The 56,294-nt window shown below is 70.7% G+C and carries 53 protein-coding genes, 2 tRNA genes and 3 pseudogenes (1 of these 58 running past the window's edge); 27 read left to right on the forward strand and 31 right to left on the reverse strand.

Annotated elements, in window-relative coordinates; genetic code table 11:
- The 3 genes from AB0H75_RS45275 to AB0H75_RS45285 form a co-directional block, all read right to left on the reverse strand.
- The coding region (locus AB0H75_RS45275) for a heavy metal translocating P-type ATPase (protein WP_367807308.1) at positions 1-1,216 on the reverse strand (1,216 nt) is incomplete at its 3' end.
- Between the two features lie 29 nt (positions 1,217-1,245).
- Positions 1,246-2,220, reverse strand: a complete 975-nt coding sequence (locus AB0H75_RS45280; RefSeq protein WP_367807310.1) for a hypothetical protein — start codon at positions 2,218-2,220, stop codon at positions 1,246-1,248.
- Positions 2,217-2,432, reverse strand: coding sequence for a heavy-metal-associated domain-containing protein (locus AB0H75_RS45285; protein WP_367807446.1), 216 nt, complete (start codon positions 2,430-2,432; stop codon positions 2,217-2,219). Before AB0H75_RS45285 ends, AB0H75_RS45280 begins: the two co-directional genes overlap by 4 nt.
- Positions 2,433-2,855: 423 nt before the next feature.
- Here AB0H75_RS45285 and AB0H75_RS45290 point away from each other — a divergent pair, with 423 nt between their 5' ends.
- The 3 genes from AB0H75_RS45290 (at position 2,856) to AB0H75_RS45300 (ending at position 3,807) form a co-directional block, all read left to right on the forward strand.
- Positions 2,856-2,975 carry a DLW-39 family protein gene (locus AB0H75_RS45290; RefSeq protein ID WP_020542320.1) on the forward strand — a complete coding sequence of 40 codons (120 nt, stop codon included), beginning with the start codon at positions 2,856-2,858 and terminating at the stop codon, positions 2,973-2,975.
- Positions 2,976-2,990: 15 nt separating this feature from the next.
- Positions 2,991-3,719, forward strand: a complete 729-nt coding sequence (locus AB0H75_RS45295; protein ID WP_367807313.1) for an HAD-IA family hydrolase — start codon at positions 2,991-2,993, stop codon at positions 3,717-3,719.
- A gap of 15 nt (positions 3,720-3,734) precedes the next feature.
- Positions 3,735-3,807, forward strand: a tRNA-Ala gene (locus tag AB0H75_RS45300).
- Positions 3,808-3,891: 84 nt separating this feature from the next.
- Here AB0H75_RS45300 and AB0H75_RS45305 read toward each other — a convergent pair.
- Complete coding sequence (locus AB0H75_RS45305) at positions 3,892-4,302, reverse strand: Imm10 family immunity protein (protein WP_367807315.1); 411 nt, start codon at positions 4,300-4,302, stop codon at positions 3,892-3,894.
- A 260-nt stretch (positions 4,303-4,562) separates the two neighbouring features.
- Between AB0H75_RS45305 and AB0H75_RS45310 the strand changes: the two genes are divergently transcribed.
- The 4 genes from AB0H75_RS45310 to AB0H75_RS45325 all read left to right on the forward strand — a co-directional run bounded on the left by AB0H75_RS45310 (position 4,563) and on the right by AB0H75_RS45325 (position 6,735).
- Positions 4,563-4,853, forward strand: a complete 291-nt coding sequence (locus AB0H75_RS45310; RefSeq protein ID WP_367807317.1) for a hypothetical protein — start codon at positions 4,563-4,565, stop codon at positions 4,851-4,853.
- Positions 4,854-5,054: 201 nt separating this feature from the next.
- Positions 5,055-5,897 carry a hypothetical protein gene (locus AB0H75_RS45315; protein ID WP_367807319.1) on the forward strand — a complete coding sequence of 281 codons (843 nt, stop codon included), beginning with the start codon at positions 5,055-5,057 and terminating at the stop codon, positions 5,895-5,897.
- Between the two features lie 8 nt (positions 5,898-5,905).
- On the forward strand, positions 5,906-6,235 hold the full coding sequence (locus AB0H75_RS45320; protein ID WP_367807321.1) for a hypothetical protein: 330 nt from the start codon (positions 5,906-5,908) through the stop codon (positions 6,233-6,235).
- A 5-nt stretch (positions 6,236-6,240) separates the two neighbouring features.
- The gene (locus tag AB0H75_RS45325) at positions 6,241-6,735 is read left to right on the forward strand and encodes a hypothetical protein (protein WP_367807323.1); all 495 of its coding nucleotides are present in this window, start codon (positions 6,241-6,243) and stop codon (positions 6,733-6,735) included.
- Positions 6,736-6,770: 35 nt separating this feature from the next.
- On the opposite strand, the gene AB0H75_RS45330 is transcribed toward AB0H75_RS45325, so the two are convergent.
- The gene (locus AB0H75_RS45330; RefSeq protein ID WP_367807325.1) at positions 6,771-7,073 is read right to left on the reverse strand and encodes a YrhB domain-containing protein; all 303 of its coding nucleotides are present in this window, start codon (positions 7,071-7,073) and stop codon (positions 6,771-6,773) included.
- Positions 7,074-7,085: 12 nt separating this feature from the next.
- The gene (locus AB0H75_RS45335) at positions 7,086-7,793 is read right to left on the reverse strand and encodes a toxin glutamine deamidase domain-containing protein (protein ID WP_367807327.1); all 708 of its coding nucleotides are present in this window, start codon (positions 7,791-7,793) and stop codon (positions 7,086-7,088) included.
- Between the two features lie 377 nt (positions 7,794-8,170).
- On the opposite strand from AB0H75_RS45335, the gene AB0H75_RS45340 reads away from it, so the two are divergent.
- Positions 8,171-8,845, forward strand: coding sequence for a hypothetical protein (locus AB0H75_RS45340; protein ID WP_367807329.1), 675 nt, complete (start codon positions 8,171-8,173; stop codon positions 8,843-8,845).
- Positions 8,846-9,115: 270 nt separating this feature from the next.
- Positions 9,116-10,432 (forward strand): annotated as a pseudogene (locus AB0H75_RS45345) (BTAD domain-containing putative transcriptional regulator); the annotation flags it as partial.
- A gap of 1,731 nt (positions 10,433-12,163) precedes the next feature.
- Here the strand turns inward: AB0H75_RS45345 and AB0H75_RS45350 are convergent.
- From AB0H75_RS45350 to AB0H75_RS45360, 3 genes are all read right to left on the reverse strand, one after another.
- Positions 12,164-13,003 (reverse strand): ABC transporter permease, encoded by an 840-nt coding sequence (locus AB0H75_RS45350; RefSeq protein WP_367807331.1) that lies wholly within the window; start codon positions 13,001-13,003, stop codon positions 12,164-12,166.
- Positions 13,000-14,049: an ATP-binding cassette domain-containing protein gene (locus AB0H75_RS45355; RefSeq protein ID WP_367807333.1), complete on the reverse strand. Its 1,050-nt coding sequence runs from the start codon at positions 14,047-14,049 to the stop codon at positions 13,000-13,002. The genes AB0H75_RS45350 and AB0H75_RS45355 overlap by 4 nt, the downstream gene beginning before the upstream one ends.
- Before the next feature lie 75 nt (positions 14,050-14,124).
- On the reverse strand, positions 14,125-14,571 hold the full coding sequence (locus tag AB0H75_RS45360; RefSeq protein WP_367807335.1) for a hypothetical protein: 447 nt from the start codon (positions 14,569-14,571) through the stop codon (positions 14,125-14,127).
- 83 nt (positions 14,572-14,654) lie between these two features.
- On the opposite strand from AB0H75_RS45360, the gene AB0H75_RS45365 reads away from it, so the two are divergent.
- From AB0H75_RS45365 to AB0H75_RS45390, 6 genes are all read left to right on the forward strand, one after another.
- Positions 14,655-15,113, forward strand: coding sequence for a pyridoxamine 5'-phosphate oxidase family protein (locus AB0H75_RS45365; RefSeq protein ID WP_367807337.1), 459 nt, complete (start codon positions 14,655-14,657; stop codon positions 15,111-15,113).
- Positions 15,114-15,293: 180 nt separating this feature from the next.
- The gene (locus AB0H75_RS45370) at positions 15,294-17,777 is read left to right on the forward strand and encodes a nitrate- and nitrite sensing domain-containing protein (RefSeq protein WP_367807339.1); all 2,484 of its coding nucleotides are present in this window, start codon (positions 15,294-15,296) and stop codon (positions 17,775-17,777) included.
- Positions 17,777-18,208 (forward strand): roadblock/LC7 domain-containing protein, encoded by a 432-nt coding sequence (locus AB0H75_RS45375; RefSeq protein ID WP_367807448.1) that lies wholly within the window; start codon positions 17,777-17,779, stop codon positions 18,206-18,208. Before AB0H75_RS45370 ends, AB0H75_RS45375 begins: the two co-directional genes overlap by 1 nt.
- On the forward strand, positions 18,205-18,603 hold the full coding sequence (locus AB0H75_RS45380; protein ID WP_367807341.1) for a DUF742 domain-containing protein: 399 nt from the start codon (positions 18,205-18,207) through the stop codon (positions 18,601-18,603). Before AB0H75_RS45375 ends, AB0H75_RS45380 begins: the two co-directional genes overlap by 4 nt.
- Positions 18,584-19,174: an ATP/GTP-binding protein gene (locus AB0H75_RS45385; protein WP_367807343.1), complete on the forward strand. Its 591-nt coding sequence runs from the start codon at positions 18,584-18,586 to the stop codon at positions 19,172-19,174. Before AB0H75_RS45380 ends, AB0H75_RS45385 begins: the two co-directional genes overlap by 20 nt.
- Before the next feature lie 160 nt (positions 19,175-19,334).
- Positions 19,335-20,780, forward strand: coding sequence for an MFS transporter (locus AB0H75_RS45390; protein WP_367807345.1), 1,446 nt, complete (start codon positions 19,335-19,337; stop codon positions 20,778-20,780).
- A 136-nt stretch (positions 20,781-20,916) separates the two neighbouring features.
- Here the strand turns inward: AB0H75_RS45390 and AB0H75_RS45395 are convergent, their stop codons facing one another.
- Positions 20,917-22,248, reverse strand: coding sequence for an aminotransferase class I/II-fold pyridoxal phosphate-dependent enzyme (locus AB0H75_RS45395; RefSeq protein ID WP_367807347.1), 1,332 nt, complete (start codon positions 22,246-22,248; stop codon positions 20,917-20,919).
- Positions 22,249-22,282: 34 nt separating this feature from the next.
- Between AB0H75_RS45395 and AB0H75_RS45400 the strand changes: the two genes are divergently transcribed.
- The 3 genes and pseudogenes from AB0H75_RS45400 to AB0H75_RS45410 form a co-directional block, all read left to right on the forward strand.
- Positions 22,283-22,915, forward strand: a complete 633-nt coding sequence (locus tag AB0H75_RS45400; RefSeq protein ID WP_367807349.1) for an FMN-binding negative transcriptional regulator — start codon at positions 22,283-22,285, stop codon at positions 22,913-22,915.
- Between the two features lie 733 nt (positions 22,916-23,648).
- Entirely contained in the window at positions 23,649-24,089 is a 441-nt protein-coding gene (locus AB0H75_RS45405; RefSeq protein WP_367807351.1) for a nuclear transport factor 2 family protein, read from the forward strand.
- Positions 24,090-24,215: 126 nt separating this feature from the next.
- Positions 24,216-24,353: pseudogene (locus AB0H75_RS45410) on the forward strand (YceI family protein); the annotation flags it as partial.
- 17 nt (positions 24,354-24,370) lie between these two features.
- Here AB0H75_RS45410 and AB0H75_RS45415 read toward each other — a convergent pair.
- From AB0H75_RS45415 to dnaA, 11 genes are all read right to left on the reverse strand, one after another.
- Positions 24,371-25,282 (reverse strand): LysR family transcriptional regulator, encoded by a 912-nt coding sequence (locus AB0H75_RS45415; RefSeq protein WP_367807353.1) that lies wholly within the window; start codon positions 25,280-25,282, stop codon positions 24,371-24,373.
- A gap of 267 nt (positions 25,283-25,549) precedes the next feature.
- Positions 25,550-26,401: a phosphotransferase gene (locus tag AB0H75_RS45420; RefSeq protein WP_367807355.1), complete on the reverse strand. Its 852-nt coding sequence runs from the start codon at positions 26,399-26,401 to the stop codon at positions 25,550-25,552.
- Positions 26,402-26,472: 71 nt separating this feature from the next.
- Positions 26,473-26,546 (reverse strand) — tRNA-Ile (locus AB0H75_RS45425).
- Positions 26,547-26,695: 149 nt separating this feature from the next.
- Positions 26,696-27,403, reverse strand: coding sequence for a DUF3566 domain-containing protein (locus AB0H75_RS45430; protein ID WP_367807357.1), 708 nt, complete (start codon positions 27,401-27,403; stop codon positions 26,696-26,698).
- Positions 27,404-27,406: 3 nt separating this feature from the next.
- On the reverse strand, positions 27,407-29,944 hold the full coding sequence (gene gyrA, locus AB0H75_RS45435) for a DNA gyrase subunit A (RefSeq protein WP_367807359.1): 2,538 nt from the start codon (positions 29,942-29,944) through the stop codon (positions 27,407-27,409).
- A 12-nt stretch (positions 29,945-29,956) separates the two neighbouring features.
- On the reverse strand, positions 29,957-31,900 hold the full coding sequence (gene gyrB, locus AB0H75_RS45440) for a DNA topoisomerase (ATP-hydrolyzing) subunit B (RefSeq protein WP_367807361.1): 1,944 nt from the start codon (positions 31,898-31,900) through the stop codon (positions 29,957-29,959).
- 303 nt (positions 31,901-32,203) lie between these two features.
- Positions 32,204-32,713, reverse strand: coding sequence for a DUF721 domain-containing protein (locus AB0H75_RS45445; protein ID WP_367807363.1), 510 nt, complete (start codon positions 32,711-32,713; stop codon positions 32,204-32,206).
- Positions 32,703-33,947: a DNA replication/repair protein RecF gene (gene recF / locus AB0H75_RS45450; protein WP_367807365.1), complete on the reverse strand. Its 1,245-nt coding sequence runs from the start codon at positions 33,945-33,947 to the stop codon at positions 32,703-32,705. Before recF ends, AB0H75_RS45445 begins: the two co-directional genes overlap by 11 nt.
- A gap of 90 nt (positions 33,948-34,037) precedes the next feature.
- On the reverse strand, positions 34,038-34,982 hold the full coding sequence (gene gnd, locus AB0H75_RS45455) for a phosphogluconate dehydrogenase (NAD(+)-dependent, decarboxylating) (protein ID WP_367807367.1): 945 nt from the start codon (positions 34,980-34,982) through the stop codon (positions 34,038-34,040).
- Positions 34,983-35,031: 49 nt separating this feature from the next.
- On the reverse strand, positions 35,032-36,171 hold the full coding sequence (gene dnaN / locus AB0H75_RS45460; RefSeq protein WP_367807369.1) for a DNA polymerase III subunit beta: 1,140 nt from the start codon (positions 36,169-36,171) through the stop codon (positions 35,032-35,034).
- Positions 36,172-36,705: 534 nt separating this feature from the next.
- On the reverse strand, positions 36,706-38,298 hold the full coding sequence (gene dnaA / locus AB0H75_RS45465) for a chromosomal replication initiator protein DnaA (protein WP_367807371.1): 1,593 nt from the start codon (positions 38,296-38,298) through the stop codon (positions 36,706-36,708).
- Between the two features lie 445 nt (positions 38,299-38,743).
- Between dnaA and rpmH the strand changes: the two genes are divergently transcribed.
- The 8 genes and pseudogenes from rpmH (at position 38,744) to AB0H75_RS45505 (ending at position 44,751) form a co-directional block, all read left to right on the forward strand.
- A complete protein-coding gene (rpmH, locus tag AB0H75_RS45470; RefSeq protein WP_020547366.1) occupies positions 38,744-38,881 on the forward strand; it encodes a 50S ribosomal protein L34 in 138 nt (45 codons plus the stop codon).
- A gap of 86 nt (positions 38,882-38,967) precedes the next feature.
- Positions 38,968-39,375: pseudogene (gene rnpA, locus AB0H75_RS45475) on the forward strand (ribonuclease P protein component).
- Positions 39,369-39,605, forward strand: a complete 237-nt coding sequence (yidD, locus tag AB0H75_RS45480) for a membrane protein insertion efficiency factor YidD (protein WP_367807374.1) — start codon at positions 39,369-39,371, stop codon at positions 39,603-39,605. Before rnpA ends, yidD begins: the two are co-directional and overlap by 7 nt.
- A 4-nt stretch (positions 39,606-39,609) precedes the next feature.
- Positions 39,610-40,533 carry a membrane protein insertase YidC gene (gene yidC / locus AB0H75_RS45485; RefSeq protein WP_367807376.1) on the forward strand — a complete coding sequence of 308 codons (924 nt, stop codon included), beginning with the start codon at positions 39,610-39,612 and terminating at the stop codon, positions 40,531-40,533.
- Between the two features lie 20 nt (positions 40,534-40,553).
- A complete protein-coding gene (locus AB0H75_RS45490; RefSeq protein ID WP_367807378.1) occupies positions 40,554-41,042 on the forward strand; it encodes a protein jag in 489 nt (162 codons plus the stop codon).
- Between the two features lie 297 nt (positions 41,043-41,339).
- Positions 41,340-42,011 carry a 16S rRNA (guanine(527)-N(7))-methyltransferase RsmG gene (rsmG, locus tag AB0H75_RS45495; RefSeq protein WP_367807380.1) on the forward strand — a complete coding sequence of 224 codons (672 nt, stop codon included), beginning with the start codon at positions 41,340-41,342 and terminating at the stop codon, positions 42,009-42,011.
- A 136-nt stretch (positions 42,012-42,147) separates the two neighbouring features.
- Positions 42,148-43,083 (forward strand): ParA family protein, encoded by a 936-nt coding sequence (locus AB0H75_RS45500; protein ID WP_367807382.1) that lies wholly within the window; start codon positions 42,148-42,150, stop codon positions 43,081-43,083.
- A 684-nt stretch (positions 43,084-43,767) separates the two neighbouring features.
- Complete coding sequence (locus AB0H75_RS45505) at positions 43,768-44,751, forward strand: ParB/RepB/Spo0J family partition protein (RefSeq protein WP_367807384.1); 984 nt, start codon at positions 43,768-43,770, stop codon at positions 44,749-44,751.
- Positions 44,752-44,835: 84 nt separating this feature from the next.
- Here AB0H75_RS45505 and AB0H75_RS45510 read toward each other — a convergent pair whose 3' ends face one another.
- The 3 genes from AB0H75_RS45510 to AB0H75_RS45520 all read right to left on the reverse strand — a co-directional run bounded on the left by AB0H75_RS45510 (position 44,836) and on the right by AB0H75_RS45520 (position 48,615).
- The gene (locus tag AB0H75_RS45510) at positions 44,836-45,891 is read right to left on the reverse strand and encodes a low specificity L-threonine aldolase (RefSeq protein WP_367807386.1); all 1,056 of its coding nucleotides are present in this window, start codon (positions 45,889-45,891) and stop codon (positions 44,836-44,838) included.
- A gap of 365 nt (positions 45,892-46,256) precedes the next feature.
- Positions 46,257-47,213 carry a D-alanine--D-alanine ligase gene (locus AB0H75_RS45515; RefSeq protein WP_367807388.1) on the reverse strand — a complete coding sequence of 319 codons (957 nt, stop codon included), beginning with the start codon at positions 47,211-47,213 and terminating at the stop codon, positions 46,257-46,259.
- A gap of 169 nt (positions 47,214-47,382) precedes the next feature.
- Positions 47,383-48,615, reverse strand: coding sequence for a PLP-dependent aminotransferase family protein (locus AB0H75_RS45520; RefSeq protein ID WP_367807450.1), 1,233 nt, complete (start codon positions 48,613-48,615; stop codon positions 47,383-47,385).
- 271 nt (positions 48,616-48,886) lie between these two features.
- Between AB0H75_RS45520 and AB0H75_RS45525 the strand changes: the two genes are divergently transcribed.
- Positions 48,887-49,504 (forward strand): GNAT family N-acetyltransferase, encoded by a 618-nt coding sequence (locus AB0H75_RS45525; protein ID WP_367807390.1) that lies wholly within the window; start codon positions 48,887-48,889, stop codon positions 49,502-49,504.
- A gap of 112 nt (positions 49,505-49,616) precedes the next feature.
- Here the strand turns inward: AB0H75_RS45525 and trxA are convergent, their stop codons facing one another.
- The 7 genes from trxA to AB0H75_RS45560 form a co-directional block, all read right to left on the reverse strand.
- Complete coding sequence (trxA, locus tag AB0H75_RS45530) at positions 49,617-49,931, reverse strand: thioredoxin (protein ID WP_367807392.1); 315 nt, start codon at positions 49,929-49,931, stop codon at positions 49,617-49,619.
- Between the two features lie 10 nt (positions 49,932-49,941).
- Positions 49,942-50,874: a thioredoxin-disulfide reductase gene (gene trxB / locus AB0H75_RS45535; RefSeq protein ID WP_367807394.1), complete on the reverse strand. Its 933-nt coding sequence runs from the start codon at positions 50,872-50,874 to the stop codon at positions 49,942-49,944.
- Positions 50,875-51,088: 214 nt separating this feature from the next.
- On the reverse strand, positions 51,089-52,030 hold the full coding sequence (locus AB0H75_RS45540) for an anti-sigma factor (RefSeq protein WP_367807396.1): 942 nt from the start codon (positions 52,028-52,030) through the stop codon (positions 51,089-51,091).
- Positions 52,020-52,655, reverse strand: coding sequence for an RNA polymerase sigma factor SigM (gene sigM / locus AB0H75_RS45545; protein WP_367807398.1), 636 nt, complete (start codon positions 52,653-52,655; stop codon positions 52,020-52,022). Before sigM ends, AB0H75_RS45540 begins: the two co-directional genes overlap by 11 nt.
- Positions 52,656-52,670: 15 nt before the next feature.
- Entirely contained in the window at positions 52,671-54,191 is a 1,521-nt protein-coding gene (locus tag AB0H75_RS45550; protein WP_367807400.1) for a protein kinase family protein, read from the reverse strand.
- A gap of 143 nt (positions 54,192-54,334) precedes the next feature.
- On the reverse strand, positions 54,335-55,942 hold the full coding sequence (gene murJ / locus AB0H75_RS45555) for a murein biosynthesis integral membrane protein MurJ (RefSeq protein ID WP_367807402.1): 1,608 nt from the start codon (positions 55,940-55,942) through the stop codon (positions 54,335-54,337).
- Positions 55,939-56,294, reverse strand: partial view of a DUF6049 family protein gene (locus tag AB0H75_RS45560; RefSeq protein WP_367807404.1) — the final stretch only. Its footprint extends 1,783 nt past the window's final position; the window shows 356 of its 2,139 coding nt (coding positions 1,784-2,139); the start codon falls outside the window, past its right edge; its stop codon occupies positions 55,939-55,941. Before AB0H75_RS45560 ends, murJ begins: the two co-directional genes overlap by 4 nt.

A 56,294-nucleotide genomic window follows, 5' to 3' on the forward strand; every position in this document is an offset into this window, starting at 1 on the left:
GCGTGGCCAGCCCCAGCGCGCACGGGCAGGCGATGATCAGCACCGCCACCGCGGCCGTGAACGCCGCACCCGCCCCGTTGCCGGTGCCCAGCCAGAAGCCCAGCGTGCCGACGGCCAGCGCGATCACGATCGGCACGAACACGCCCGAGATCCGGTCGGCCAGCCGCTGCACCCGCGCCTTGCCGGTCTGCGCCTCCTCCACCAGCCTGGCCATCTGGGCGAGCCGGGTGTCGGCACCGACCCGGGTGGCCCGCACGATCAGCCGGCCGCCCGCGTTCACGGTCGCGCCGGTGACCGCGTCGCCCGGCCCGACCTCGACCGGCACCGACTCGCCGGTCAGCATCGAGGCGTCCACGGCGGAGGTGCCTTCCTCGACCACGCCGTCGGTGGCGATCTTCTCGCCGGGCCGCACCACGAACCGGTCACCGGCCTTGAGCTGCTCGACCGGGACGCGGCGGCCGTCGGCCAGCTCGACGTCCTTGGCGCCCAGCTCCATCAGCGCCCGCAGCGCCGCCCCCGCCCGCCGCTTGGAACGGGCCTCGAAGTAGCGCCCGGCCAGGATGAACGCCGTCACGCCCGCCGCGGCCTCCAGGTAGATGTTGCCGGAGCCGTCGGTACGCTCGATCACGAACTCGAACGGGTGCGTCATGCCCGGCATCCCCGCCGAGCCGAGGAACAGCGCCCAGAGCGACCAGCCGAGCGCGGCCAGCGTGCCCATCGAGATCAGCGTGTCCATGGTGGCCGCGCCGTGGCGCAGGTTGGCCCAGGCGGCCCTGTGGAACGGCCAGCCCGCGTACACCACGACCGGCGCCGCCAGCGTCAGCGACAACCACTGCCAGTGGGTGAACTGCAGCGGCGGGATCATCGCCATCGCCACCACGGGGACGCTCAGCACCACCGCCGTGACCAGCCGCTGCCGCAGCGGCCGCAGCTCGTCCCGCCCTTCCTGCCCCTCCTGCCCCTGCTCCGGAGAGGTCCGCTCGGCCGGAGGGGCGGGGAGGGCGGCGCTGTAGCCCGCCTTCTCCACCTCGCTGATCAGCTCCTGCGGGTCCAGGTCGCGCGGAAAGGTGACCTTGGCCTTCTCGGTCGCGTAGTTGACCGTCGCCGTCACGCCGTCGAGCTTGTTCAGCTTGCGCTCGATCCGGTTGGCGCAGGACGCGCAGGTCATGCCACCGATCGTGAGTTCGACGGCTTCATCCTCGGTCACGGAGGACATCACCTCTCCTTTCGTCGCGTCCCGGATCGTCAGTGACTGTGGTCGTGGCCGGCCGACGGCACGTGCCCGTCGGCGAGGGTGGCCGGAACGGTGAAGCTCGCCGTCCGCACCTGGTCGTCGTGCTGGAAGTCGAGGAACAACCGGTAGGTGCCGGTGCTCGGCACCTCGGCGTAGAACGTGATCTCCGGCCCGGCCTGCTCGCTCTCCTCGGGGTGCACGTGGAGGTAGGCGAGGTCGCCGGCGCGCAGCGCGACCAGATGGCCGTACGCGCCCAGGTAGGGCTGCAGGTCCGTGACCGGCTCGCCGTTCCTGCTGACCGTGAGCGTGAGCTTGCTCGCCTGGCCCGGCACCAGGTTACCGGCGAGGTTCACCGTGTAGTCGCCGACCGTCGCCGTACGGCTGGCGTGCGGCAGCGGCTCCGGCCGATAGTCGCCCGCGGCCTGCAGGTCGGCGCCGAGCGTCAGCTTCGCGCCGCCCGCGCCGCCCTCCGGGGCGAAGTCGGCGAACGCCCGGTAGGAGCCCGGCTTCGGGAGCGCCAGGCGGACCTTCCAGGTGCCGTCCGCCGCCATCTCGGGGTGGACGTGCTGGAAGCTGGTGAGGTCGCGGGAGACGACGATGAAGTGCATCTTCTTGTCGTGCTCGACCTTGTAGGCGGTGACCGGCCTCAGGTCGGGGCCGGTGATCCGGAAGGTGAGGTCCGCGGGCCGGCCGGCGGCCGGGGTGGTGATCAGGTTGAGGGTGTATCCGTCCTGCGACACCTGGAGCCCCCCGGGGGTATCACCCTTGACCTGCCGCACAGCCTCGTCACCGTGCCCGTCCTCGCCATGCCCGTTCCCGCCGTGCTCGTCCCCGCCGTGCCCCTGGCCCTGCTCCACACTCTTCTTCTGATCCTGCGAGGCGGCGGCGACGTCGTCGGGGGCCGTCACCCGGCCCACGCCCAGGGCGCCGCCGAAGACGACGGCCAGCCCCAGGACGTAGACACCGAGCCTGCCGGCCGTGTTCACGACCGGCCCGCCAGTTCGTACCCGGCCTCCTCGACCGCGGCGGCGATCCTCGCCTCGTCGATCGGCTCGTCACTGCCGACCGTCAGCAGGCCGCTGCCCAGGTCGACCTCGACGGAGGTGACGCCGGCGACCTCGCCGACCTCCTCCTTCACCGAGCTGACGCAGTGGCCGCAGGTCATGCCCTTGACGGTGTAGGTGGCGGTGGTGGTCATCACGATCTCCTCAAATGTGGTCAAGTACGTCCTGAACGAGTCTAACACCCTACCCCCCCAGGGTATTTGTCAGGCCCAGCTCTCCCATGACGTACGCACGAACAGGGTCCGGCGACGCCCCGTTCGCTCAGAGCGTCCGCCTCCAGAAACGTATCATACCCCCCTGGGGTATATCCAGCCTCTCCACCCGGACACGCCCGGGACCCACGGACATGGGGACACGGACACGCCGGAGGGTCGATATGGTGGGCTTGGCAAGAACACCTGACCATCGCTCATCCCCCAATCCACACATCTCATAGCCCAATCCGCACATCTGGTCCGCACGCAACACAAGGACCGCGGCCATCCCTTGCTAGGCTGCATGTCAACCGTTGGGTCTCACCCCGGCAGGTGAGACCGTCGAAGAAGTGGGGTCACACCGTGAAGAAGCTGCTCGTTCTGGCGCTGATCGCCCTCGGGGGGTTGCTGATCTGGCGTAAGGTGCAGGCCGACCGCGCAGAGCTCGATCTCTGGACCGAGGCGACCGGCAGCGAGAACTAACCGACCGGCGAGGCGATGAGTGACATCGTCCCCATCAAGCTGGTGTGCCTGGATCTAGCGGGCACCACGGTCGGTGACATCGCCATGGTCGAACGCGCCTTCGCCGAGGCGATCGCGACCCAGGGCATCGTGCCCGGGACCGGAGCGTACGCACGTGCCATGGTTCACGTGCACCGGTCCCGGGGCTGCCCCAAGATCGACGTCTTCCGCGGCATCTTCCCCGGCAACGAGGCCCAGGCCCAGGCGGCGAACCTGACGTTCGAGCGCTCCTACGAGGGCGCCCTGGAGCGCTCCGGCCTCGAGCCCACGCCCGGCGTCCTGGAGGTCCTCGACAAGCTCCGCGGCACAGGCATCAAGCTCGCCCTGATCACCGGCTTCAGCCGCACCACGCTGAGCCGCGTCCTGAGCGTCCTCGGCTGGCACGACAAGATCGACCTGGCCATCTCCCCCGAGGACGCCGGAGGCCGCGGCCGCCCCTGGCCCGACATGGTCCTGCACGCCGTCCTCCGGCTCGGCGTGGAGGACGTCCGCAACGTGGCGGTGATCGGCGACTCGGAGAGCGACATGCTCTGCGGCCGCCGAGCCGGCGCCTCCGTCGTGGCCGGCCTCATGACCGGCGTCCACAGCCGCGAACGCCTCCTCAAGGGCGGCGCGACCCACATCCTGGACTCGATCACCGACTTCCCGAGCCTGATCCTGAGCGACGACCTGGGTTCGACGCAGGTGGCTTCCTCCGCCCGGTAAGCTATCTTCGTCGAAGGGGCCTTAGCTCAGTTGGCAGAGCGCCTGCTTTGCAAGCAGGAAGTCAGGAGTTCGAATCTCCTAGGCTCCACCGCAGGTGAAAGGCCACTTCCCATGATCGGGAAGCGGCCTTTTCAATCTTGTACAGCTGAAACACAGCTACGGCGGCAACCTTCTACAGCTCCAGAACCCGAGGGTGGGCGTCAGCACGACCATAGGCAAGGATGTGTCGCAGCCCTTGCCGAAGCTGTCCGAGGGCCTGCTCGTCCACATCGAGGACGGCCTCGACCTCGGGCTCGGCCAGACCGAGCGTCTCCAAGGCGTCGACGTCGAAGACGACACGCAGCACGTTGCCCCGCAGAGTGAGTTCTTGGACGGCTCCATAGGCGGTGCCCTGATCGGCGGTAACAACGCAGTAGGTGTCCCAGCCCAGGGCGATGTCCTGATCGTCAGGCTCATAGGTGCAGCACTGGAAGGTGAGCACCATGCCATCACCGGCTTCTGTTTCGCTCACACCGGCGGACATGCATTCATCCTCAGGGTGTTCGTAAGCTCCGGCGACCTGAGCGGTGAACTTGATCGTCATGGCGAGAGGGTAACTGCACGGCAGGGCCGAGCCGGACCGTTGTTGTCCACTATGGCCGTACGAGTCAGACCGATTCAGCCCTTCAGCGGCCCGAGGACCTCAGAAACGCGAAGTCCCGTCCGGCCATGTGAGTCGGACGGGACCAGGTCAACGTGCGTCCAGCCTTCAACCGGCCGCCCCTGGCGACGTACCGGTCGGCGGAGCGCGTCCTGGTGCAGGAAGCAGGAACGCGGACGGGTCCGGCCGGTCACCCGCACCTGGTGGATGCGTACCAGTTGCCGGGCCAGAAGATCGGCGCGCTGCTCGGCTCCGTCCTCGTCCAGTCGCGCGGTGGCGTCGACGGCCTGGAGCGTGGCCGCGGGGATGGCCGTGGCCCCGCAGGCGCCGCATTTCGGCGTCCACCCGCCGCGCAGCCGCTCGGCGGGCTCGATGCGGTCGCCCCGGGCAAACCCTTCTCCACCCACGTACGCGTGGCTTCCCAGCTCGGATCGTCCGTGTCCGCGTTCCCGATCATGCCGGCGGCGTGGCGCCGTACCGGCAAGCCGTGGTGACAGTGGTCATGTGTTCCTGGTGATGGGGACGGCCGGGGCGATGGAGCACGGCACAGGACGATAGGGACATGACGAACAACAGCGGCCAAGGGGCACGCCCGGGCGTGACGGCGGGGGCCCAGAGGTGGTGCCGGCGCGGCGGTCGCTCAGGTGGCGGTTGCGGTAGCCTCGGTCAGGCCGGAGTCAGGGGGTGAGTCACGGATGCCGGAGCCGCTCGACGACGCGGAGCTGGAGCACTACATGCGCGAGACGCTCGCACGCGTGGAATCGTTACGGACAGGGGAAACGCTCCCCGAGGTTGTGCCCGAATCCCCCCGAGCCCATGGCGCGGCCGAGGACGGCCGGGTGCGGGTGATCGTCAGGGCCGGAGCCGTCGAGTCCGTCGTCCTGGAGCCGCGGCTGTTGCGGCTGCCCCCGCAGAAGCTGGCCGAGCTCGTACGGGAAGCCGTCAACGCCGCCATCGACGGGCTTCTCGACGCCTCGACCACCTCCTCGACCCCCACGCCCGACCTGGTGACGCTGGCCAAGGCGCTGCACGAGGCCGGCAACGAGGCCCTGCACAGGATGGACGTCATCGCGCAGTCGATCGCCGAGGCGATGGCCAGGATCCGCGAGCGGACCTCCATCAGCGGCGACCCCTATCCGCGCGGCCTGGAGGACCTCATCGAGATGACGCGCAGCAACCTCGACCGCGCGATGGCCGGGATGGAAGCCACGACCGAGCCGGTGCGGGGTGAAGGCGTGGCCGGGCGGGGGCACGTACGGGTCGTGGTGAGCGACGGCCGGGTGGAGTCGGTGGGGATTCACCCGAAGGCGATGGCCGGGGGCTCGCACGAGCTGGCCGAGCAGTTGCGCGAGGCGATGAACGCCGCCTTCGACGACCTGGCGAGGGCCGGCGCCCGGCAGCACCAGGGCGCGGCCGGCGTGGACCTCGCCGAGGTCGCCCGCCGGGCCCGGGAGACGCAGAGCGCCGGCATCGCGCAGATGCACGCCGCCACGCGGGCGCTGCGCGACATCATGACCAGCATTCAGGAACCGGAGTGAGGTGCTCGGTGACGAACGACGATATCTTGTACCGGCCCGCGCACGCCCGGAAGGCCGCCGAAGGGGTGAGCTCGTCGGCTCAGGAGCTGCAGGAGCGTCTGAGCGCTTTCGAGAAGGAGCTCACCGGGGACGGCGACGCCTTCGGCGCCGACGACCTGGGCACCATCATCGCGACGATCTACGGGGCCATCCATCAGATGGCCTTCGAGTCCTACGGCGACAACACCGGCGAGATGGGGACGTACGCCGGTAATCTGCAGGTGATGAGCGTCAACGAGCAGCGTGCCGAGGACCTGGCCACCGTCGAGGTCAACCGCATTCGCGAGATGCTCGGATAGCGCCCATGGGAATGAAACTGCCCACCGGGCTCGCGAAGTTCATGAACGCGACCGGGCGCCAGTGGCCCATGAGCGACGAGGAGAAGCTTCTCAGGATGGGCCAGGCCTGGCTCGGTCTCAGCGGCGACGTGGGAAGGCTGACGGGCGACGCGGCCACGTTCGCCGCCGGCACCTGGGCGGCTCAGAAGGGCGGCGGGGTCGAGGCCGCCCGGAAGAGCTGGGAAGCCGACGACTCCGCGCACAAGAACCTGCTCGACGGCCTGACGGGCGCGGACATCGTCGGCCTCGGCCTGATGGTGTGCGCCGCGATCGTCCTGGTCCTGAAGGTGAACTTCATCGTCCAGCTCATCCAGCTCGCCGTGCAGCTCTTCGAGGCGATGGCGGCGGCGCCGGCCACGATGGGGGCATCGACGTTGCGGGTTCCCGTTCTCATGGAGATCACCGGCAGGCTTCTCGACCTGTGCATCACCATGGCCATGAACGGCGTCATGGGCGGCTGAGCGCCCGCGCGCGGCCCGGCCCGGCGGGCACGGCCTCAGCCCTGCGCGAGTCCCCGCTCGTACTCCTCCGCCGCCGATTCCTGGGTGTGGTAGGAGGGGAAGTCGATGACCTGCCCGTTCTCCCGCAGGACGAGGAGCGGGCCGGCGCCGGCCACGCCGTCGTCGGGGTCGCGGGTGACGAGGTAGGTGGCGGTGGTGTAGACGAACAACCAGCCGTACGGCCGCTCGATCGTGACCTCGTCGTTGATCGCGAACTCCTCCTGGCCCTCCTCCTCGGGGGCGAACTCCCTGGCGACGTAGTCGCGGGCGATCCGTTCGGCCTCGGCTCTGGTGATCACGACTGTCCTCCGTCACGCCGTCCGGTAGAAATCCCACTGCGGAAACCTGCCGGCGTGCGGGTTGACATCGGCCATCTGCCTGAGCTGCCCGTCCAGGTATGACGTCTTGCCGCCCACGTTCGCGACGTTGAAGACGTGCGCCGTACCTGTGCCGCCGTGCCCAATGATGATGCCACGGGCGCCGGGGTTCTCGGCGATCAGGCGCTCCACGTCGTCCAGGGAGCTCAGCCCCGTCCGTACCTCGGTGGCCTGCTTGCCGAGGGCGCCACGGACGAGGGGGACCGGCACGCCCCTGGGCCTGGCGCCGGCGACCGTGGCACGGCCGGCCAGGATGTCGTCGACCGCCATGGCGATCTCGGAGCAGTTCACCTTGGAACCGGTGGGGTTCACGTGCCGCATGGCGACTCTCGTCTCGTACCGGCTCAAAGGTCTTCCCCCGGCCTCGCGCAGGAGCCGATCGATCTCCCTGTGGGCGTCGCGCATCGCGGCCTGCTGGGCCGCCGTCAGCGGTGAGGTGCCGCCGTCCAGCCTGTGTACGTGCCGGGGGCGCAGCTCGACCAGCGGGATCTTGCCGCGCCTGCTGAGCGCGAAGCGCTCGGCCGCGTCCTCGACTCCGGCCGCCAGCTGGTGGCGCCTGCCCCCGCGCGCCACCGTGCTCCTGAACCAGGGCGCCGCCTTGCGGAAGAGCCCGAGGGCGACCTTCCCCCCCAACTTTGCCATTCGGGATGTATAGCACGCTCGGCGCCAGGGCTCCCGTGGCCCCGCTCGGACCCGAAGGCCGGCGATGGGCCGGTCCGGCCGCTCCTGGACGAGCGCGCAGCTCATCATGGCCGCGCAGGAGGCGCTGATCGGCGAGGGCGTGAGGGTCGCCAGGGAGCGGCCGCGGGGAAGGCCGCGCGCCGCCCTGCCCACCGGCGGTTACGACAGGAGGGGGATCGCCGCCTCCGTCCGGATCTCCGCACGCATGATCTGGGCTTGGACGAGGGAGAGGTCATCGGGTCGCGGGGAAGCCGGTGGGTCCTTCGACGGGACGCGAGCGGCGCAGCGTATCTCGGGCATAAGGGGCGGGTGATGGTGAAGTAGAGCAGAATTGGCGCATGGGAGAGGCTCGGCGGGTTGGGCCGCGGGAGTACCCCGGGGTGGTCGGTGCGCTGGTCGTGGTCCTGGCGGTGCTGCTGCCGGGCGGTCTGGCGTTCAGCGTGTACAGGTACTTCAACCCCCTGGCGGTGGCCGCGCCGGTTCCCGCGGCGGTGGCCCGGTCCGCGGAGCCGCGTCCCGGCGAGAGCGGGAGACGCTCGGGCTCGCCCATCGACGCCGCCGACTACGGCGACTGGAACTTCCGCATGGACGGGGTCACGTTCAAGGCCGAGAAGGCGGGCGGCTGGACGTACGGGTCCTGCGCTCCGGTGGACGGGCGGCCGGGCGTGCTGGCCAAGGGGAGGTGCGAGCGGGCCGTTCAGCTCGCCTACACCGCCTATCGCGGGCATCTCGCGGCGGTCCAGGTCATCATGGTCTTTCCCACCGCGAAAGCGGCCAAGGACGCGGCCGGGCGGCTGGCCGGGTCCTCGGGGGCGGTGAAGTGGCGCCGGGACCAGGTGCTCGACACCTACGTCTACGGCAAGCGCCGGGTGTCCTCGACCGGCCGGTACGTCGTCCTCACGGTCGTCACCGCCGACAGGACCGCCCGGGCGAAGGCCGCGCGGTTCCACCACTACCTGCACGCCGATCTTTCGAGCAGCTTCCTCTTCCGCGACCCGATCGCCTCCGGCTGAGCCCTCTTACGCCCGCCTCGTCCGTAAGCTGAGCATGTGTCTCCCGTACTGGTCCTGCTCGACGGCGTCCGCTGGCGCGGCGCGCGCGTGGTCGGCGAGCGCGCGCAGACCCTGCTGGCCGTGCTCGTCATGCACGGGCGTACGGGGGTCAGCGACGAGCGCCTGGTCGAGGAGTTGTGGCCCGACGGGGCTCCGGCCAACCCGACGAAGGCGTTGCAGGTGGTGGTCTCCCGGACCAGGGCGGCCACCAGCGCCGACGCCGTGGTACGGATGCCGCGCGGCTACCGGCTCGGGCTGCCCCCCGACCAGGTGGACGCGTTGCTGGTCGCCGTCCTGGCGGAGCAGGCGCGGGCCGCCCTCGGCGAGGACGACGTGGTGCTGGCCCGCCAGCGCGCCGAGGAGGCCATGCGCCTGGCGGCCGGCGGCACGGACGGCGGCACGGGTAGCGGCACGGGTAGCGGCACGGGTAGCGGCACGGGTAGCGGCATGGGTAGCGGCATGGACGGCGGTACTGACGGTGCCACGGGCCCGCTGGCCGAGCTGAGGGCCGCGGCCGCGCGGCGGGCGGCCGAGGCGCGGCGGACGGCCGCGATCGCGCGGGCCAGGAGCGGCGCGCACGAGGCCGCGCTGCCGCTGCTGGAGCAGGCCGCGGCCGGCCGGCCGCGCGACGAGGAGCTGCTGGCCTGCCTGCTGCGCAGCGAGTCCGCCGTACGCGGCGCCGCCGCCGCCCTGGAGCGCTACGAGCGCTACCGCGCGGACCTGGCCACCCGGCTGGGCACCGGGCCGGGGCCCGAGCTGGCCCGCGTCCACGCCGAGCTCCTCGTCGCGGACCAGCCGGTGCGCGAGGGGCTGCTGTTCAACGGCTCCTCGCTGCTCGGCCGCGACGACGACATCCGGGCGGTGCACGCCCTGCTGCAGACCAACCGGGTGGTCTCCATCATCGGCGCGGGCGGGCTGGGCAAGACGCGGCTGGCCCATGTCGTCGGCAGGGACGCCGCGCAGCCTATCGCCCATTTCGTCGAGCTGGTCGGCGTGTCCTCGCCCGAGGGCGTGGTGGGCGAGGTGGGCTCGGCGCTCGGGGTCCGGGACTCGGTCAGCGGGCGGCGGATCCTGACCGCCGAGCAGCGTTCCGACGTCCGCGCCCGGATCGCCCGGCATCTCGACCAGGCTCCGGCGCTGCTCGTCCTGGACAACTGCGAGCACGTGATCGAGGCCGTCGCCGACCTGGTGGCGTTCCTGACCGTGACCACCCGCGACCTGCGGGTGCTCACCACCTCGCGCGCCCCCCTGTCGATCCCCGCCGAGCGCGTCTACCCGCTCGGCGAGCTGTCCCCCGGCGACGCAGTGGAGCTGTTCCGCCAGCGCGCCACGGCCGCCCGCCCGGGCGTGCGGATGGACGACGACGTGGTCGGCGAGATCGTCGCCCGCCTCGACGGGCTGCCGCTCGCGATCGAGCTGGCCGCGGCCAAGGTGCGGGTGATGTCGGTGGAGGAGATCGCGCGGCGGCTGGCGGACCGGTTCGCGCTGCTGCGCGGCGGGAACCGCACGGCTCCCGACCGCCACCAGACGCTGCTCGCGGTCATCGAGTGGTCGTGGAACCTGCTGGACGAGCCGGAGCGGCGGGCGTTGCGGTGGTTGTCGCTGTTCGGCGACGGCTTCACGCTGGCCACGGCCGAGCACGTCCTGGGTCCGGACGCCCTGCACGTGGTCAACGCGCTGATCGAGCAGTCGATGCTGAACGTCCGCGAGACGGCGTACGGACTGCGTTACCGGATGCTGGAGACCGTCAGGGAGTTCGGGCGGATGCGGCTGCGGGAGGCCGGCGAGGAGGCGGCGGCCCGGACGGCGCAGCGGGACTGGGCGGCGGCGTACGCGCTGGAGCACTCCGCCAGGCTGTTCGGCCCGGCGCAGTACGAGGCCGCCGACGCGCTGCGCGCGGAGGAGAGCAACCTCGCCGACCTGCTCCGGCAGGCGCTCAGCGAGTCCGACCCCGTCACGACGGTGCAGTTGCTGGCCGGCGCGGGCGCGCTGTGGTCGATCCGCGGCGACCATCCCCGGCTCCTCGTGCTCCGGGAAGCGATCATCCACACGGTCGACGGCTGGCGGCCGCCGTCGCCGTTCGTCGAGGTGACCAGGGCCGCCATGCTGATCACGCTCATGAACAGCATGATCATCACTGACCGCGGCGACAACGTGATACGCGACCTCCTCCGTGCGCTGCCCGTCACCGACGCGACGAACCCCCGGATAGCGGCCATGGTCACGGTGCTGCTCGCCTGCGACACGGACGACGGCGCCGCCGTACGCCGCCGGCTGGAGGAGCTGTGCCGCAGCGACGACCCCGAGGTGGCGCTGGCGGCGACGCAGACGAAGGCCCAGTTCCTGGAGAACGTGGGGGACATCTCCGGGGCGATCGAGGCCGCCGAGCGGACCCTGTCACTGCTGCGCGACGACGAGGGGCCGTGGCTCATCGCGATCATGCACGCCATGCTGGCCCAGATGGTCATGCACCTCGGTGACCACCGGCGGGCGGTCGAGCACGCGCGGATCGCCATCCCGGTGCTGAGCCGGCTCGGCGCCGTCGACGACGAGACCCAGCTCCGCGCGGTGGTGCTCAGCTCGGCCCTGGCCGACGGCGATCTCGACACCGCGGAGGCCGAGCTCGCCGTGATCAACCGGATCAACGACAAGGAGACGATGCTCGGCGGGCTGGCGTTCGCCTCGTTGTGCGCGGCCGAGCTCTCCCTCGTCCGCGGCGAGACGGCCGCCGCGCTCGCGCAGTACCGCCTGGCCGTCCAACGGGCGCACGACCTGCGCCTGCCTGGCCTGCCACGCGCGGAGGTCACGCCGTGGTCGATCATTGCGTCGTCGTTCGCCCTGCCGGCGTTCGCGTACCACGCCGGGCCGGAGGACGTGCGGTACGGGGAGGAGCTGTTCGCCGGGGTGCGGGGCTACAACCTGCTGGCCGCGGACAATCCCATCCTCGACTATCCGCTGTGCGGCTCGATGCTCTTCGCGCTCGGCGTCTGGGGGCTGCTGCGGGGGGCCATGTCCACCGGCGACGCGATCAGGGCGCTGGTGCTGGCCGAGCGGTTCGCGTACAACAACAGCATGCCGAGCATGTCCTTCGAGCGGGTCGAGCCGCACGCGGAGCGGCTCGCGCCCGGGATGCTCGCCGCCCTGCGGGCCGAGTACGGCGACCGGCGCGGCCCCGACCTGCTCGACGAGGCGCGGCGTCTCGTCGAGCGGATCTCCAGCCAGGACGGGCCCGGGCGGAACGAGCCCGGACAGAACGAGCCCGGACAGAACGGGCACGGGTCACATGTGCCGCTTGTAGCTGCGGACCGACAGCGGCGCGAAGATCACGATGACGATCAGGCAGGCCAGGAGCGTCCAGGCCGCCTCCCCGCTGACGGCCCCGTGGTTGGCGAGGTCACGGGTGGCCGTGACCAGGTGTGAGACCGGGTTGAACCGGACGAACGCCGCCAGCCAGCCGGGCAACGTCTCGACGGGGACGAACGCGTTCGACAGGAACGTCAGCGGGAACAAGATCATCATGGAGATGCCCTGCACCGCCTGGGCACTGCGGGCGATCGTGCCGACCCAGGTGAAGGCCCACGCCAGCGACCACCCCGTGACGATCGCCAGCAGGATCGCGGCGAGCACGCCACCGGCTCCGCCACCCGGGCGGTAGCCCATCACCAGCCCCATGCCGAAGGTCAGCGTGGCCGCGATCGTGTAACGCAGCAGGTCGGCGACCATCGGGCCGGCGAGCGGCGCGATCCGGGCGATCGGCAACGACTTGAACCGGTCGAAGACGCCCTTCTCCATGTCCTCGCGCAGCTGCGTGCCCGTGGCCATGCACGTCGTCAGCACGGTCTGGGCCAGGATGCCGGGGATCATCAGGGGGAGGTAGCTCTGCACGTCACCGGCGATGGCGCCGCCGAAGATGAAGGCGAACATCGCGGTGAACAGGATGGGCTGCAACGCCACGTCGAAGAACTGCTCCGGGTTGCGCCGCATCTTCTTCAGCGCCCGCCACGCCATCGTCAGGGTCTGGCCGACCGTCTCGCCGAGGGAGACGCGGCGGCGGGCGGCCGCCACCCGGTCGGCGGCCTGTACCGACGCGCGGGCGGGTGCGATCGTGGTGTTGCTCATCGGCCGTCCTCCTTGATGCGGTCGGTCCGGTCGGTTCCGTCGGTCCGGTCGTGCTCGTTCGTCTCGTGGCCGGTGAGGGCCAGGAACACCTCGTCCAGGCTGGGCTTGGTCACGCTCACCGAGGAGATCGACACCCCGGCGGTGCGCAGCGCGATCAGCACGTCCGCGGCCAGGTCCGCCTGGTCGAGCGCGACATTGAGGCGGCCCTGCTCGGGGCTCAGCACCGGGTCGGAGCCGAGGACGCGCCGCACGACCTCCACGGCGGCCGGCACCCCGCCCGGCTCGGCGAGCAGCAACTGGAGGGTGGAGTTGCCGACCGTGGTCTTCAGCTCGTCGGGGGTGCCCTCGGCGACCTTGCGGCCGTGGTCGATGACGGCGACGCGGTCGGCGAGCTGGTCGGCCTCGTCCAGGTACTGGGTGGTCAGCAGCACCGTGCAGCCGTCGGCGACCAGGCCGCGGATGGTGTCCCACATCTGACCGCGGGTACGCGGATCGAGGCCGGTGGTCGGCTCGTCGAGGAAGATCAGCGGCGGCCTGGTGATGAGGCTGGCCGCCAGGTCGAGCCGGCGGCGCATGCCTCCGGAGAAGTGTGCGATCGCCTTGTCGGCCGCCTCCTCCAGGCCGAACTGGTCCAGCAGCTCGGCGGCGACGCGCCGGGCGCGCGGCGCGGCGACGCCCTGGAGGCGGCTGAAGAGCCAGAGGTTCTCGCGGGCGGTCAGGTTCTCGTCGACCGAGGCGTACTGTCCGGTGACGCCGACGAGCTGGCGGATCACGTGCGGGTTGCGGGCCACGTCCACCCCGAAGATCTCGGCGCGGCCCGCGTCGATCCTCAGCAGGGTGGCCAGCATCCGCAACATGGTGGTCTTTCCGGCGCCGTTCGGGCCGAGGACGCCGAAGATCTCGCCGGGGTACACGTCCAGGTGGATCCCGTCGACGGCACGGTGCTCGCCGAACGTCTTCACCAGCCCTTCCACGTGTACGGCGAGGTCGGCGCCCCCGGCGGGGGCCTCACCGCCCGCGGGGCGTCCGAGTTCTGTGATGCTCATGGCTCCACTGTCGTCGGCCCCGGTTTCACCACGCCCTCGGCCAGGTTTCACGGGTTTCCGGCGAGGGCCCGGCGGTCAGGCGGTCGGGCCCTGGGAGAGGGAGTCGACGAACGCCTCGGCCTCCGACGGGCTCATGTTCTCGTGGCTGCGGGCCAGGAACACCGCCTCCTTGCGGCGGCCGTCCGCGATCAGCGCGCGGACCCTGGAGGACAGGTCGCCCTCCTGAAGCATCGGCAGGTCGGGCAGGACGTCGCCGGCCCGCAGCGCCTGCGCCACCTCGGTCGCGGTCCGCCGGGACACCTGGGACTCCTTGCGGATGAGCTTCACCGCCTCGGCGAACCGGCCCGCCTCGATGAGGTCGTGGGCCCGCGCCTGGATGCCGACGGGCGTCATCAGGCCCAGGTTGACGGAGATGCGAGCCGTCCCGCGCCGTCCTGCCCGCCTGCCGAGCCCGATCCCGATCCCGACGACGACCAGCAGGAGAGCGAGGAACACCGATTCCACCGCGCCTAAGCCGAACATGCGGCGAGCATAGTGAGTGAAACCGACAAATCAAGGATCTTGGTCGTACGCGGGGAGCCTTTCCAGCCCGTAACCTCGCGGGCATGAAGGTCGACGAGCACCCCCGCACCCCCGGTCAACGCCGGCAGGACGTCCTGGACCGGCTGGAGCGGGAGTCGGACGTCTGGGTGGCCTCGGCGGACGCCGGCGGCGTGCCGTACCTGGTGGCGCTGTGGTTCGTCTGGCACGAGCAGGCGGCCTGGCTGTCCACCAGGGCCACCAACCCCACCGGACGCAACCTGCGCGCCGGCGGGCGGGCCCGGCTGGCCTTCGGCGACACCCACGACGTCGTGCTGATCGACGGCGAGGTGACGACCTACGCCGCGCACGAAGTGCCGCGGGCGGCGGCGGGGGCGTTCGCGGCGAAGTCCGGCTGGGACCCGCGCGAGGAGGGCACCGCGTACGCGTTCTTCGAGGTCCGGCCGCGCATGATCCAGGCCTGGCGCGGCGTGCACGAGCTGCCCGGCCGGACCCTGATGCGCGAGGGCACCTGGGTCGCCTGACCCGCACCTCCAGCGGCGCCTCGACGTGGCGGTGAGGAGGGCTCGGACGGAGCGGGGTGAGCCCGGCAGACCCTTCCGGCACACCTGTCACATGACTACGATCGGGCACCAATCGCCTACATGGCTGATTGCCGTCAAGGACGCACCGGACTACCGGACTGTGAGGAGAGTGTCCTGCACGTGGCTGGATGGGGCAGGGGCGGGCGACATGGGAAGAAAGCCCAGAGCGAGGACAGCGGTTTAACCGAGCCCTCTCCGGCCGGTGGCGGCGGCCGTTCCGGGCGGCTGGCCGGGGCCCGCCGGCTGCCCCTGCGTACGGTGCTGCTCATCATCGTGTTCGTGCCGAGCCTGACCTTCACCCCGTTGCTGGCCTCCGGGATGTACCAGTTGTCGTCCCAGTGGCGGGCGGAGCGGGCCCAGCTGGACCTGGCGACCGAGACCGTCGGCAAGCCCGCCGCCGCGCTGTTCTTCAGCCTCGACAAGGAGCGCAGGCTCACCGCCGAGACGCAGGCCGCGCCCGTCGCGGGCACCCGCGACAGGCTCGCCGAGCAGCGCGCGGCGACCGACCAGGCCGTGAACGCCTTCCGTCCCCTGACCGCCCTGGACGTCCCCGACGCGCAGGACGGCCTGACCGAGGCCATCGCCCGCGCCGACCGCGAACTCGCCCTCCTCGGCGAGCAGCGCCGGGCGGTGGACGCCGGCTGGAGCGACGCGCGCAAGGCGTTCGACTACTACAGCGGCGTCATGGAGGCGGACCTCGGCGTGCTCACCGCGCTCGGCCACACCGACGAGGGCCAGGTGAACAGCAGGTCGGAGACGCTGATCGACCTGTTCTGGGTGATCGACACGATCGGCCGCGAGGACGCGATGCTGGCCCGCGGCTGGAGGACCGGCCACCTGACGAGGGAGGAGTACGCCGTCGTCACCGGCGCCATCGGCACCAGGACGCACCTCCTGCGCTCCCGGGTGATCCCCGGCCTCGTCGGCGACGAGACCCGCTACCGGTCGCTGATGACCAGCGAGGCGTGGGGCGACATGGTCGCCCAGGAGGGGCGGCTCGCCACCGACGGCAACGCCGCCGCGAGCGACCAGGTGACGGTGCGCGGCGACGCGTCCCGCTGGCGTTCCTCGGTGGACGCGGTCACCGCGCAGGTGCTGGAGCTGCTGACGCTCCGGCTCGCGACGGTCCGCGACCTCGGTCACGACCACGCCGACATGCTCTTCGTCATCTTCGTCAGCATCAGCACCGTGGGCCTGCTCGCCCTCGGCCTGGTGATCTTCACGAGCTGGCGGCTCACCTCCGTCCTGCGCCGGCGCATCCTCCGCCTGCGCGAGGAGGCCCAGGAGCTGCGGGAGCGGCTGCCCGCGGTGGTCGCCCGGCTGGAGCGCGGCGAGGACGTGGACGTGGACGCGGAGGTCCGCATGGTCCAGCCCACCCCCGACGAGCTCGGCGAGCTGGGGCAGGCGCTCAACCTGGCCAGCCGCAGCGCCGTGCTCACCGCCGTCCGGCAGGCCGAGCAGCACCGCGGCTTCCAGCGCATGTTGCAGCGCATCGCCCGCCGCACCCAGATCCTCATCGGCCTGCAGCTCAAGAAGCTCGACGAGCTGGAGCGCAGGCACGAGGACCCGGAGGTGCTGGAGGGCCTGTTCGACCTGGACCACCTGACCGCCCGGCTGCGCCGCTACGAGGAGAACCTGGTGATCCTCGGCGGCGGGCAGCCGCAGCGCCGCTGGCGCCGGCCCGTGCAGCTGCTGGACGTCCTGCGTGCCGCGCAGGGCGAGGTGCAGGACTACCGGCGGATCACGATCGACGTCGAGGGCGAGCCGTGGGTGGCCGAGCGGGCGGTGGGGCCGCTGGTCCACGTCCTGGCGGAGCTGATGGAGAACGCCACGACCTTCTCCAAGCCGCTGACGCCCGTCGAGGTGCGGGCCGCGCCGGTCAGCCGGGGCGTCGCGGTGGAGATCGAGGACCGCGGCCTCGGCATGGAGCCCGACCAGTACGACGCCGCCAACGCCCTGATGAAGTCCCCGCCGCGGCTCGACGTGATGACGCACGCCGACGACGTGCGGCTCGGCCTGTACGTCGTCGCCCGGCTCTCCGCGAGCCTCGGCCTGCAGGTGGAGCTGCGCTCGTCGGCCTTCGGCGGCACCCGGGTCATCGTGCTGGTCCCGGAGGCGCTGGTGGTGGAGCGTCCCCGCGAGGATCCCGTACCGGCCGCGTCCCCCGAGGAGGTCCCCCCGGTGGCGACCGGCCCCCGGCACCGCCCCCAGGACGACGCGGCGGCGCCCCGGCACCGGGCGGCGGCCGAGAACGGCGCGCTGCCCACCCGCACGCGCGGCCGGGCCCTGGCGGACGTGACGACCACCCCGCTCGGCGGGGACCGCGACCGGGACGCCGCGCCTCCGCCGCCCGCCCGCCGGCCGCTGCCCCAGCGCGTACGGCAGGCCAGCCTCGCCGAGGAGCTCAAGCTCCCCGCCTCCCCCGACCCGGACGCACCGGACGCACCGGACGAGCAGGAGACCTGGGCCACCGGCGACCGGCCCGCCCGCTCCGGCGCCACGATCGGCGCCTTCCAGCGGCAGTCCCGCCTGCGCCGCGGCGGCGACGCCCCCCAGCCGAACGGAACCACCGAGCCCGGCTCCCCTACGACGGAAGATCGATGATGACGCAGCGAACCACCGCCACCAACGCAGACCTGGACTGGCTCCTGGACGGCCTGGTCGATCGGGTCGCGGGCACCCGGCACGCGATCGTGCTGTCCGACGACGGCCTGGTGATCAGCCGTTCCCGGAGCATCCCGCGCGCGGACGCCGAGCGCCTCGCCGCGATCGCCACCGGCCAGCAGAGCCTGGCCCGCGGCGTCGGGCAGCTCTTCAGCGGCGGGCCGGTCCACCAGGTCATCATCGAGATGGCCGAGCTGTGGCTGTTCATCACGGCGGCGGGCCGGGGCACCCACCTGGCCGTGGTCGCGTCCCAGGAGGTGGACGCGGAGCTGATGAGCGTCGCCATGCACACCCTGATCCAGCAGGTCGGCCAGAAGCTGGGCACCGACGCCCGCGCTCCGGAGTCACGGGACATCGGAGGACACGGATGAGACATTGGACGGAGGGGTTCGACGACGACGCCGACGAGTCCCTTGTCCGTCCCTACACGATCACCGGCGGACGGACCGCGCCCGAGCGGGACGACCTCGCGCTGATCACCCTCGTGACGACGGTGTCCGACACCCTTCCCGAGCCGGGACGCGGCGGTCCGCGGCGGTTGCAGCCGGAGCACCGCGAGATCTTCGCCCTGTGCCGGCGGCCCCTGGCGGTGGCGGAGGTCGCCGCCGCGCTGAACCTGCCGGTGTCCGTGACCAAGATCCTCATTGGCGACCTGATCGAGACCGGTCAGCTGCGCTCCCGGCCACCGATGACCTTCGCGCACGCGAGCGGGCTGCCCGACATGGACATTCTCAAGGCGGTGAGGGATGGGTTACGCGAGCTCTGACCACGGGGACACCGCTCCCCTGGCGGTGAAGATCCTCATAGCCGGTGGATTCGGCGTCGGGAAGACCACCCTGGTCGGCGCGGTGAGCGAGGTCGCTCCCCTGCGTACCGAGGAGTACCTGACGCACGCCAGCGTCGGCGTCGACGACCTGGAGGGCCTGAACGGCAAGACCAGCACCACCGTCGCCCTGGACTTCGGGCGCATCACCATCAACCGCGAGCTGGTCCTCTACCTGTTCGGCACGCCCGGCCAGGAACGGTTCTGGTTCATGTGGAACGACCTGGTCCACGGCGCGATGGGCGCGGTCGTCCTGGTGGACACCCGGCGGCTGGACGTGAGCTTCGCCTCGATCGACTTCTTCGAGAGCCGCGGCATCCCGTTCGTGGTGGGCGTCAACTGCTTCCACGGCGTCAGGGACCGGACGCCCGAGGAGATCCGCAAGGCACTCGACCTGGACCCGCAGGTGCCGCTCGTGTTGTGCGACGCCCGCGACCGGCGGGCCGGCCGGGACGTGCTCCTCGCCCTCGTGGACCACCTGATGGCCGCCCACTCCCGCCCCGCGCCGAGCTGACCGGCCCTCCGGTCCTCCGGTCCGCCGTCGCCCGGGGCGCCCGTGGCGGATCCGCAGGGGACCGTAACCGCGGCGTTCCAGGGTGGGGCGGTGGGAGCAACCGGCCGGGCGTGGCCGGTGTTCTCTCACCTGCCCACGCCGCCTCCCCCTGGAGCTCCGCATGCTCGCCCTGCCGGTCCTGCTGGTCGCCGTGTACCTGACCACGCTGGACTTCTTCGTCGCCAACCTCGCCCTGCCGTCGATCCGGGAGGAACTGGGCGCGGGTGACGCCGCCGTCCAGCTCGTGATCGTGGGGTACGGGGCGGCGTACGCGGGCGGGCTCATCGTGGCCGGCCGCCTCGGCGACCTGTACGGGCACCGGCGGATCTTCATCGGCGGCCTGGTGCTGTTCACCGTGGCGTCGGGGGCGTGCGGCCTCGCGCCGGGGGCGGGGGAGCTGGTGCCGGCCCGGGTGGCCCAGGGGGTGGCGGCGGCGATGCTGGCCCCGCAGGTGCTGGTGCTGCTGGGCGTGCTGCACCCGGGCGCGGCGCGGGAGCGGGCGTTCGGCTGGTACGGCACCGTGGTCGGCGTGGCGGGCGTCGGCGGGCAGGCGTTCGGCGGGCTGCTGGTGGCAGCCGATCCGCTGGGGCTGGGCTGGCGGGCCTGCTTCCTGGTCAACGTGCCGGTCGGGGTGGCGGCGGCGGTGCTCGCCCGGCACGTGCTCCCCCGGCCCGCGCGTGTCCGGCCCGCGCGTGTCCGGCCTGTGCGTGTCCGGCCCGTGCTCCCCTGGCCCGTGCGCGTCCGGTTCGCTACGGCCGGGGGCCGGGGCGGGCTCGACTGGGCCGGGGCCGGGCTGGTCGCGGGCGGGCTGGCCGCGTTCGTGCTGCCGCTGGTCGCCGGGCGGGAGCAGGGCTGGCCGTGGTGGACGTGGGTCTGTCTGGGGGCGGCGGGCGCGGCGCTGGCGGGGTTCGGCCGGCGGCAGCGGTGGCTGGCCGCGCGGGGGCGGGAGCCGTTGCTGGACCTCCGGGTGTTCCGGGAGAGCGGGTTCGTGGCGGGGCTGGTGGCGGTGGGCTTGTTGTTCGGGACGTCGGCCGGCCTGTCGTTCGTGATGGCCCTCTACCTTCAGGACGGGCTCGGCCTCGGGCCGCTCCCGGCCGCGCTGGTGGCCACGGCGCTGAACGCCGGGTTCTTCGTGGCCTCGTTCCGCGCCTACCGGGTGCCGCGGGCGGCCGGGGCGCTGGTGCTGGTCGGCGGGCTCCTGTTGCTGGCGTCCGCGGCCGGGTGGGGCGCGGGGGCGTACGCGGTGGCGGGCGCGCTGGCCGTGGCCGGGGCCGGGATGGGGCTGCTGATGTCGCCACTGGTGGCGTCCGTGGTGCCGAGCGGGCGGGGCGGCGCGGCGGCGGGCGTGCTGGGGACCGTGCAGGAGGCCGGGGGAGTGATCGGGGGGACGGTCACCGGCGCCGCGTTCTTCGGGGCGCTCGGCGGCGGCTGGGGGAGCGCCGCCGCGGCCGGGATCGGCGTGACGGCGGTCATGGCGCTGGGGGTGCTCGGCCACTGCCTGCGCCGGCCGGTGCGCGGGACGCCGGCCGCGCCCGCGATGATTCACGTGAATCAACCGTCACGCTAGCCGTACGGGGGTGCGGGACTGGGGGTACGGACTGGGGGGCGCGGGACGGGGGGCGCGGGACGGGGGGCGAGGGACGGGGGACGGGGGGTGCGGGACGGGGGCTGGGCGCCCGCGGGTGTGGGCGGTGGCCGCCGCGTCAGCCGTACCGGCCGCGGGACGGGGCGCGTACGGCGGCGGCGAGGTCGTCGGCGAGCGGCACGATCTCGTCCGGCCGCAGTGTGGAGACGGTGACGCGGAGCGCGGGCGGGGTGCGGACGCGGTTGCGCGCGCCCGGCGCGGCGGCCCAGCCCCGGGCCAGCAGGCGGGTGATCGCGGCGGACTCGTCCGCGACCGGCACCCACACGTTGAGCCCGGTGCGCCCGTGCGCGGGCACCTCCCGCTCGGCCAGCGCCGCCACCAGGCCGTGCCGCCGCTCGCGGTAGGAGGCCGCCACGGCCGCCGGATCCACCGCCCCGGTACGCCACAGGTGCGCCACGGCCCGCTGGAGCAGGTGGCTCACCCAGCCCACGGCCAGCCGCTGCCGCCCGCGCAGCCGGCCCAGCGTGACCGGGTCGCCGGTGACCGGGGCCAGCCGCAGGTCGGGGCCGAGGGACTTGGCCGTGGAGCGTACGAGCACCCACCGGGGCGTGGCGCCGGCCAGCGGGTGCGGCGGGACCTCTACGAAGCCGTCGCCGTGGTCGTCCTCGACGAGCAGCACGTCCGGGTGCCCGGCCAGCAGCTCGCGCAGCTCGGCGGCGCGCTCGGCCGTGATGGCGGCGCCGGTCGGGTTCTGGGCGCGGGCGGTGATCACGACGGCCCGCACCCCGGCCCGCAGCGCCCGGCCCAGCTCGGCGGGGAGCGGGCCGTCGTCGTCCACGCGGACCGGCACCTGCCGCAGGCCCAGCACCGCGACCAGGTCCAGCAGGGCCGACCAGCCGGGGTCCTCGACCGCGATCGGGTCGCCGGGGCGTAGGTGGGCGGTCAGGACTCGCTCGACCGCGTCGAGGGTGCCCGAGGTGACCGCGAGCCCGCCGGTCGGCACGCCGTCGCGGCTCAGGCGGGCGGCGGCGAGGGCGAGCAGGTCCTCGTCGTCGTGGGTGCCGTACATGGCGGGCCGCTCCTCGTGGGCGCGGGCCGCGGCGGCGAGGGCGTCGTGCAGGGGCGGCAGCAGGGCCGCGTCGGGGTTGCCCTTGGACAGGTCGCGCACGCCCGGCGGCACCTCGACGCGGATGTCCTCGCGGGCGGCGGTGCTGGCGGGCCGGGGCCTGACCCGGGTGCCGCGCCGGCCGGCGGTCTCGACGACGCCGCGCTCGCGCAGCAGCCGGTACGCGGCCGCCGCCGTGCCGGGGCTGACCCGGGCCTGCTCGGCCAGCTCGCGCACCGGGGGGAGCGGCGTGCCGGGCGCCAGCCGCCCTTCGGAGACGGCGGCCTCGACCGCGGCGGCGAGCTCGGTGGCCGTACGACCGGCGATCCGATATGTTTCTAGCACAAAAGCCATTATGTACTAATACAAAGAGGTACGGGTGCTCATTCATCCCTGGGACGCGGCCCGCGACGGAGACGAGTGGCGGACCTGGCTGCGTACGCACGACTTCGGCCTACTGGCGGCGAACGGCGTGGACGGCGGCCCGCCGCTGGTGGTGCCCACGCACTTCCTGTTCGACGAGACCGGCGACGACGACCGGATCCTGCTCCACCTGGCCCGCCCCAACCCGGTCTGGGCGGCGCTGGAGGCCAACCCGACCGTCGTGCTGAGCGTCCACGACGACTACGCCTACATCCCGTCCACCTGGCGTTCCGACTCCCCCGACACCGGCGTTCCGACCAGCTACTACGCCTCGGTGCAGCTCACCTGCTCGGCCCGGATCGTGGACGACAGGGACGGCAAGGCGGACATCCTGCGCCGCCAGCTCGCCCACCACCAGCCGGACGGCGGCTACGGCACCGTCGCGGCCGGCGAGGGCCCGTACCACAGGATGTTGTCCGCGATCCGCGGGCTGCGCCTGCACGTGCTGGGCGTGCGCGCCAAGTTCAAGTACGACGGCCACAAGCCGGTCGAGCTCCGCGAGCGCGTCGCCGCCGAGCTGGCCGCCCGCGCCCTGCCGGGGGACGCGGGGGCGCGGGCGCAGCACCTCCGGAGGCTCGCGGAGCGGTGAGGCACGGTGCCCTCGGGCCCCGGTTCACAACCTGTGGATAACCGGCCCTCCCTGTGGATAACCCGTTGCCGCACCCTCCGGCCCCTGGTCGGGCCGCAGCCCCAGGTGACTGTGCCCGTCACCGGTCACGTTCACGCATCGTCCCAGCACAGGCAGGGCATGGAGATCTCCACAGCGCGATCGGGGCACCTCGGCAGGGCCCATCTGGGATACCTTCCACACTCCTCTGGTATACGAACCTGTCCACACACAACCTGTGGACGACGCCATACCGGAGGCGTGACAAAAGCGTGTCACGAGCCCCGAACGAGCACGGCCCTGACGCCTGAGCAGGCACCCGAACGCCGCGCTCTTGTACTTACGGAATCGCCCGTTTCCTGGCAGCATCACCGAGACGTCCCCGATCCGGCGATCAGCACCACCGCGCGAGGATCCAGCGCCCCCTCGACCACCGGCCCCCGCCCTCCCGGCAAGCGCCCCGGCCCTGCACCCGGACTCAACGGGTCCTCAATGCCGGCCCGCCTTGCCCGTACTGGGCGGCGGCCGACGGGGCCGACTCCTGCCGACGACATGGCCGCGCCGCCCGAGCCGCGCGACGAGACAGCCGTTCCGTCATGCCATCCGGAGCATAACGTCATAGCAATATGAATCTTGGACAAGATAACTGCGAAGCCATAGCTTCGGGGGTGTCAGAAGCCGAAGTTCCACCGCGAAGGAAAAGGCTGGACCAACGATGCCCACGCAACGCGAGGTAGACGAAGCCGAGATCCGCGAGCTGATCGACAAGATCGTCGAAGGGCTCCAGGGCAAGGATCTGGAGGCCCTGAAGAAGCTCTACGCACCCGACATCGTGTCCTTCGACATCAAGCCGCCCCTGCAGCACCTGGGGATCGAGGCCAAGCTCAAGAACTGGGCGCCGGTGGTCACCTTCTTCGACCAGGTCAGGTACGAGGTGCGCGACCTGAGGCTGACCGTGGGCGAGGAGGTGGCGTTCGGGCACGCGTTCGCCCGTCTCAGCGGCACGCTGAAGAACGGGACGGCCGCCGGCGGCATGTGGGTCAGGGTCACCTACTGCCTGCGGAAGATCGATGGCGCCTGGCTGATCGTGCACGACCAGGTCTCGGTGCCGCTCGACATCACCAGCGGCAAGGGCGTGGTCGACCTTGAGCCCTGACCCCGCCCCCTGCTGTCCACCCCTCTGCTATGCCGCCGTATCACGTCTCCGGAGGAAGCCATGACCACCGTCCCCGCCTCTGTGGGGATCCCCGGCTATCTGGCCGGCACCTGAAAAGCCGACCCGGTGCACTCCGAGATCGCCTTCACCGGCCAGGACCCGCTGAGCTCGTCGGTGACCGCGACGGTCGACCTGGCGTCCATCGACACCGGCCACGACCTGCGCGACAACCACCTGCGGACCGCCGACTACCTCGGCATCGACACCTACCCGACGCGTCCTCAGCGTTTCTCCTGCGGTTCGCCGGCGATCCAGTTCCAGCCGGCGATCGTGGTGCGCATCAGGCGGGCGGCGGTGGTCAAGTGGCTGCCGGCGCCCCAGTACAGGGTGACCGTGCGCCGGCAGTCAGGGTCTTCGACGGGGACCCAGGCGGCGGGGACCCGCGTGGGGCTGGTCCGGGCGAAGGCGGGGACGAGACCGATGCCGAGCCCCGCGCTGATCAGGGCCGCGATGGCGCTGGGCTCGTCGACCTCGCAGACGATCTTCGGGGTTCGGTCCCGTACGGCGAAGAGCCGGTCCAGGAGACGGCGTTGCCAGTGCCCTTTGCGGGCGCTGACGAAGGGCTGGCCGACGAGCTCGTCGATGCTCACCGACGTACGGCCCGCCAGCGGATGGTCGAGCGGCGTGGCCAGACCGACCACCTCGTCGAGCAGTTGCACCGCTTCCAGGCCCTCGGCCGAGATCGGCTGGGAGGCGACGCACAGGTCGACGTCCTGGGCCCGCAGGTGACGGCCCATCTCCTCGGCCGCCATCCAGTTGAGCTCGACCTCGATGGTCGGGTGGGCTCGTTTGAAGGCCGCCAGCGGCCCGGTGAGCGTGAGGAAGGTCTCCGACGCGAGCCGCACGGTGCCCACGCCCTCGCTGACGGCCTCGGCGACGGCCCGCCGCCCCGCGTCCAGCTCTCCCAGGGAGCGTTCGACGTAGTCGCGGAAGAGCCTGCCCGCGGCGTTCAGCCGCAACCGGCCGCTCCGGTCGAACAGCGGCGTGCCCAGCTCGCTCTCCAGCCGGGCGATGGTGCGGCTCAGCGACGGCTGGGCGACGCGGAGCTCCTCGGCCGCGCCGCTGAGGTGTTCCAGCCGCGCCACCACCAGGAACTGCCTGAGCGAGTTCAGCTCCATCACGCCTCCAGCCATATAGCGTCACAGTGATATCAGCCCTGCCCAAGATAACTTGTGAGCCATGACTTGCGAGGGGAGCGGCCGAGGAAGCCGTCAAGGCTGTCCGGGGCTCATGACGTGCGGAGCCACCGATCCCCAGCGACTCGCTCTCCCCGACCAGGTGGTCCATCGCGGCCAGGCGCGTCTCGATGCCGGCCGTCGTCCGCGCGAACGGGGGCGAAGACCGTGGCACGCACCCGCCGGACCCTCCACACCCTCCTGAGGACCACAGGGCGCCGCTGGCTAGTCCGGCCCGGCCAAGCCGCCGCGGAGGTCGTCGCGGAGCCGGGCGAGCCATTCCGCGCCCAGCCGGCGGCCGTCCGGCAACTGGTCGTCACGGTCCCAGCGCCACGTCGTGGCGATCGCCAGCACGAGGGCGCGGCACTCGCGCAGCAGGCCCCGATCGACGCCCGGGTAGTGCTCGGCGACCTGCTCGGGCGCGTGGGCGAGGTCGAACTCGACGGGCCCCCGGCAGCACGTCTCGAAGTCGATGAACAGCGGCCCGCGCTCCGTGGCGAGCACGTTGCCCGGGTGGGGCTCGCCGTGCAGCAGTTGCCCGGCGCCGCCGCGCTCGCCGACCGCCCGCCCCAGGTCCCGTAGCGTGTCGCCGAGCAGCGCCCGGTCGGCGTCGGCGAGCGCGGGCGTGCGGTCGCGGTCGGCCACGAGCCGCAGGGCCTGCTCGACCCGGTCGGTGAAGCGCGGCGCCGGGACGTCCAGCCCGCGCATGCCGGCGTGCAGCCGCTCCAGCGCGCCCGCGTAGCCTTCCGGCGGGACCTCCCGGGGAGGGGTCGCGGGTTCGTAGTAGGTCCACAGCGTGATCACGAAGCCGTCCCGCTCGTGGACGCGGGGCTCCACCCGGGGATCGAGGGCGGCCACCGGGCACCCGGCTCCGGCGAGCCGCCGGGCCACCTCGACCTCGAACGCCGCGACCTGCTCGGCCACGGGCGCCACCCTGGCCAGGACGTCGCAGGGCAGCAGCCGCAGCGCGAGCTTGTTCGAGTCCTGCAGGACGATCGCGTCGTCGGCCGCCAGCCCGAGCGACGAGGCGACCGACAGGGCCGCCACCACCGCACGCCGGGCCTCTGCCGCCTGCAACGCCGCTCCGCCCCTCCGACGACCATCGAAAAAGGCCACTTCCGGTCTCCGGAAATGGCCTCTGAGCTGGGTGGGGCTACCAGGACTTGAACCTGGGACCTCTTCCTTATCAGGGAAGCGCTCTAACCGACTGAGCTATAGCCCCGCTGCACACCGAACGGTATCGCATCCCGGGGAAGGAGGCGAACCGGTTGTTCGGACGAGGAAAAGCTTACCGCCTCTGGAGAGCTGCTCGCGCCGCCCCGGCCCCGGCGACCCCGGGCCGGGGCGGCGCGAGCAGCCGCCGAGCACGCGTTATTCGGCCTCGCTGAAGGTCACCTCGACGCCGCCGACCAGGTCGGAGGAGATGTTGTAGATGACCGCTCCCAATGTGGACAGGGCGGTGATCAGAACCACGTTCACCGCGCCGATCAGCGCCGTGTAACCGAGGATCCGCACCGGCTCGAACCACGAGGCGATGTCGATCGGGATCGAGCTCTGGCCCTGCTCGCCCTGGCCGAGTTGGTTGACCAGGTCGACGATCGAGTCGAAGACGCCGAGGGCCGACAGCACGCCGTACAGCACCGCCACGGCCACGAACAGCACCACGAAGCACACCAGGGAGACCACGAAGCTGAACTTCATGGCCGACCACGGCTCGATGCGGCGCAGCACCAGGTGGGCCTTGCGGGGCAGGCGGCCACCGCCGGCGTTGTTGCTGGACGAGCCCTTCTTGCTCTTGCCCCCGCCCAGCTCCACCTTGGGCGGGGCCTCGGTGGCCAGTGAGGGGCGCACGCGCATGGTGTCGTTGCCGTCGGCCGGCGCGCCGGGCGCCTGGGTGGGCGCCTGGGACCGCGGCTTCGTGTCGTCCGGGGCCGGGACGGCGGGCTTGCCCTGCGCGGGCGAGGCGGTGCCCTGTGCGTCGTCGACCGGGTTGAAAATCTCGGTTTCTGCGGGCTTGTTGGGCTGCTGTCCGTTGCCGGAAGCCGCCTTGGTCCTGGCGGTGCCACCCTGGGCGCTCATGGGCTACTCTCCTCCCCCGTCATGACCATTCTCCACCGAAGAGGTCTCCACTGGAGAAGTCTCCGCGTCATCCACCGAAGTCTCCATGGACTCCGCGTTCCGGGCGAGTGCCACCACGCTGTCGCCTTCAGCGAGATTCATCAATCGAACTCCCATGGTCTGGCGGCCGGACTGCTTGATCTCGCCGGCACTCGTCCGGATCACCCCACCGGCGGACGTGATCGCGAAGACCTCGTCCTCGGGGTTGACCATGACGGCTCCGACCAGCTTCCCACGGGAACTGACGATCTTCGCCGTCAGCACCCCTCTGCCGCCGCGGCCCTGGACTGGATACTGCTCCACTGGCGTCCGTTTTGCGTACCCAGCCTTCGTGGCGATAAGCACGTCTTGACCATCGGCGATGCGATTCATGGCGAGAAGTTCGTCGCCGTCGAGGAACCTCATGCCGATGACACCGCTGGTGGCCCGCCCCATCGGACGGAGGGCGTCGTCGGAGGCCGTGAACCTGATGGCCTGGGCCCCCTTCGAGACCAGCAGCAGATCGTCGGTCTCGGAGACCAGGCGGGCTCCGATGACCTCGTCGTCCTCCCGCAGGTTGATCGCGATCAGGCCACCCGACCTGGGGGAGTCGTACTCGGACAGGCGGGTCTTCTTGACCAGGCCACTGCGGGTGGCCAGGACGAGGTAGGGGGCGACGTCGTAGTCGCGTAGGTCGAGAACCTCCATGACTGTTTCGTCGGGCTGCATGGCCAGAAGGTTCGCCAGATGCATGCCCCGGGCGTCACGCGCGCCCTCGGGCAGCTCGTACGCCTTGACCCGGTAGACCCGGCCCTTGTTCGTGAAGAACAACAACCAGTGGTGCGTGGTCGTGACGAAGAAGTGGTCGACGATGTCGTCCTGGCGCAGCTGCGCGCCGCGCACGCCCTTGCCGCCGCGCTTCTGGGCGCGGTAGGAGTCGGTCTTGGTGCGCTTGGCGTAGCCGCCCCGGGTGATCGTGACGACGATCTCGTCCTCGGCGATGAGGTCCTCGATGGACATGTCGCCGTCGTAGGCGATGATCTCGGTCTTCCGCTCGTCGCCGTAGCGGTTGACGACCTCGGCCAGCTCCTCGTTGATGATCTCCCGCTGGCGGGCCTCGCTGGCCAGGATCGCGTTGTACTCGGCGATCTGGGTCATGAGGGCGTCGAACTCGTCCTGGATCGACTGGCGCTCCAGGGCGGCGAGCTTGCGCAGCTGCATGTCGAGGATGGCCTGCGCCTGCACCTCGTCGATCTCCAGCAGGCCCATGAGGCCCTGCTGGGCGTGCGAGGCCGACTCCGAGGCCCGGATGAGGGCGATGACCTCGTCGAGCCGCTCCAGGGCCTTCAGCAGGCCGCGCAGGATGTGGGCGCGCTCCTCGGCCTTGCGCAGGAGGTAGCGGGTCCGGCGGACGATGACCTCGATCTGGTGGGCCACGTAGTGCCGGACGAACTGGTCGAGGCGCAGCGTGCGCGGCACGCCGTCGACCAGGGCGAGCATGTTGGCGCCGAAGGTGTCCTGGAGCTGGGTGTGCTTGTAGAGGTTGTTGAGCACGACCTTGGCGACCGCGTCCCGCTTGAGGACGATCACCAGGCGCTGCCCGACCCGGGACGAGCTCTCGTCGCGGACGTCGGCGATGCCGGTGAGCTTGCCCTCGCGCACCAGCTCGGCGATCTTCAGGGCGAGGTTGTCGGGGTTGACCTGGTAGGGCAGCTCGGTGACGACCAGCGCCTGCCGGCCCTTGTCCTCCTCGACCTCGACCACGGCCCGCATGGTGATCGAGCCGCGGCCGGTGCGGTAGGCGTCCTCGATGCCGCGCCGGCCGACGATGAGCGCCTTGGTGGGGAAGTCGGGGCCCTTGACCAGCCTGATGGCGGCTTCGAGCAGCTCGTCGTCGGTGGCCTCGGGGTTCTCCAGCGCCCACTTGACCGCCGCGGCGACCTCGCGCAGGTTGTGCGGCGGGATGTTGGTGGCCATGCCGACCGCGATGCCGCCCGAGCCGTTGACCAGCAGCTGCGGGAAGCGCGACGGGAGGACGTCGGGCTCCTGCGACTTGCCGTCGTAGTTGGGGCGGAAGTCGACGGTCTCCTTGTCGATGTCGCGCAGCATCTCCATGGCGATGGGCGCGAGCTTGCACTCGGTGTAGCGCATCGCCGCCGCCGGGTCGTTGCCCGGCGAGCCGAAGTTGCCCTGGCCGTCGACCAGCGGGTAGCGCAGCGACCACGACTGCGCCAGGCGGACCAGCGCGTCGTAGATCGAGGTGTCGCCGTGGGGGTGGTAGGTGCCCATCACGTCGCCGACGACGCGGGCGCACTTGAAGTAGCCGCGGTCGGGGCGGTAGCCGCCGTCGTACATCGCGTACAGCACCCGGCGGTGGACCGGCTTGAGGCCGTCGCGCACGTCCGGCAGCGCTCTGGACACGATGACCGACATCGCGTAGTCCATGTAGCTACGCTGCATCTCGGACTGGATGTCCACCGGCTCGATGCGGTCGGCCGGAGGAGTGGTGTTCACGTCCGTCACAGGTGAAAGTCCTTAAACATCGAGGAAGCGAACGTCACGGGCGTTACGGATGATGAAGTCGCGCCGCGCCTCCACGTCCTCGCCCATGAGCACGCTGAACAGGTCGTCGGCCTGCGCCGCGTCGTCGAGCGTGACCAGCCGCAGCAGCCGGGTGGCCGGGTTCATGGTGGTCTCCCAGAGCTGGCCGGCGTTCATCTCGCCGAGGCCCTTGAAGCGCTGGACGTTGTCACGCGGCCGGGGGTCGGGCTTGCCGTTGGCGATGCCCTCGGAGATGACCGCGTCCCGCTCGGCGTCGGAGTAGGCGTAGGAGGCGTCCTCGCCCTTCCGGTCCCACTTGATCTTGTAGAGCGGCGGGCAGGACAGGTAGACGTGGCCCGCCTCGATCAGCGGCCGCATGAACCTGAACAGCAGCGTCAGCAGCAGCGTGTTGATGTGCTGGCCGTCGACGTCGGCGTCGGCCATGAGGATGACCTTGTGGTAGCGCAGCTTGCCGATGTCGAACTCGTCGTGGACGCCGGTGCCCAGCGCGGTGATCAGCGCCTGGACCTCGTTGTTCTTCAGGACCTTGTCGATGCGCGCCTTCTCGACGTTGAGGATCTTGCCGCGGATGGGCAGGATCGCCTGGAAGCGCGAGTCGCGGCCGCCCTTGGCCGAGCCGCCGGCCGAGTCGCCCTCGACGATGAACAGCTCGCACTTCTCCGGGTCGTTCCACTGGCAGTCGGCCAGCTTGCCGGGCAGGCCGCTGCCGGCCTCCAGCAGCGACTTGCGCCTGGTGAGGTCGCGGGCCTGGCGGGCGGCGATGCGGGCGCGGGAGGCCTGCAGCGACTTGTTGATGATGTCCTTGGCCTCGCCGGGGTTGCGCTCGAACCAGTCGCGCAGGTGGTCGTTGCAGGCCTTCTGCACGAACGACTTGGCCTCGGTGTTGCCCAGCTTGGTCTTGGTCTGGCCCTCGAACTGCGGGTCGGACAGCTTGACCGAGATGATCGCGGTCAGGCCCTCGCGGACGTCCTCGCCCGAGAGGTTGTCGTCCTTGCCCTCCTTGAGGAACTTCTGCTCGCGGGCGTAGCGGTTGACGATGGACGTCAGCGCCGCGCGGAAGCCCTCCTCGTGGGTGCCGCCCTCCGCCGTGTTGATCATGTTGGCGAAGGTGTAGACCGACTCCGAGTAGGAGTTGTTCCACTGCATGGCGATCTCGACCGCGATGCCGTCGCCCTCTTCCTCGAAGGCGATGATCGACGCGTGCGCCGGCTCCTTCTTGGCGTTGAGGTGCTTGACGAAGTCGGACAGGCCGCCCTCGTAGTGGTAGGTGACCGTGTGCGGCTCGCCGTTGACGTGGTCGGGCCGCTCGTCGGTGAACTTGATCGTCAGGCCCTTGTTGAGGAAGGCCGTCTCCTGGAAGCGCCGCGAGAGCGTCTCATAGTTCCAGGTGGTGGTCTCGAAGACCTCGGGGTCGGGCCAGAACGTGACGGTGGTACCGGTCTCGTCGGTGCCCTCGCCCTTCGCCAGCGGCGCGACGGGCTTGGAGTGCTCGTAGCGCTGGCGCCAGTAGTGGCCGTTCTGCTTGATCTCGACTTCCATGGCGATCGACAGCGCGTTGACGACGGCCGAGCCGACGCCGTGCAGGCCGCCGGAGACCGCGTAGGCCTGGCTGTCGAACTTGCCGCCGGCGTGCAGAGTGGTCAGCACGACCTCGACCGCGGAGCGCTTCTCCACCGGGTGGATGCCGGTGGGGATGCCGCGGCCGTTGTCGACCACGCGCACGCCGTTGTCGGCGAGCAGCGTGACCTCGATGCGGTCGGCATGACCTGCCAGGGCCTCGTCCACCGCGTTGTCCACGATCTCGTAGACCAGGTGGTGGAGACCGCGCTCGCCGGTGGAGCCGATATACATACCCGGGCGCTTGCGAACCGCCTCAAGCCCTTCGAGTACGGTGATTGAGCTAGCGTCGTAGGACAACTGCGAAATCCTCCTGCCGCGGACACGCGGCGGGGGAGGCGATCGTGTTGCGAAGCTGCCCCTGCCGTGCCCGTCACCGTCGTGAGTGCCCCGATGCGCGGTCACCCAGGGGAGTCGGCTCGGTGCCGGGGTGACACGCAAGCGGACGTGTCCGGAATCCTTTTTCATTCTACCGCTTCCGGAGCCCCAAGGTGGCAATGAACGCGCCTGTGGTCGCCTCTAGCTCGTTTTGCCCCCGGTCCAGCATCCCCCCTCCGGAAAGGGGGGTTATCGCTTCTGCGGCTTTCTGATCGCCCCCGGCGCCTAACCGTAGGTGTCTCCCGGGCCGCGGCTTCCGGTCACCCGCAACCCGCCCGCCGGACGCGGCGCGTTCTGCGGCCCTCTGACCTTGACCTTCGTGACGGTGCCCGGCCCCAGCTCCTCGTTGAGCCTGCGTACGAGGGTGCGCGCGAGCAGCCGCACCTGCGTCGCCCAGGCCGTGGAGTCGGCCAGGATCAGCACCTCACCGTCCTCGAACGACTCCGGTTTGGTGTGGGCGGCCAGGTCAGGACCCACGATCTCGGGCCACCGCCCGAACACGCCGCCGACGGCCGCCGAGCGCTCCCAGCCGCGGTCGGCCAGGAGGTCGGCGATCGCCCGGCCGAAGAGCTGGGGATCGCCGCTCTCCCGGCGCGGCCCGGCCGCCCGGCGCCTGGGCTCGCGCCGGGGGAGCTGGCCGCGCTTGGCCGCGTCGGCCTTGGCCTGGGCGAGCTTCTCCCTGGCCATGGCGACGCCCTTGGCCGTCCTGGCCGACGGGTTGTCCTCATCTGACACGGGTCACACTCCCCTCCACCACGTCGAAGCGCGCGCCCGCGAGCTCCTTCGGCACGTCGTCGGGCACGGCCGCGGTGATCAGCACCTGCTCGGCGGGCGCGACCATCTCGGCCAGCCGGCGCCGGCGCTGGCTGTCGAGCTCGGCGAACACGTCGTCGAGGATCAGCACGGGATCGCCGCCGTCGGCCCGCAGCAGGTCGTAGGCGGCCAGCCGCAGCGCCAGCGCGAACGACCAGGACTCCCCGTGGCTGGCGTAGCCGCGGGCGGGCAGCTCGCCGAGGCCGAGGACCAGGTCGTCGCGGTGCGGGCCGACGAGCGTGACGCCGCGCTCCAGCTCCGCCTGGCGGACCTCCAATAGCCGCTCCCGCAGCCGCTCTTCAAGGGTTTTCCCCAAGTCTGTGGATAACGTCTGCGTATCGAAAGATCCCCGCTCACCGGGGAGTTCGCCGCCCGGGGCGGCCTCGTCGTCATCCCCACCTGTGGACAACGTGCTGCGGTAGGCCATCGTCGCCGGGGCGCTCGACGGGGCCAGCGCCGCGTAGGAGGCGGTCACCAGCGGGCGCAGCGCCTCGATCAGCTCCAGCCGCGCCTTCAGCAGCTCGGCCCCGTGCCGCGCGAGGTGGGCGTCCCACACCTCCAGCGTGCTCAGGACGTCGCCGGCGCCCGCAGCGGCGAACGCGCTGTCGCTCTCCTGCCTGCGGGCCCCACGGGCGCCCCTGCGGGCCTGCGCGGCCGTGCGCAGCAGGGCGCCGCGCTGCTTCAGCACCCGGTCGTAGTCGGCGCGCACCCCGGCGAACCTGGGCGCCCTGGCCACCAGCAGGTCGTCGAGGAAGCGGCGGCGCTCGGACGGGTCGCCCTTGGACAGCGACAGGTCCTCAGGGGCGAACAGCACCGTGCGCAGCAGGCCCACGACGTCGCGCGCCCGCGAGACGGGCGCGCGGTTGAGCCGGGCGCGGTTGGCCCTGCCGGGATTGATCTCCAGCTCGACCAGCGCCCGCCGGTCGTCCTTGTGGACGGCGCAGCGCACGATCGCCCTGGCGGCCCCCTGGCGGACGAGGGGGGCGTCGTTGGCCACCCGGTGGCTGGAGTGCGTCGCGACGTAGCCGAGGGCCTCGACCAGGTTGGTCTTGCCCTGGCCGTTGGGGCCCACGAACGCCGTGACGCCCGGCTCCAGGCCGAGCTCCACGGACGCGTAGGACCGGAAGTCGGTCAGCGAGAGGTGGGCGACGTGCACCTCAAGAAGGTTAGTCGGCCGCACGCGCCACCGGGGTCACCGGCGTGCGCTCTGTGGAGAACGTGGCGGCCTGTGGACGACCTCCGAGGCTCAGCGCTCGCTCTCCTTGGGCGGGGTGACGTCCGCGCCCGGCGCGTCGGCGCCCTTGCCCGTGCTGCCCTCGGCCGAGGTGATCGCGTGGCCGCCGAACTGGTTGCGCAGCGCCGCGACCACCTTCATGGCGGGGGAGTCGTCCTGGCGCGAGGCGAACCTGGCGTAGAGCGCGGCGGTGATGACCGGCAGCGGCACGGCGTGGTCGACGGCGGCCTGGACGGTCCAGCGGCCCTCGCCGGAGTCCTGGGCGTAGCCGCGGAGCTGGTCGAGGTGCTCGTCGTCGTCGAGGGCCCGCACCAGCAGGTCGAGCAGCCATGAGCGGATCACGGTGCCGGTGCGCCAGCTCGCGAAGGAGCCCTTGACGTCCTTGACGATGTCGGAGGCCTCGAGCAGCTCCCAGCCCTCCGCGAAGGCCTGCATCATGCCGTACTCGATGCCGTTGTGGACCATCTTCGCGAAGTGGCCGGCGCCGACCTCGCCCGCGTGGACGAAGCCGTTCTCGCCCTCGGGCTTGAGCGTCTCGAAGATCGGCATCAGCCGGTCGACGTGCTCCTTCTCGCCGCCGCACATGAGCGCGTAGCCGTTCTGCAGACCCCACACGCCGCCGCTGACGCCGCAGTCGACGAAGCCGACGCCCTTCCTGGCCAGCTCGGCGGCGTGCTTCTGGTCGTCGACGTAGTGGGAGTTGCCGCCGTCGACGACGATGTCGCCCTCGGCGAGCAGCTCGCCGAGCTCGTCCACCGTGGACTGGGTGGGCTTGCCCGCGGGCACCATGACCCAGACGACGCGCGGCGTCTCCAGGCGCTCCACGAGGTCTTTCAGGCTCTCCGCGTCGCTGATCGAGGGATCGCGATCGTAGCCGACGACCTCATGACCTCCGCGGCGCAGGCGCTCGGCCATGTTGCCGCCCATCTTGCCAAGTCCCACCATGCCGATCTGCATGACTGTCCTCTACCCCCTTGTCAGGCTTTCATCATCGCCGATGACAGGGTCAGCCTGACAGGCGGATGGGCATGATCAGATAACGGTAGTCCGTGGCGGCGCCGTCCTCCACAGGCTTGCCCCCGGTGAGGATAGCGGGCTTCGTGGAGGTGGTCATCTGGAGCCTGGCCACGTCGCTGTCGATGGCGCCGAGACCCTCCAGCAGGAACTGGTGGTTGAAGGCGATGTTCATCTCCTCGCCCTCGTAGTCGACGGGCAGCGCCTCGACGGCCTGGGCCTCGTCGCCGCTGCCGGCCTCCAGCACGACCTCGCCGCTCCTGAACGCCAGCCGCACCGGGGTGTTGCGCTCGGCGACCAGGGCCACGCGCTTGACCGCCTCGACGAACGGCCCTGTGGACAGGTCGGCGCGCGCGGAGAACTCGGTGGGCAGCAGCGAGCGGTACTTGGGGAACTCGGGGTCGAGCAGCCGGGTGGTGGTGCGCCGGCCCGCGCTGGAGAAGCCGATCATGCCCTCGCCGGTGCCGCCCGCCGAGCTGAGCGCGATCTCGACCTCGGCGCCGGTGCTGCCGAGCGCCTTGGCGGTGTCGGCGAGCGTCTTGCCGGGGATCATCGCGATGGCGGAGAAGTCGGGCTGGCCCGGCTGCCACTTCAGCTCGCGCACGGCCAGCCGGTAGCGGTCGGTGGCGGCGAGGGTGACGACGTCGCCCTCGATCTCCATGCGGACGCCGGTGAGCATCGGCAGGGTGTCGTCCCGGCCGGCGGCGACGGCGACCTGGGAGACGGCCGAGGCGAACACGTCGCTGCCGACCCGGCCGGCCGCCGGGGGCATGGCGGGCAGGGACGGGTAGTCCTCCACAGGCATGGTGAGGAGGGTGAAGCGGGCGCTGCCGCACGTGACGACCGCCTTGGGGCCGTCCACCACGAAGTCCACAGGCTGTGCGGGAAGGGCGCGGGTGATCTCGGCGAGCAGCTTGCCGGAGACCAGCACCACCCCGGGCTCGCCGGTGTGCAGCTCCAGCGTCACCTCGGCGGAGACCTCGTAGTCGAAGCCGGACAACTTCAGCCGCTGGTCCTCGGTGACCTCCAGGCGCATGCCGGCGAGGACGGGCACCGACGGGCGCGCCGGGAGGCTGCGTGCCGTCCATGCCACCGCCTCAGCGAGGACGTCTCGCTCGATTCGGAACATCACGGTGATCAGCCTCCTGGTCTGTCGTTGATTCAAGGATCCACTCTCCCGCACTCGCGCTCGGGGAGAGGCCCAACTATGGGTCTTTGATTTCTTAGTTAGAGATAGAAGAGGTCATCACACTAGGGGCTGTGGATACTGTGGACAACTGCCGTTTCAGCAGCTCAGCGGCCCTGAATTCATCCACCGACCCTGTGGGCGGAGCCTGGGGGTAACCGGGGTCGCCTGGGGACGACGAATCTTCGCCCACAGGCCGTCCCCAGATCATGGTCCGTTCATCCACGGAAAACCCGGGGTTATCCACGAGGTTTCCACAGGTTATCAACAGGGTAGAAGAGGGGGTTCTGGAGCCCCAGATCGGTTGTGCACACGCTGTCCACACGTTATCCACTGGCTGTCCCCAGGTTTCCCCAGGATGTCCCCAGCTTTGTCCCCAGCCCTTGTGGGTGGATTTATTCGGGCATAGTCGGGCACCGGAGCGGCTTCTTTTGACGTTTCCGCTGCTCCACAGTGTTATCCACAGGCTGTGCATAATCTTCAGGATCCGCGCTGTGTCTGCTTGATGCGGATTGTCAGCTCGTTGACCTGGTTGTACATCGACTTGCGCTCGGCGATGAGCGAGCGGATCTTCCGCTCGGCGTGCATGACCGTGGTGTGGTCGCGGCCGCCGAACTGCTGGCCGATCTTGGGCAGCGACAGCTCGGTCAGCTCGCGCGCGAGGTACATGGCGATCTGCCGGGCGTTGACGAGCGCCCGGCTGCGCGAGGTGCCGCACAGGTCGTCGATGCTGATGCCGAAGTAGTTGGCGGTCTCGCTCATGATCGCCGCGATGGTGATCTCTGTGTCGGACTCCGAGGTGATGAGGTCCTTCAGCACCACCTCGGCGAGCTGCAGGTCCACACCCTGCCGGTTGAGGCTGGCGAACGCGGTGACCCTGATCAGCGCGCCCTCCAACTCCCGGATGTTGGTGGAGATGCGGCTGGCGATGTACTCCAGCACCTCGGGCGGCGCGGCCAGGCCCTCCTGGATGGCCTTCTTCCTGAGGATGGCGATGCGCGTCTCCAGCTCGGGCGGCTGGACGTCGGTGATCAGGCCCCACTCGAACCGGTTGCGCAGCCGGTCCTCCAGCGTGATGAGCTGCTTCGGCGCGCGGTCGCTGGAGATGACGATCTGCTTGTTGGCGTTGTGGAGGGTGTTGAAGGTGTGGAAGAACTCCTCCTGCGTCTGCTCCTTGCCCTCCAGGAACTGGATGTCGTCCACGAGCAGGATGTCGATCGCCCGGTAGCGGCCGCGGAAGCCGTCGGCCTTGTGGTCGCGGATGCTGTTGATGAAGTCGTTGGTGAACTCCTCGGAGCTCACGTACCTCACCCGGGCGCCGTCGTAGAGGCTCTGGGCGTAATGCCCGATCGCGTGCAGCAGATGGGTCTTCCCCAGCCCCGAGTCGCCGTAAATGAAGAGCGGGTTGTACGCCTTCGCCGGCGATTCCGCGACGGCCACGGCGGCGGCGTGCGCGAACCGGTTGCTGGCACCGATGACGAAAGTCTCGAAGGTGTACTTCTGATTGAGCCGGGCTGGTTCGCCGGGTTTGCTGCTCTTCGCTTCCCACCGATTCGGCGCCGGTTCCGGGGTTTTCTCCACAGGCGCCGCGCCGGGTGGGGAATACGGCTGCGGCTGTTCAAAAGCGAAGCCCGGCTGTGGATATTCTGTGGACGGACGCTCCGCCTCCGGCTGGGGAGAATAGAACTGCGGAGGCTCGGAAGCCTGCTGGTGCTGGGGTGGAGCGGGCTGTGCATAAAGCGGCTGGCTCTCCACACCCTGGGGATAACCGGGAGCCACAGGCTGTTGATGAGTGTCGACGGTGGGCTGCTCAGGAGCCGTCGTGTCGATCATCACCGCCAGCCGCATGGTCCGGCCGAGCTCCTGCGACAACGCGTGCGCGACGAGCGGGCGCAGCTTGCCCTCGATGAGGTCCTTCAGGAAGTCGTTGGGAACGCCGAGCACGATCGTGTCGTTGGCCAGGGCGATCGGGCGCACCATCGACAGCCAGGTGCGCTGCTGGATCGGCACGTTCTCGTTGAGGAAGTTGCCCAGGGCCCTCGCCCAAACCGTGCCGAGGTCGACACTGCTCACAGTGCGGTTCCCCCTCCTCCCTCTCGCGGCCCCCGCGGTAGTTGTCCACATGCCGGCGGCTGCCTGTCGATCTCCGGCCGCCTTTGTCCACAGCCTGCGCGCCGGGCGTCACGCCCAGGTTCTCCACAGGATCTCCACAAGTTGTGCACAGGGTCACAGCGGCTCCAGAAGGGCCGACAGTAGCCATGTGCACAGCTGTGTTCAAGACGTTGTCCACAGCCTAGTGGCACCGGAGTGCACAAACTGTGGACGACCACGGCCTGGGGAAAACGTGCCTGTGGAACAGTGGATAAGCCGTCCGGTTTGACCTGGGAGGGGCTTGCCCCGTAACGTACGACGGTCGGCTTGTCACGCGACGGCTATTTCGCGTGCCCTCGCTATTCCTGACAGGCCATCCATGTGTGTACCGCGCCCACTGGGCGCACCATCGACCTGGAGCCCACCCGTGAGCAAGCGTACTTTCCAGCCGAACAACCGTCGCCGCGCGAAGACCCACGGCTTCCGGCTGCGGATGCGCACCCGGGCCGGTCGCGCCATCCTCGCCTCCCGCCGCCGCAAGGGCCGCGAGAAGCTGTCGGCCTGACCGTCCCGCGCCAGATAGTCGGCCCGCCGGTGGATCTCGCCGGCGGGCGTTAGGCGTATGGCGACATATGGCGATAGGTGCAAACGGTGCTTTCCCGGCAATCCCGCATGCGGCGCGGGGAGGAATTCGAAGCGGCCGTCCGGCGAGGTAAGCGCGCGGGGCGCCCCACTTTGGTGGTGCATCTCCGCGTTTCCGGGGAAGACGCACCTCTGGTGGGTTTCGTGGTGAGCAAGGCCGTCGGGGGAGCCGTCACCCGGAACAAGGTCAAACGACGGCTCCGACACCTGATGCGGGAGCGTCTGGACCGGCTGCCGCGAGGTAGCCTGCTTGTGGTACGCGCCAACCCACCGGCCGCGTCCGCGCGTTTCGAGCACCTGGCCGCCGAGCTCGACACCGCGCTGGATCGTTTGCTCAGGCGGCGCGAGTCCTCGACGGGTGGACAGAGATGACGGAGCAGGCGCACGAGGTGCCGAGCCTCGCGGCTCGGGTGCTGATCGTCCCGATCCGGTTCTATCGGGCGTTCATCAGCCCGCTGCTCGGTCCACGCTGCCGTTTCTATCCGTCGTGCAGTGCCTACGGACTCGAGGCGATCGCCACGCACGGAGCGCTACGTGGCATCTGGCTGACTGTCCGGCGCATCGGGCGGTGCCACCCATTCCATCCCGGAGGTATAGACCCGGTGCCCCCACGCCCGGTTCGGTCCCACGAAACGCAAGGGAGATAGCTCGGTGGAGCTGTCCTGGCTCAACTGGCTGTACACAGCCGTCGCCCAAGTCATCACCTGGATCCACCAGGCATACAGCACGGTCCTCGACCCGAACAGCGGCGTGACGTGGGCGCTCACCATCATCACGCTGACCGTCTTCATGAGGATCCTGATCTTCCCTCTGTTCCTCAAGCAGATGCGTTCGTCGCGGAAGATGCAGGAGCTGGCGCCGAAGGTCCAGGAGCTCCGCAAGCGTTACAAGAACGACAAGCAGCGCATGAACCAAGAGGTCATGGCGCTGTACCAGGGCGCGGGGGCCAACCCGCTCGGCGGCTGCCTGCCCGTCGTGGCCCAGTTCCCGATCTTCATCTCGATGTTCACCGTGCTCCGGGCGATCGCGGCGGACCAGCCGAAGTTCGGCATGTCGCAGGAGCTGGTCGACAGCGCCAAGCAGGCGCTCATCGTCGGCGCCCCGCTGCCCGCGACGTTCTTCGAGGCGCCCTCGGTCATGCAGAAGGTCGTCATCGGCTTCTTCGTCGCGATCAGCTCGCTCACGACCTTCCTCACCGTCCGGCAGAGCGTCACCCGCTCCATGGCGCAGATGCCGGACAACCCCATGGCGCAGCAGCAGAAGATCCTGATGTACATCTCGCCGCTGTTCGCCTTCTTCAGCCTGAACTTCCCCCTCGGCCTGATCCTCTACTGGGTCACCACGAACCTGTGGACGCTCGGCCAGCAGCACTGGTTCTACAGCCGTCATCCCATGCCGCAGTTCGACGCCAAGGGCAACGCGATCCCCGTCCAGGCGAAGCCCGGCTTGATGGCCAAGATCCGCAAGACGACTCCGGAGGAGCAGGCCCCTCCGCCCGCGCCGGAGCCTAAGATCATCAGGCAGCAGCCGACCCGCCAGCCTCGCAGCAAGCGCACCGGCAGCAAGAAGTCTTGAACACGAAGGAGAGGCCGGCCATGACCGAGGCCGAGCAGAAGAAAGCTCCTGATCTCGCCGCTCTGGAGCAGGAGGGCGAGATCGCTGCCGACTACGTCGAGGGGCTTCTCGACATCGCCGACATCGACGGCGACATCGACATGGACGTCGAGGGCGACCGGGCCCTGGTCTCCGTCGTCGGCCTGAAGAGCAACGAGCTGGTGGGGCCCTCGGGGGAGGTCCTGGAGGCGCTGCAGGAGCTGACCCGGCTGGCCGTCCATCGGCAGACCGGCGAGCGCTCGCGGCTCATGCTCGACGTCGGCGGCTACCGGGAGCGCCGGCGGGCCGAGCTGACCAAGCTCGGCACCGAGGTCGCCGACCGGGTCAGGGACGAGGGCGAGCCCAGGTCGCTGCAGCCGATGACGCCCTTCGAGCGCAAGATCGTCCACGACGCGGTGGCCGCCGCCGGGCTCCGCAGCGAGTCCGAGGGCGAGGAGCCCAACCGCTACGTGGTGGTCTTGCCCGCCTGACCCGCCCGCTCTGATGCGGCCGTCTGCCCGCCCCTGGCGCCCGGCAGGCGGCCGTTCTCTTTTATCCTGGTACGTGCCGCGTACGGTCTGGATCGCCTGAAATCGGGACGCAGGTCCGCGTACCGCCGTGCGCCTGCCGGGTCGGCGGCGCGCTCGGAGGTCGCCTTGCGGGCGGCCCGCTAGTCTTCTTTTGTGATCGCCCCATTAGCCTGGGGGAAGAGCCGATGACCGAAGGCGTTCCCCGGCAGGACGTTCACGCCCGGCCACGACCCAGCACCGAGAAAGGGCCTCCAACCAGTGAGCGATGAGCTGCCGGCGCCGCCGGACATAGCGCGGGACGTCTTCGCCGGGGAGGCTTGGGAGCGCGCCAACGCGTTCGCCGAGCTGCTGGCGGGTCCCGGCGTGGTCCGCGGGCTGCTGGGGCCGCGGGAGGTGCCGCGGATCTGGGATCGCCATCTGCTCAACTGCGCCGTCGTCGCCGAGGCCGTGCCGCCGGACGTCGAGCTGGTGGACATCGGCTCGGGCGCCGGGCTGCCCGGTCTCGTGCTGGCGATCGTCCGGCCGGACATCCGGGTCACGCTGCTGGAGCCGCTGCTGCGCCGTACCGTGTTCCTGGAGGAGAGCGCCGAGGCGCTCAAGCTCGGCAACGTCGAGGTGCTGCGCGGGCGGGCGGAGGAGCTGGCCGGCAAGCGGGTGTTCGACGTGGCCAGCGCGCGGGCGGTCGCGCCGCTCGACCGGCTGCTGACGTGGGCGATGCCGCTGCTGCGCGAGGGCGGCGAGCTCATCGCCATGAAGGGCGAGCGGGCCGCCGGCGAGCTGGCCGAGGCCGAGGATCAGCTACGCGCCTGCGGAGCGCGAACGGCCGAGCTTGTGACCGTCGGGCACGGTAAGGTCGAGCCGCCTGCAACACTGGTTCGGGTGGTAGCGGGTCGCGCGCCGGAGCGAGCCAGGCGGCGACGGAGGAGGTGACGGTCGTGCCAGTCGCGCCATGCGGTCTCGGACGGCCGGACAGCCGTACACCTCCGAGTCCCACCGGATTGGCCGGCCCGCATCGGGCGTGTCGCGACAGCAAATTCCCGGCCCCGGCACACCATCGGTTGAAAGGATGGCCATCGTGACCCAGACCCCCCTGAACCCCGGTGATTCGCCGTTGGTAAGAGAGGCGCTCAGCTCAGTGGTTTCACGTGAAACATCCGCGACCCAGACGGCCGCCCAGTCCGGAGACGCTCCCGACGCCGGCGACGGGGGCTGGCCCCGCCCGGCGAAGACGCGGGTGATCGCGGTGGCCAACCAGAAGGGTGGCGTCGGCAAGACCACCACGTCGGTGAACATCGCGGCGGCGCTGTCCATGAACGGCCAGCGCGTGCTCGTGGTGGACCTCGACCCGCAGGGCAACGCCTCCACCGCCCTGGCCACCGAGCACCGCGGGGACGTGCCGGACGTCTACCAGGTGCTGGTGGACGACCTGCCGATGGCGGACATCGTCAAGCAGGTGCCCGACATGCCCAACCTCTACTGCGCGCCCGCCACCATCGACCTCGCCGGCGCCGAGATCGAGCTGGTGTCGCTGGTGGCGCGGGAGGCCCGGCTGCGGCGGGCGCTGTCGGCGTACGACGCGATCGAGCTGGACTACATCGTCATCGACTGCCCGCCCTCCCTCGGCCTGCTGACCGTCAACGCGCTGGTGGCCGCGGAAGAGGTCATGATCCCCATCCAGTGCGAGTACTATGCGCTGGAGGGGCTCGGGCAGCTCCTCCGGAACGTGGACCTCATCAAGGCCCACCTCAACCCGACGCTGCGGCTGTCCACGATCGTGCTGACGATGTACGACGGGCGGACGCGGCTGGCGTCGCAGGTGGCGGAGGAGGTCCGCTCCCACTTCGGGGAGACCGTGCTGAACACGGTGATCCCGCGGAGCGTACGGCTGTCGGAGGCGCCCAGCTACGGGCAGTCGGTGATGACGTACGACCCGGGGTCGAGCGGGGCGATGGCGTACATGGACGCGGCCCGGGAGATCGCCTTCCGCGCCACCGTCGCCTGACACACCTGTTCCCACCCGAAGCACATCTGGGCCGGGCACAGAGACGTAGAAGCGGGAGCCGTGGCCCGGCAGCACGATGCAGTGCCGAGCCGGTGCTGAGCCGCGTGGGGGCGACGCCCGGAACCTGCCCGCGGAGCCGAAGCGCTGGGGCAAGGGTGTGGGGATCCGCCGGTGGCGCGGATAGCCGTGTGTGGGGGGCGGTGTCGAGCCGGCCGTGAGGCGACGGTGCGGACGGGGTGCCGAGGCGGCGTGGTGTGCGCTCGGGTGGTGCGGCTGCTTCTACGGATCTCCACGTCTCTTGTCGTCGTGGTGGCTCCGGTCTCGCCTTGCCTCCGCTGTCCGGCGTCGTGAGCAGCCGCCGCAGGTCCGGTCCGTGGTTTCGCTGTGACGGCGAGAGGGGGCTCCGTAACGGCCGGCGGCCTCGTGCCGGCCGCGTTTCTGAGACCTGCTCGGGGCTGTAGGGCGCTCGCCCGCTCGCACGCCGGCCGTCTGGACGCTCGGTCGTTCCTCCTCGGGTGCCGGTCTCTCGCCTCTCCACGCGTGCTTCGCGACACGGGGGAGGGATGGCCGGGGATGTCGGTGTAAATCCAGCGGGCCGTGTGTGGCGAGGAGACACCCTGTTGGGCTCGCAACGGTAACCTCTCCTGAGGTGACCGGATTTCGGTTGGTGGATGAGGAGACGTAGTGAGTCAGCAGCGGCGGGGATTGGGCAAGGGGCTCGGGGCGCTCATCCCGACCGGTCCCATCGTTGACGGTCCCGGGACGGTGGCGACGTCCACAGCCCCGGCCAACGGTTCGACGGCGACCGGCGAGGCCGGCCCGAAGCCGATTGCCGGGGCGTACTTCAAGGAAGTGGCGCTCGACGCGATCGTTCCGAACCCGCGCCAGCCGCGTGAGATCTTCGACGAGGAGCGGCTGGAGGAACTGGCCGCCTCCATCAGGGAGGTCGGGCTGCTGCAACCGATCGTGGTGCGGCCCGTCGGCGGTGGCCAGTACGAGCTCATCATGGGGGAGCGGCGTTGGCGGGCGTGCCAGCGGGTCGGGCTCGACTCGGTGCCCGCCATCGTGCGCAACACGCAGGACACCGAGCTCCTACGTGACGCCCTCATCGAGAACCTGCAACGGGAGCAGCTGAACGCCCTCGAAGAGGCGGCGGCGTACCAGCAGCTCCTCGACGATTTCCAGGCGACGCACGAGCAACTGGCCGCGAGGGTGGGCCGCTCGCGCTCGCACATCACCAACACTCTCCGCCTGCTGAACCTCCCGCCCGAAGTTCACCGCAAGGTCGCCGCGGGCACGATCAGCGCCGGGCACGCCCGCGCCCTTCTCGGCCTCAGCTCGGCGGAGGAGCAGATCGAGCTGGCCAAGCGCATCATCGCGGAGCTGCTGTCGGTACGCGCGGTCGAGGAGATCGTCGCCATGGGCAGCGTCAAGGCCGCGGCGCCCCAGAAGGCGGCCCGTGAACGCCGGCCCGCCAAGCCCACCGTCCCCGGTCTCAACCACCTCGCCGAGCGGCTCTCCGACCACTTCGAGACCAAGGTGAAGGTCGATCTCGGGCAGCGGAAGGGCCGGATCGTCGTGGAGTTCGCCACGATCGACGACCTGGAGCGGATCATCGGCACGATGGCTCCGGATGCCGTACGGATGATGCACGAATCCGAGGAGTAGGACTCGCCCGATGGGGCCGCTGTTTCACGTGAAACAGCGGCCCCATCGGTTTTTCCTGGCGCGTGTTTCACGTGAAACAGCGATTCAGAGGTGGGTGGCGGCTGCCTTGCGGAGGTCGTCCAGGAAGTCGTCGACGTGCTCGGGCGTGGTGTCGAAGGCGGTCATCCAGCGAACGGTGCCGGCGGTCTCGTCCCAGTAATGGAAGAGGTAGCGGCGGCGGAGGGTTTCCGTGACGGCGTGCGGAAGCGTCGCGAAGACGGCGTTCGACTGGACGGGGTGAGCGAGGGTCACCCCAGGGATGTCGGCGAGGCCGTCGGCCAGGCGGGTGGCCATCTGGTTGGCGTGGCGGGCGTTGCGGTGCCAGAGGTCGTCCGTGAGCAGCGCGGTGAGCTGAGCGGAGATGAAACGCATCTTCGACGCGAGCTGAAGGGACTGGCGGCGCAGGAAGGGCACGGCTCCGCTCAGGGAAGGATCGAGGACGACCACGGCCTCGGCGGCCAGGGCGCCGTTCTTCGTGCCGCCGAAGCTGAAGACGTCCACGCCCGCGTCGGCGGTGATGGTCTTGAGGTCGCAGCCGAGATGGGCGGCGGCGTTGGCGAGGCGGGCGCCGTCCACATGGAGGCGTAGGCCGGCGGCGTGTGCCGTCTCGGCGAGGGCGGCCATCTCGTCAGGGGAGTAGCACGTGCCCAGCTCCGTCACCTGGGAGATGGAGACGACCGCCGGCTGCGACTCGTGCGGGTTTCCCAGGCCGCCCAGCCGGGACTCGATGTCGGACGGGCGGAGCTTGCCCGCTTCGGTGGGGACCGTCATCAGCTTCACGCCGAGGAGGCGTTCCGCGGCGCCTGCCTCGTGGGTGGCGATGTGCGCGCTGTCGGCGCAGATGACGGCGTCGTAGCGGCGGGCCAGCGTGAGGGCCAGGCCCACCATGTTGGCGCCGGCGCCGTTGAGCACCGCGAAGCCCTCCGCTTCCGGGCCGAACACCTCCTTGACCTTCTCCGCGAAGGCGGCGGTCCAGGTGTCGTCGCCGTAGGCGGGGGCGTCGCCCTGGTTGGCCGTTGTCATGGCTTCGAGGATGTCCGGGTGGACGCCTGCGTGGTTGTCGCTGGCAAAGCTCTTGGGGTACATCGCATCGATCAGCACAAGGCAAGGCTACGACTGGTGGTGGTGCGGCTGTTTCGCAGATCAGGAGGGGGAGCGGACGGGGACAGCCGATTCGCTGGACGGCGCGACGCGTTCGCACGGAACGACGGGGGCGGGCGTTCGAGGCGGCCGGGCACGTGGACGGGCGTTCGAGGCGGCCGGGCACGTGGACGGGCGTTCGAGGCAGCCGGGCACGTGAGCGGGCGTTCGAGGCAGCCGGGCACGTGGGCGGCGGGTGTGCTCGGGCCGGAAGGCTGTCCGGGTGCGGGCGTTCGGCCGGGGGGCATGATCCGCGGTAAGAGGGCCCGCCGGATGCATGGTCCGGCGGGCCGAGGAGCGCGTCGCTGGAGGGATCCGGCGACGGGTTATGCGCGGGAGCGGGCGGCGGCGTTCTGGAGGAGGGTGCGGCAGAGGTCGCTCAGGTCCTGGCCGGCCGCCTCGGCGGCCATCGGCAGCAGGGAGGTCTCCGTCATCCCGGGGGCCACGTTGACCTCCAGGAAGTAGGGGACGTCGTCGGCGTCCACGATCAGGTCCGTGCGCGAGATGTCGCGGAGACCGAGGGCCGTGTGGGCGGTGACCGCGGTCTCGGCGCACGCCGCGGCGGCCGCGGGGGAGAGGCGGGCGGGGGCGAAGAACTCGGTGTGCCCGGCGGTGTAGCGGGCCGCGTAGTCGTAGACGCCCTCGTCCGGGACGATCTCGACGGCGGGCAGGGCGATCGGGCCGTCGCCGAGGTCCACCACCGACACGGCGACCTCCACGCCCTCGACGTAGCGCTCGATGAGAGCGGTGTCGCCGTAGGCGAAGCAGCCGACCATCGCGGCGGGAAGCTCCTCGGCCGTACGGACGATCGAGGCGCCCAGCGCGGAGCCGCCCCGCGCGGGCTTGACGAACAGGGGAAGGCCGAGACGCTCGATGATCCGCCCGAGCACGACCGTGGCGCCCAGGTCGTGGAAGGTCTCCTTGGGCAGCGTGACCGACTCCGGCGTACGCAGGCCGACGGAGCGGACGACCGCCTTGGCGGTGGGCTTGTCGAAGGCCACCCGGCAGGCGTCGGGGTCGGCACCCACGTACGGCACGTCGAGGAGCTCCAGGACGGAGCGGATGGCGCCGTCCTCGCCCGCGCCACCGTGCAGGGTCACGAACACCGCGTCCGGGGGATCGGCGAGGATCGAGGGCACGAGGGAGGCGTCGGTGTCGCGGGTCTCGACGTCGACGCCCGCGGCGCGCAGCACCTCGTTGACCCGGCGACCCGAGCGCAGGGACACCTCTCGCTCGTAGGAGAGGCCTCCGGCCAGCACCAGCACATGGCCCAGATCGCTCATCTCTTCTCCTCTGCTGACAGAACGCTGTCCGAGCGTACCGGCGCCGGAGGCGAAGGAGGTACGTGAGGTGCTCGTCCTGGGGTTTCGTCCGGTGATTCCGCCCACGGCGGAGCGGGTCGGGGCAGCGCCGCCGTCGAGTGGCGGTGCTGCCCCGAGTGCGCGAAAGGGGTCAGGCCAGGTCCGGGCCCGGCGTGTCGACGCCGTTGTGGTCGCGGGCCGAGCTGGTGCCGAACGTGTCCCGGAGCTGGATCTCCTGCTCGACCACCCCGGCCAGCCGCCGCACGCCCTCCCGGATCCGATCCGGCTCGGGGTAGCAGTACGACAGCCGCATGTGCCTGGCGCCGCTGCCGTCCGAGAAGAAGCCGGTGCCCGGGACGAAGGCCACCCGCTCGGCGACGGCCCTCGGCAGGATGGCCTTCGAGTCGAGCCCTTCGGGCAGGGTGGCCCAGACGAAGAAGCCCCCGGCGGGCCGGGTCCAGGTGACCTCCGGGGGCATCAGGGCGTCGAGCGCGTCGAGCAGCGCGTCGCGGCGCTCGCGGTAGAGCTCGCGGAAGGTCTTGATCTGCTCCCGCCACGGCTGGGTGGCGAGGTACTGGCCGACGGCGAGCTGCGTGAACGACGAGTGCGACAACACGGCCGACTCCATGGCGAGCACGAGCTTGTCGCGGATCGCGTGCGGCGCCAGCGCCCAGCCGACCCGGAAGCCGGGGGCGAGGGTCTTGGAGAACGACCCGAGGTAGACGACCCCGTCGGGGTTGTCGGCCCGCAGCGCGGGCATGGGCTCGCCGTCGAAGCCGAGCAGCCCGTACGGGTTGTCCTCGATGACCAGCACCCCGGCCCGCTGGCAGATGTCGAGGACCTGCTGGCGGCGGGCGATGTTGAGGGTGACGCCGGCCGGGTTCTGGAAGTTGGGGATCGTGTAGAGGAACTTGATGGGCGCGCCCGCGGTCTCCAGCGCGTAGATGGTCTGGGCCAGGGACTCGGGCACGATGCCCTGGTCGTCCATGGCGATGTGGACCACCTTGGCCTGGTAGGCGGCGAAAGTGCCCAGCGCTCCTACGTACGAGGGACCCTCGGCGAGCACCACGTCGCCCGGGTCGATGAAGATGCGGGTGATCAGGTCGAGTGCCTGCTGCGAGCCCACGGTGACGACCACGTCGTCCGCCACGGCCTGGATCCCCTCCAGCCGCATGACGTCGCAGATCTGCTCGCGCAGGTGCGGGTCACCCTGGCCGGAGCCGTACTGGAGCGCGACCGGGCCGCGCCGCGTGACGAGGTCGGAGACCAGCTCGCCGACCATGTCGAGGGGGAGGGCGGTGACGTACGGCATGCCGCCCGCGAGCGAGACCACCTCGGGCCTCGACGCGACGGCGAAGAGAGCTCGGATCTCGGAAGCGACCATCCCGGTAGCTCGCGCGGCGTACCGATCGACGTAGGCGTCGATGCGCGACCCTTGGGGCGGCGCGGGTGTCTGACCGTGATCCAGCTCTTCCGTCACGGCCCACCTCCTAGGTCTCATATGGGGCGGAAATACCAGATTACGCCAGACGGACATGTCGCACGTGACCGGGCTCGGCGTCGTGGTGTCCGCTGGCGTCTTCTTCACTGAGCTACGATGCCACCTGTGGACGCGGTTTTCGCGCGCTTTTCCGGGTCAACGATAGGGGCCGTAGTTGTCGCGCCGGCTGGTCAACATTACCCTGGACAATCTTGAAGATTTGCCGCGCCGCTGCCGGCGGTGCGTGTTCTGGGAGCTCGACCCCATGAGCGGGGAGCGCGCGCTGGAGTCGGGTGACCCGGGCCTGGAGAAGGAAGCATGGCTCTCCGCGACGCTGCTGGAGTGGGGAAGCTGCGGCAAGATCGTGTACGTGGACGGCGTGCCGGCCGGATTCGTGCTCTACAGCCCGCCCCTGCACACCCCGCGCTCGGTGGCGTTCCCGACCTCTCCGGTCAGCGCGGACGCGGTCCTGCTGATGACGGCGCACATCATCCCGGAGTTCGCCGGCGGCGGGCTGGGGCGGATGCTCATCCAGGGCGTGGCCAAGGACCTGACGCGGCGCGGGGTCAAGGCCATCGAGGCGTTCGGGGACCTCAAGTGGGAGGAACCCAGTTGTATCGTTCCCGCGGAGTATTTGCTGTCGGTGGGATTTAAGACGGTTCGTCCGCATTTGCGTTTTCCGCGGCTGCGGCTCGAACTCAAGAGCGCCGTCTCGTGGCGTGAGGACGTCGAGGTGGCGCTCGAACGCCTTCTCGGCTCCATGAGCCCGGAACGGGCCCTGCGTCCCGTCTGAGAGCCGCTGGCGGCCGCTCCAGGAGCCCCAGTCATGCGATGAGCCCCCCGCGGAGACCGCGGGGGGCTCATCGACGAGCGGGCGCACGCTCGGACGACGCCTGGACGCACGCTCAGATGACGCCGTCGAGCTCGCGCAGCAGCATGGCCTTCGGCTTGGCGCCGATGATCTGCTTGACGACCTTGCCGTCCTTGTAGACGTTCATCGTGGGGATCTGGAGCACACCGTACTGGCGAGGGACCTCGGGGTTCTCGTCGATGTTGAGCTTGACGATCTCCAGCTTGTCGCCGTGCTCCTTGGAGATCTCCTCCAGGATGGGCGAGACCTGACGGCACGGGCCGCACCACTCGGCCCAGAAGTCGACGAGCACGGGCTTGCCGCTCTTGAGAACCTCGGCCTCGAACGTGGCGTCGGTGACTGCCTTCACAGTGCGCTCCTTACTTGTCGTTCTCGGCGAGCCAGCGCTCGGAGTCGAGCGAGGCCGCACAACCGGTGCCGGCCGCGGTGATGGCCTGGCGGTAGGTGTGGTCGACCACGTCACCCGCGGCGAAGACACCAGGGATGTTGGTCGCCGTGCTGGGGGAGGCGACCTTCACGTACCCGTTCTCGTCCAGGTCGATCTGACCCTTGACGAGATCGGTACGCGGATCGTGGCCGATCGCGAGGAACAGCGCGTCGGTCGCCAGCTCGCACTCCTCGCCGGTCTTGACGTTGCGCAGCTTGACGGCCTCGACCTTGGTGTCGCCGAGGACGTCGACGACCTCGGAGTCCCAGACGAAGCGGATCTTGTCGTTGGCGAACGCCCGCTCCTGCATGATCTTGCTGGCCCGCAGCTCGTCACGCCGGTGGACCACGGTGACCATGCGCCCGAACCGGGTCAGGAACGTGGCCTCCTCCATCGCCGTGTCGCCGCCGCCGACGACCACGATGTCCTTGTTGCGGAAGAAGAAGCCGTCACAGGTGGCGCACCAGGACACGCCGTGGCCGGACAGGCGCTTCTCGTTCTCCAGCCCGAGCTCGCGGTAGCCGGAGCCCATGGCCAGGATGACGGACTTGGCGTAGTAGGTGTCGGTGTGCGTCTTGACGACCTTGGGGTTGGCCTCCAGGTCGACCTCGACGACGTCGTCCGCCACCAGCTCGGCGCCGAAGCGCTCGGCCTGCTTGCGCAGGTTGTCCATGAGGTCGGGCCCCATGATCCCGTCGGGGAACCCGGGGAAGTTCTCCACGTCGGTGGTGTTCATGAGCGCGCCACCGGCGGTGACGGAGCCCTCGAAGACCAGGGGCTTGAGCTCGGCGCGCGCGGAGTAGACGGCCGCGGTGTAGCCGGCTGGCCCGGATCCAATGATGATCACGTTACGAACGTCGCTCAACGCTCCACGCCTTCCTCGTCTGCTTGTTGCACCGGCGTCAACAGATCCTAGGCCGCCCTGATTCCCCGCCCTACCCGCGACGCCGCTGCGGCACCGCCGATCCCTCCACCCACCTGCGCGAACGACCGTTTGTGCGTACTTTTCCACAGGGTTTCCGCGCACAGCAGAAGAGCCCGCCGAAGCGGGCTCTTCGCACGATGAACGCGAGCGAGGGCTACCAGCGGCCCAGCGCGGGCTTGCGCAGGTTCTTGCAGTTGAACGGATCGACGATGTCGATGCGGATCTTCTTGGCCGCGCGGTTCTTCCAGGAGGTGACGATGAGCGCCTCCTGGCCGTTGTACTGGCCCTGGTCGACCGCGAAGGTCTCCAGCTTGCTGCGGTCGCCCACCTTGCTGACGCACCGGGACACCGGGTCGGTGCCGGAGTTGTCGCCGCCCATCGGCTGCTGCCCCTGGGCGAAGCCGAAGAACTGCTCCATCGGCTGGCGCAGCTCGTTGTCGCTGTAGTTGTAGCCGCTGTCGGTCAGCTTGTAAGCCCGCGCCGGCGCTTTCGTGAAGTCCTTCGAAGCGCTGGTGGCGGGCAGCGCGACCGGCGCGGACCCGGCCGTCGAGCCGCCGGAGGCGAGCAGGTTCGTCGAGACCACCGCCGTGCCGACCACGGCCGCCGCGGCCGCCGCCGCCACCGCGGGCAGCGCCCAACGGCGCCGCCTGGTGGACCGCGTGCTCGCCGGGACGATGGTGCCGTCGTCGGAGACCACCCCGAGGCGCACGGGCTCGGCGGCGTCCGCTTCCGTACGGCCGCCCGCGCCCGTACGGCTCACGGCGCCCACCGGCTGCGGCACCTCGACCGGCCGCTCCCAGGGGGCGTCCCGCATGAGCTCGTCCCAGTCAGGCGTCTCCGCGAGGCCGACCGCCCCGCGTCGAGATTCCGCCTCGGCCGCCAGGGCCTTGTCGATGCGCAATGCGACACCCATCGGCATGGCCGGGGTGGGGGTCGCCGCGAGCACCTCGCGAACCGCCGCCAGGTCGGCCAGCCGCTCCCCGCAGGGGTCGCATACCGCGAGATGCTCGCGGACCTGGCGTGCCGTGGCAGCGTCCAGGAGATCCTCGGCCAACTCGGCGAGGGTCTCCAGATCGTAGTGCGTATCACCCGTCACGAAGTTCTGCTCCCTTCGCGGATGAGACGCGATTGAGCTCAGATCGGTTCCGCAGATGCGAAAGAATCGGGGCAAGTTTCGCACGCCCGCGGGCGCACCGGCTCTTCACGGTGCCGCTCGGCACCTCCAGCACCTGAGCTGCGTCTTCGACCGAATAACCCATCATGTCCACGAGTACGAGGGCCGCCCGCTGGTCGGCGGGCAGCAGTTTGAGAGCGGCCGAAACCTCCAGCGAGACCTCGCGCTCCAGAGTCTGGTCGGGCATCGGCGTCTCGCGCTCGGCGGCCTCGATGAGCTCGTCGTCGGCCACCGGCCGCACGGACTTGCGCCGCATGCGGTCGAGGCAGGCGTTGACCACGATGCGGTGCAGCCAGGTGGTGACGGCCGCTTCGCCGCGGAACGAGGCGGCCTTGCGATAGGCGGAGACGAAGGCGTCCTGCACCGCGTCGGCGGCCTCGTCCGGGTCACCGAGCGTACGCAGGGCGACCGCCCACATGCGGTCGCGGTGCCGTTTGACGATTTCGCTGAAGGCGTGAGGATCCCCGTTGATGTGCGCGGTCAACAGCTCGGCGTCCGTGACCGCCGGCCGATCCGCTGCTGAAGGTGTATCGGGTGGGGAGTTCACAAGAGAATTTCCTGATTATGCCGATCCGGGAGAGTGCACGACTACTTCATAGATGGTGCCACGAAACATCCCTGCATCCGCCGGAAGTCGGGTAAACCAGATCAAAACGTACTGTCCGCTCGCCGCCTGATCGGGTTTCAGCGTGGTCTTGCCGGACGCGTCCTTGGCCGTGGCGACCGTCTTCAGCGAGCCGAGGTCGGCCGAGCCTCCCACCTTGAGCTCCACGCCCGCGCCCGAGGCGTCGGCCAGCGTCACCGCCACGTCGCTGACCTGGACGGACTTGCCCATGTCGAGCAGCAGGCCGACGCCCTTCTTGAGGTTGCCCAGCTCGGCACTGGTGTAGCTCTGGGTCTTCCACAGGGTGCTGGGCTTGCCGTCGATGGCGAACTTGGCCTCGTCGGTGTTCTCGTCGCCGTCGTCGCCGAGCGGGTCGAAGCCCCGGGCCTTGTCCGGCTTGACCACCTGGGCCGCCGCCGCGGAGGACGAGGACGCCGAGGCGCTCGGCGTGGTGGGCTGCGCCTCCGGCTCGGTGCCGCTGCCCAGGCTGCGGCCGATGGTCCAGGCGCCGACGCCGACCGCGACGATGACGAGCAGCACCACGATCGTCATCAGCACCCGGTTGAGGGTGCTGCCGCCGCCGCCCGGCGGGCGCCGCGGCACGTGCGGCCTCGGGGTCTGGGTGGTCTGCGGGCGGTGCGCGACGTCGAGGCCCTCGCTGTGCGAGGCGGCGGGCACCGTGGGCGTGGCGGGGTAGGCGATGGGGATCGGCATCGGCCTGGCCACGTCGGCCAGCGCCTCGGCGATCTCGGCCGGGCTGGACAGCGCGCCCTGGCCCCTGCGCGAGTCGGGCAGGCAGGCCCGCACCGTCACGGCGTCGAGGTAGCCGGGCACGCCGGCGGTGACCTGGCGCGGCGTGCAGAAGCGGCCGTCCATCATGGGGGCCGGCGGCAGGCCGCCCTCCTCCTCGTCGCCGGGCCAGTGGCCGGTCAGGCCCGCGTACAGCAGCCGGCCCAGGCCCTCGGCGTCGTCGAGCGCCGGCTGGTCGGTGGTCAGGCCGTACATGGCGGCGTCGACCGCCACGCCGAGCACCTTGACGGTGTTGCCGGTGGTCCACACCAGGTGGGCCGGGCGCAGGCACAGGTGGTAGAGGCGGGCCTCGTGGGCGTGCGCCAGGGCCTCGGCGGCCTCGGCCACCAGCCCGGCCGCGCGCTCGGGCTCCATCGGGCCGCCGGCCAGCAGGTCGGCCAGCGAGTCGCCGGTGACCCACTCGCTGACGACGTAGGCGTGCTTGTCGTCCTCGGCCGCGTCGAACACCTGGGTCAGGCGCGGGTCGGTGAGCCGGCTGGCCGCGCGGGCGGCCGTGACGACCTCGTGCACGCGGGGGAAGTCGGGGGCGAAGGTGTGCACCGCCACGGGGCGGGCCAGGATCTCGTCGATGGCCTTCCAGAGCGTCGCGCCGTCGGACTCGCTGACGCGGTCCTCCAGCCGGAAGCGCTCGGCGAGGCGGGTGCCGGGTTCGACGGCCGATGTGCTCACTGGCTCACTCCGCTTGGCCGATCGGGCATGACTCGTCTCTCCCGCGTGGTGTCCCACGAAGGCGCGCTATGCCGGGTGGATCCGCCCACGCCCCTCCTGCTTCCATTCGCGCGTGTCGGACTCCATCGTAGTGCCGAGTTTCTTTACCGACCTACCCGTCTCGCGACCATCCCAACGATCGAGTTGACCTCCGGTATGCGCATTCTGTGAGCCACACCGAGGTAGAGCAGCAGTCCGAGGCCGCCGCCGACCGCCAGGACGATGAGCGAGGTGACGAAACCGAGACCCCCGAACGCCTGCGTGACCGCCCAGACCGCGGCCAGCGCCAGCACGGCGGTGGGCAGCGAGGCGAGGTACATCCGGGTCAGCGCCATGCCGATCGTCCAGCCGTCGAGGCCGTGGACCCGGCGGCTGGCCAGCCACCAGGCGAGGACCGCGCCCAGCCCGTACGCGATCGCGTACGCGAGGGCCAGCCCCATGACCGCGTACCGGGCCGGCAGCAGCAGGTAGAACACCACCATCAGCCCCGCGTTGACCGCGGTCGTGCCGGCCCCGACGTAGACCGGCGTCCGCGTGTCGCCGAAGCTGTAGAAGACCCGCAGCAGGAGCTGGAAGACCGAGAACGGCACCAGCGCCAGGCCGTAGACCTGGAGCACGTTGCCGATGTAGACCGCGTCGGCCACGGTGTTGGCCCCGTGCCCGTAGATCGGCACGGTGATCGCCGGCCCGAGCACCATGAGCAGCAGCGACACCGGCACCATCAGCGCGCAGATGAGCCGCACGCTGGAGCCGAACTCGTCGCGCACCTCGCCGAGCCGGCCATCGCCGACCGCCCGGCTCATGCGCGGCAGCATGGCCGTGATCACCGAGACGCCGATGACGCCGTACGGGAGCTGGAAGAGCTGGAACGCCAGCGAGTAGGGGCTGATGCCGTGGCCCGACACCTCGTCGCCGGCCCTGGCCGCCAGGTTGGTGGTCAGCAGGAAGCCGAGCTGGGTGACGATGACGTAGCCGATCGTCCAGATGCCGGCCTTGCCCATCTCGCCCAGCCGGGCGTTGCGCAGGTCGAAGCGGGGCACGAAGGAGAAGCCGGCCCGGCGCAGCGCGACGATCAGCACCGACGCCTGGGCCACGATGCCGGCCGTGGTGCCGAGCCCGAGCAGCGCGAGGTCGAGGTCGGTGACCGCCTCGACGTTGTCGCGCGCGCTGCTGACCAGCGCGTACGCCACGAACACGCAGATCACGACCAGGTTGTTGAGCACCGGCGCCCACATGGGCGCGCCGAACCGGTCGCGCGTGTTGAGGATCGCGCCCGCCACCGCGCCGATGCCGAAGAAGGCGAGCTGCGGCAGGATGAACCGGGCCAGCATGACGCTGACCTCGTACTTCCTGCTGTCGGGCGCCCAGCCGGTGTAGAGCTCGATGAGCAGCGGCGCGGCGAGCACGGCCAGCACCGCCACGACGGCCAGCGTTACCGTCGCCACGGTCAGCAGCCGCTGCTCGTAGGCCCGGCCGCCGTCGGGGTCGTGCTGCTGGGCCCGCACGATCATCGGCACCACGACGCTGCTGAGCACGCCGAGCAGCAGCAGGTCGAGAATGCTGTACGGGATCGAGTAGGCGGCGTTGTAGGCGTCGCCCAGCGCGGCCGTGCCGATGGCGTAGGCGAGCACCATGGTCCGCACGAACCCGGTGACCCGGGAGACCATCGTCCCGGCCGCCATGATGGCGCTGGCCCGCATCATGCGGCTCATACGGCTTCACTCTCCCGGTTCCTGGCGGCGGTGGCGCGCCTGCGTTCGGCCCTGCGCCGCAGCACCCGCGTCACCACGGCGGCCAGCATGACGGTGAGCGCGGCGCCCACGATCACCGAGGCGATGCCGGTGTAGCCGGTGGTGCGGATGGTCAGGCGCTGCGGCTCGCCGTACGCCTTGCCGTCGGCGGTCTTGAGCTGGACGATCACCGTCGCGTCGCCGCTGGTGCCGGGCGTGGCGTTCATCGACACCTGGACGGTGCCGCTCTGGCCGGCGCCGATGGTCAGCAGCTCCTGCCGGTCCTTCCTCGGGATGATCTGCAGCAGCTTCTGGTCGGCGGACTTGACGTCGA

The sequence above is a fragment of the Nonomuraea sp. NPDC050783 genome (genome assembly GCF_040802095.1).
In the GTDB taxonomy this organism is placed as follows: domain Bacteria; phylum Actinomycetota; class Actinomycetes; order Streptosporangiales; family Streptosporangiaceae; genus Nonomuraea.

What these genes read in the sequence shown, in the direction of transcription:
- AB0H75_RS45285 (WP_367807446.1), bottom strand. Translation starts at nt 2,432, where the DNA reads ATGACCACCACCGCCACCTACACCGTCAAGGGCATGACCTGCGGCCAC.
- AB0H75_RS45295 (WP_367807313.1), top strand. Translation starts at nt 2,991, where the DNA reads ATGAGTGACATCGTCCCCATCAAGCTGGTGTGCCTGGATCTAGCGGGC.
- AB0H75_RS45305 (WP_367807315.1), bottom strand. Translation starts at nt 4,302, where the DNA reads ATGACGATCAAGTTCACCGCTCAGGTCGCCGGAGCTTACGAACACCCT.
- AB0H75_RS45315 (WP_367807319.1), top strand. Translation starts at nt 5,055, where the DNA reads ATGCCGGAGCCGCTCGACGACGCGGAGCTGGAGCACTACATGCGCGAG.
- AB0H75_RS45325 (WP_367807323.1), top strand. Translation starts at nt 6,241, where the DNA reads ATGGGAATGAAACTGCCCACCGGGCTCGCGAAGTTCATGAACGCGACC.
- AB0H75_RS45335 (WP_367807327.1), bottom strand. Translation starts at nt 7,793, where the DNA reads ATGGCAAAGTTGGGGGGGAAGGTCGCCCTCGGGCTCTTCCGCAAGGCG.
- AB0H75_RS45340 (WP_367807329.1), top strand. Translation starts at nt 8,171, where the DNA reads ATGGGAGAGGCTCGGCGGGTTGGGCCGCGGGAGTACCCCGGGGTGGTC.
- AB0H75_RS45350 (WP_367807331.1), bottom strand. Translation starts at nt 13,003, where the DNA reads ATGAGCAACACCACGATCGCACCCGCCCGCGCGTCGGTACAGGCCGCC.
- AB0H75_RS45355 (WP_367807333.1), bottom strand. Translation starts at nt 14,049, where the DNA reads ATGAGCATCACAGAACTCGGACGCCCCGCGGGCGGTGAGGCCCCCGCC.
- AB0H75_RS45360 (WP_367807335.1), bottom strand. Translation starts at nt 14,571, where the DNA reads ATGTTCGGCTTAGGCGCGGTGGAATCGGTGTTCCTCGCTCTCCTGCTG.
- AB0H75_RS45365 (WP_367807337.1), top strand. Translation starts at nt 14,655, where the DNA reads ATGAAGGTCGACGAGCACCCCCGCACCCCCGGTCAACGCCGGCAGGAC.
- AB0H75_RS45375 (WP_367807448.1), top strand. Translation starts at nt 17,777, where the DNA reads ATGACGCAGCGAACCACCGCCACCAACGCAGACCTGGACTGGCTCCTG.
- AB0H75_RS45380 (WP_367807341.1), top strand. Translation starts at nt 18,205, where the DNA reads ATGAGACATTGGACGGAGGGGTTCGACGACGACGCCGACGAGTCCCTT.
- AB0H75_RS45385 (WP_367807343.1), top strand. Translation starts at nt 18,584, where the DNA reads ATGGGTTACGCGAGCTCTGACCACGGGGACACCGCTCCCCTGGCGGTG.
- AB0H75_RS45390 (WP_367807345.1), top strand. Translation starts at nt 19,335, where the DNA reads ATGCTCGCCCTGCCGGTCCTGCTGGTCGCCGTGTACCTGACCACGCTG.
- AB0H75_RS45405 (WP_367807351.1), top strand. Translation starts at nt 23,649, where the DNA reads ATGCCCACGCAACGCGAGGTAGACGAAGCCGAGATCCGCGAGCTGATC.
- AB0H75_RS45415 (WP_367807353.1), bottom strand. Translation starts at nt 25,282, where the DNA reads ATGGCTGGAGGCGTGATGGAGCTGAACTCGCTCAGGCAGTTCCTGGTG.
- AB0H75_RS45430 (WP_367807357.1), bottom strand. Translation starts at nt 27,403, where the DNA reads ATGAGCGCCCAGGGTGGCACCGCCAGGACCAAGGCGGCTTCCGGCAAC.
- gnd (WP_367807367.1), bottom strand. Translation starts at nt 34,982, where the DNA reads ATGCAGATCGGCATGGTGGGACTTGGCAAGATGGGCGGCAACATGGCC.
- AB0H75_RS45490 (WP_367807378.1), top strand. Translation starts at nt 40,554, where the DNA reads ATGACCGAGGCCGAGCAGAAGAAAGCTCCTGATCTCGCCGCTCTGGAG.
- AB0H75_RS45500 (WP_367807382.1), top strand. Translation starts at nt 42,148, where the DNA reads ATGGCCATCGTGACCCAGACCCCCCTGAACCCCGGTGATTCGCCGTTG.
- AB0H75_RS45515 (WP_367807388.1), bottom strand. Translation starts at nt 47,213, where the DNA reads ATGAGCGATCTGGGCCATGTGCTGGTGCTGGCCGGAGGCCTCTCCTAC.
- AB0H75_RS45520 (WP_367807450.1), bottom strand. Translation starts at nt 48,615, where the DNA reads ATGGTCGCTTCCGAGATCCGAGCTCTCTTCGCCGTCGCGTCGAGGCCC.
- murJ (WP_367807402.1), bottom strand. Translation starts at nt 55,942, where the DNA reads ATGAGCCGCATGATGCGGGCCAGCGCCATCATGGCGGCCGGGACGATG.